51 protein-coding genes and 1 pseudogene (2 of these 52 only partly in view) are annotated in these 57,671 nt (G+C 34.5%); 5 read left to right on the forward strand and 47 right to left on the reverse strand.

The window, feature by feature from the left end; genetic code table 11:
* From ACREWB_RS17655 to ACREWB_RS17745, 19 genes are all read right to left on the reverse strand, one after another.
* A protein-coding gene (locus ACREWB_RS17655; RefSeq protein WP_431548775.1) for an NADH-dependent flavin oxidoreductase crosses the window boundary here: on the reverse strand, positions 1-482 show its start. 637 nt of this gene lie to the left of the window's left edge; the window shows 482 of its 1,119 coding nt (coding positions 1-482); its start codon is at positions 480-482; its stop codon lies beyond the left edge, outside the window.
* 82 nt (positions 483-564) lie between these two features.
* Entirely contained in the window at positions 565-2,916 is a 2,352-nt protein-coding gene (locus ACREWB_RS17660) for a TIM-barrel domain-containing protein (protein ID WP_431548776.1), read from the reverse strand.
* 72 nt (positions 2,917-2,988) lie between these two features.
* Complete coding sequence (locus ACREWB_RS17665) at positions 2,989-3,960, reverse strand: LacI family DNA-binding transcriptional regulator (protein ID WP_431548777.1); 972 nt, start codon at positions 3,958-3,960, stop codon at positions 2,989-2,991.
* A 101-nt stretch (positions 3,961-4,061) separates the two neighbouring features.
* Complete coding sequence (gene gtfA / locus ACREWB_RS17670) at positions 4,062-5,531, reverse strand: sucrose phosphorylase (protein WP_431548778.1); 1,470 nt, start codon at positions 5,529-5,531, stop codon at positions 4,062-4,064.
* 32 nt (positions 5,532-5,563) lie between these two features.
* On the reverse strand, positions 5,564-6,520 hold the full coding sequence (locus ACREWB_RS17675; protein WP_431548779.1) for a carbohydrate kinase family protein: 957 nt from the start codon (positions 6,518-6,520) through the stop codon (positions 5,564-5,566).
* A gap of 56 nt (positions 6,521-6,576) precedes the next feature.
* The gene (locus ACREWB_RS17680; protein WP_431548780.1) at positions 6,577-8,046 is read right to left on the reverse strand and encodes a glycoside hydrolase family 32 protein; all 1,470 of its coding nucleotides are present in this window, start codon (positions 8,044-8,046) and stop codon (positions 6,577-6,579) included.
* 23 nt (positions 8,047-8,069) lie between these two features.
* Positions 8,070-8,897, reverse strand: coding sequence for a carbohydrate ABC transporter permease (locus ACREWB_RS17685; RefSeq protein WP_431548781.1), 828 nt, complete (start codon positions 8,895-8,897; stop codon positions 8,070-8,072).
* On the reverse strand, positions 8,898-9,782 hold the full coding sequence (locus ACREWB_RS17690) for a carbohydrate ABC transporter permease (protein ID WP_431548782.1): 885 nt from the start codon (positions 9,780-9,782) through the stop codon (positions 8,898-8,900).
* 84 nt (positions 9,783-9,866) lie between these two features.
* A complete protein-coding gene (locus tag ACREWB_RS17695; RefSeq protein WP_431548783.1) occupies positions 9,867-11,195 on the reverse strand; it encodes an ABC transporter substrate-binding protein in 1,329 nt (442 codons plus the stop codon).
* 237 nt (positions 11,196-11,432) lie between these two features.
* Positions 11,433-12,539: an NAD(P)-binding protein gene (locus tag ACREWB_RS17700; RefSeq protein ID WP_431548784.1), complete on the reverse strand. Its 1,107-nt coding sequence runs from the start codon at positions 12,537-12,539 to the stop codon at positions 11,433-11,435.
* A 142-nt stretch (positions 12,540-12,681) separates the two neighbouring features.
* Positions 12,682-13,386: an MIP/aquaporin family protein gene (locus tag ACREWB_RS17705; protein ID WP_431548785.1), complete on the reverse strand. Its 705-nt coding sequence runs from the start codon at positions 13,384-13,386 to the stop codon at positions 12,682-12,684.
* Between the two features lie 41 nt (positions 13,387-13,427).
* Entirely contained in the window at positions 13,428-14,918 is a 1,491-nt protein-coding gene (gene glpK, locus ACREWB_RS17710) for a glycerol kinase GlpK (RefSeq protein ID WP_431548786.1), read from the reverse strand.
* Positions 14,919-15,044: 126 nt separating this feature from the next.
* Complete coding sequence (locus tag ACREWB_RS17715; RefSeq protein WP_431548787.1) at positions 15,045-15,620, reverse strand: glycerol-3-phosphate responsive antiterminator; 576 nt, start codon at positions 15,618-15,620, stop codon at positions 15,045-15,047.
* A 107-nt stretch (positions 15,621-15,727) separates the two neighbouring features.
* Positions 15,728-16,099, reverse strand: coding sequence for a DUF1667 domain-containing protein (locus tag ACREWB_RS17720; RefSeq protein ID WP_431548788.1), 372 nt, complete (start codon positions 16,097-16,099; stop codon positions 15,728-15,730).
* Between the two features lie 5 nt (positions 16,100-16,104).
* Positions 16,105-17,361 (reverse strand): NAD(P)/FAD-dependent oxidoreductase, encoded by a 1,257-nt coding sequence (locus ACREWB_RS17725; protein WP_431548789.1) that lies wholly within the window; start codon positions 17,359-17,361, stop codon positions 16,105-16,107.
* A 34-nt stretch (positions 17,362-17,395) separates the two neighbouring features.
* Positions 17,396-18,835, reverse strand: coding sequence for an NAD(P)/FAD-dependent oxidoreductase (locus ACREWB_RS17730; RefSeq protein WP_431548790.1), 1,440 nt, complete (start codon positions 18,833-18,835; stop codon positions 17,396-17,398).
* A 185-nt stretch (positions 18,836-19,020) separates the two neighbouring features.
* Entirely contained in the window at positions 19,021-19,287 is a 267-nt protein-coding gene (locus ACREWB_RS17735; protein ID WP_431548791.1) for a hypothetical protein, read from the reverse strand.
* Positions 19,274-20,380, reverse strand: a complete 1,107-nt coding sequence (locus ACREWB_RS17740; RefSeq protein WP_431548792.1) for a DMT family transporter — start codon at positions 20,378-20,380, stop codon at positions 19,274-19,276. The genes ACREWB_RS17735 and ACREWB_RS17740 overlap by 14 nt, the downstream gene beginning before the upstream one ends.
* A 354-nt stretch (positions 20,381-20,734) precedes the next feature.
* Positions 20,735-21,649, reverse strand: a complete 915-nt coding sequence (locus ACREWB_RS17745) for a choline/ethanolamine kinase family protein (protein WP_431548793.1) — start codon at positions 21,647-21,649, stop codon at positions 20,735-20,737.
* A gap of 391 nt (positions 21,650-22,040) precedes the next feature.
* Here ACREWB_RS17745 and ACREWB_RS17750 point away from each other — a divergent pair, with 391 nt between their 5' ends.
* The 3 genes from ACREWB_RS17750 (at position 22,041) to ACREWB_RS17760 (ending at position 25,389) form a co-directional block, all read left to right on the forward strand.
* Positions 22,041-23,180 (forward strand): 1-propanol dehydrogenase PduQ, encoded by a 1,140-nt coding sequence (locus tag ACREWB_RS17750; protein WP_431548794.1) that lies wholly within the window; start codon positions 22,041-22,043, stop codon positions 23,178-23,180.
* A 242-nt stretch (positions 23,181-23,422) separates the two neighbouring features.
* Complete coding sequence (locus ACREWB_RS17755; protein WP_431548795.1) at positions 23,423-24,622, forward strand: histidine kinase; 1,200 nt, start codon at positions 23,423-23,425, stop codon at positions 24,620-24,622.
* 14 nt (positions 24,623-24,636) lie between these two features.
* A complete protein-coding gene (locus tag ACREWB_RS17760) occupies positions 24,637-25,389 on the forward strand; it encodes a response regulator transcription factor (protein ID WP_431548796.1) in 753 nt (250 codons plus the stop codon).
* A 123-nt stretch (positions 25,390-25,512) separates the two neighbouring features.
* Here the strand turns inward: ACREWB_RS17760 and eutM (ACREWB_RS17765) are convergent, their stop codons facing one another.
* From eutM (ACREWB_RS17765) to ACREWB_RS17880, 24 genes and pseudogenes are all read right to left on the reverse strand, one after another.
* Positions 25,513-25,800: an ethanolamine utilization microcompartment protein EutM gene (gene eutM / locus ACREWB_RS17765; protein ID WP_431548797.1), complete on the reverse strand. Its 288-nt coding sequence runs from the start codon at positions 25,798-25,800 to the stop codon at positions 25,513-25,515.
* Between the two features lie 81 nt (positions 25,801-25,881).
* Complete coding sequence (eutM, locus tag ACREWB_RS17770; protein WP_431548798.1) at positions 25,882-26,181, reverse strand: ethanolamine utilization microcompartment protein EutM; 300 nt, start codon at positions 26,179-26,181, stop codon at positions 25,882-25,884.
* A 20-nt stretch (positions 26,182-26,201) separates the two neighbouring features.
* Positions 26,202-26,852 (reverse strand): phosphate propanoyltransferase, encoded by a 651-nt coding sequence (locus ACREWB_RS17775; RefSeq protein WP_431548853.1) that lies wholly within the window; start codon positions 26,850-26,852, stop codon positions 26,202-26,204.
* Between the two features lie 7 nt (positions 26,853-26,859).
* A complete protein-coding gene (locus ACREWB_RS17780; protein ID WP_431548799.1) occupies positions 26,860-28,404 on the reverse strand; it encodes an acetaldehyde dehydrogenase (acetylating) in 1,545 nt (514 codons plus the stop codon).
* 44 nt (positions 28,405-28,448) lie between these two features.
* Positions 28,449-29,078 (reverse strand): BMC domain-containing protein, encoded by a 630-nt coding sequence (locus tag ACREWB_RS17785; RefSeq protein WP_431548800.1) that lies wholly within the window; start codon positions 29,076-29,078, stop codon positions 28,449-28,451.
* Between the two features lie 31 nt (positions 29,079-29,109).
* A complete protein-coding gene (locus tag ACREWB_RS17790; protein WP_431548801.1) occupies positions 29,110-29,778 on the reverse strand; it encodes a EutQ-related cupin domain-containing protein in 669 nt (222 codons plus the stop codon).
* 69 nt (positions 29,779-29,847) lie between these two features.
* Positions 29,848-30,396 (reverse strand): BMC domain-containing protein, encoded by a 549-nt coding sequence (locus ACREWB_RS17795; RefSeq protein ID WP_431548802.1) that lies wholly within the window; start codon positions 30,394-30,396, stop codon positions 29,848-29,850.
* 1 nt (position 30,397) lies between these two features.
* Positions 30,398-31,726 (reverse strand): 4Fe-4S dicluster domain-containing protein, encoded by a 1,329-nt coding sequence (locus ACREWB_RS17800; protein WP_431548803.1) that lies wholly within the window; start codon positions 31,724-31,726, stop codon positions 30,398-30,400.
* Between the two features lie 66 nt (positions 31,727-31,792).
* On the reverse strand, positions 31,793-32,056 hold the full coding sequence (locus ACREWB_RS17805; protein WP_431548804.1) for a EutN/CcmL family microcompartment protein: 264 nt from the start codon (positions 32,054-32,056) through the stop codon (positions 31,793-31,795).
* A gap of 5 nt (positions 32,057-32,061) precedes the next feature.
* On the reverse strand, positions 32,062-32,355 hold the full coding sequence (locus ACREWB_RS17810) for a BMC domain-containing protein (RefSeq protein WP_431548805.1): 294 nt from the start codon (positions 32,353-32,355) through the stop codon (positions 32,062-32,064).
* An 18-nt stretch (positions 32,356-32,373) separates the two neighbouring features.
* Positions 32,374-33,216 (reverse strand): ethanolamine utilization protein EutJ, encoded by an 843-nt coding sequence (gene eutJ / locus ACREWB_RS17815; RefSeq protein WP_431548806.1) that lies wholly within the window; start codon positions 33,214-33,216, stop codon positions 32,374-32,376.
* The gene (locus tag ACREWB_RS17820) at positions 33,198-33,878 is read right to left on the reverse strand and encodes an ethanolamine utilization protein (RefSeq protein ID WP_431548807.1); all 681 of its coding nucleotides are present in this window, start codon (positions 33,876-33,878) and stop codon (positions 33,198-33,200) included. Before ACREWB_RS17820 ends, eutJ begins: the two co-directional genes overlap by 19 nt.
* Positions 33,879-33,890: 12 nt before the next feature.
* Entirely contained in the window at positions 33,891-34,340 is a 450-nt protein-coding gene (locus ACREWB_RS17825; RefSeq protein ID WP_431548808.1) for a EutP/PduV family microcompartment system protein, read from the reverse strand.
* Positions 34,337-34,690, reverse strand: coding sequence for a BMC domain-containing protein (locus ACREWB_RS17830; RefSeq protein WP_431548809.1), 354 nt, complete (start codon positions 34,688-34,690; stop codon positions 34,337-34,339). Before ACREWB_RS17830 ends, ACREWB_RS17825 begins: the two co-directional genes overlap by 4 nt.
* A 34-nt stretch (positions 34,691-34,724) precedes the next feature.
* Complete coding sequence (cutD, locus tag ACREWB_RS17835; RefSeq protein WP_431548810.1) at positions 34,725-35,675, reverse strand: choline TMA-lyase-activating enzyme; 951 nt, start codon at positions 35,673-35,675, stop codon at positions 34,725-34,727.
* 106 nt (positions 35,676-35,781) lie between these two features.
* Positions 35,782-38,331, reverse strand: a complete 2,550-nt coding sequence (gene cutC / locus ACREWB_RS17840; RefSeq protein WP_431548811.1) for a choline trimethylamine-lyase — start codon at positions 38,329-38,331, stop codon at positions 35,782-35,784.
* 83 nt (positions 38,332-38,414) lie between these two features.
* Positions 38,415-39,905: an aldehyde dehydrogenase family protein gene (locus ACREWB_RS17845; RefSeq protein ID WP_431548812.1), complete on the reverse strand. Its 1,491-nt coding sequence runs from the start codon at positions 39,903-39,905 to the stop codon at positions 38,415-38,417.
* A gap of 54 nt (positions 39,906-39,959) precedes the next feature.
* Positions 39,960-40,307 carry a BMC domain-containing protein gene (locus tag ACREWB_RS17850; protein WP_431548854.1) on the reverse strand — a complete coding sequence of 116 codons (348 nt, stop codon included), beginning with the start codon at positions 40,305-40,307 and terminating at the stop codon, positions 39,960-39,962.
* Positions 40,287-40,574: pseudogene (locus ACREWB_RS17855) on the reverse strand (BMC domain-containing protein); the annotation flags it as partial. The pseudogene ACREWB_RS17855 and the gene ACREWB_RS17850, both read right to left, overlap by 21 nt.
* A 306-nt stretch (positions 40,575-40,880) precedes the next feature.
* Entirely contained in the window at positions 40,881-41,147 is a 267-nt protein-coding gene (locus ACREWB_RS17860; protein WP_431548813.1) for a hypothetical protein, read from the reverse strand.
* A gap of 4 nt (positions 41,148-41,151) precedes the next feature.
* Positions 41,152-42,240 carry a DMT family transporter gene (locus tag ACREWB_RS17865; RefSeq protein WP_431548814.1) on the reverse strand — a complete coding sequence of 363 codons (1,089 nt, stop codon included), beginning with the start codon at positions 42,238-42,240 and terminating at the stop codon, positions 41,152-41,154.
* A gap of 523 nt (positions 42,241-42,763) precedes the next feature.
* Positions 42,764-44,245, reverse strand: coding sequence for a pyridoxal-phosphate dependent enzyme (locus tag ACREWB_RS17870; protein ID WP_431548815.1), 1,482 nt, complete (start codon positions 44,243-44,245; stop codon positions 42,764-42,766).
* A 264-nt stretch (positions 44,246-44,509) separates the two neighbouring features.
* Entirely contained in the window at positions 44,510-46,267 is a 1,758-nt protein-coding gene (locus tag ACREWB_RS17875) for a sigma-54-dependent Fis family transcriptional regulator (protein ID WP_431548816.1), read from the reverse strand.
* A 157-nt stretch (positions 46,268-46,424) separates the two neighbouring features.
* Complete coding sequence (locus ACREWB_RS17880; protein WP_431548817.1) at positions 46,425-46,871, reverse strand: hypothetical protein; 447 nt, start codon at positions 46,869-46,871, stop codon at positions 46,425-46,427.
* 254 nt (positions 46,872-47,125) lie between these two features.
* Between ACREWB_RS17880 and ACREWB_RS17885 the strand changes: the two genes are divergently transcribed.
* Together ACREWB_RS17885 and ACREWB_RS17890 are read left to right on the forward strand one after the other, a co-directional pair.
* Positions 47,126-47,971: a methyl-accepting chemotaxis protein gene (locus ACREWB_RS17885; RefSeq protein WP_431548818.1), complete on the forward strand. Its 846-nt coding sequence runs from the start codon at positions 47,126-47,128 to the stop codon at positions 47,969-47,971.
* A gap of 48 nt (positions 47,972-48,019) precedes the next feature.
* Positions 48,020-49,057, forward strand: coding sequence for a DUF3048 domain-containing protein (locus tag ACREWB_RS17890; protein WP_431548819.1), 1,038 nt, complete (start codon positions 48,020-48,022; stop codon positions 49,055-49,057).
* Between the two features lie 72 nt (positions 49,058-49,129).
* Here the strand turns inward: ACREWB_RS17890 and ACREWB_RS17895 are convergent, their stop codons facing one another.
* The 4 genes from ACREWB_RS17895 to ACREWB_RS17910 form a co-directional block, all read right to left on the reverse strand.
* The gene (locus tag ACREWB_RS17895; RefSeq protein WP_431548820.1) at positions 49,130-55,207 is read right to left on the reverse strand and encodes a cell wall-binding repeat-containing protein; all 6,078 of its coding nucleotides are present in this window, start codon (positions 55,205-55,207) and stop codon (positions 49,130-49,132) included.
* A 193-nt stretch (positions 55,208-55,400) separates the two neighbouring features.
* Entirely contained in the window at positions 55,401-56,069 is a 669-nt protein-coding gene (locus ACREWB_RS17900) for a phosphorylase family protein (protein ID WP_431548821.1), read from the reverse strand.
* A gap of 231 nt (positions 56,070-56,300) precedes the next feature.
* The gene (locus ACREWB_RS17905; RefSeq protein ID WP_431548822.1) at positions 56,301-56,687 is read right to left on the reverse strand and encodes a hypothetical protein; all 387 of its coding nucleotides are present in this window, start codon (positions 56,685-56,687) and stop codon (positions 56,301-56,303) included.
* Positions 56,688-57,060: 373 nt separating this feature from the next.
* Positions 57,061-57,671, reverse strand: partial view of a Cof-type HAD-IIB family hydrolase gene (locus ACREWB_RS17910; protein WP_431548823.1) — the 3' portion only. It continues 235 nt past the right edge of the window; 611 of the gene's 846 nt are visible here — the last part of the coding sequence; the start codon falls outside the window, past its right edge; its stop codon occupies positions 57,061-57,063.

Here is a 57,671-nt window from a genome sequence, read left to right on the forward strand (position 1 = left end):
GCATCTATAGCTAATTTTGCTGCTTCACCAAAGGCTTTAATAGTACCCTTAATTTCTTCTTCCGTCATTTCTCGAGGTACCATTGCTCCTGGCCTTTCTGGTGCTACTGAACTTGCACTAATTGTTTGCTTACTTGGTATATCCGAAGGAATTGCCATTCTACCGCCATGAAATATTTGTAGAATTGCTAAAGATCCTTCCCCCTTTATGGTTTTCGCTAGCTTTTTTAGTCCTGGTAAAAAACTGTCATCATAGGCAGCAAACTGACCTGGAAAACCCTTCCCTGATAGACTAACATATGTTGCTGCTGTAATCACCATGCCTACACCCTTTGACCTTACTTTATAATAAATAAGTTCCGCCTCAGATACCGTTCCATCAGCATTCCCGGAAAAAGTGGTCATAGGTGCCATAACTATAGAATTCTTTACATTTACTCCAGAACCTAATACTCTAGGTTTAAATAACTTTTCAATTTTCAATTTAATCTCTCCTTTCAAAATATATCGTTTCACTTTATTACATATTACTATATATTTATAAGATTGTAAATGATAATTGTTATTATTTAATACTAATTTCTTTCTTAGTTTTTGAGAATATTTTCACATACGTTACTTCTCCATAGATATCACTACCCGTAGAAAAGCATTCTTCATTTGCATCCATTAATGCGTTAAGATCCTTAACCTTCTTTATATCAGAGTTATTAATTTCTACAGTTTCAGCAGTTTTACCATGAAATTTACCAATGTAATATTTTAATTTCGGGGTAAAACTTCCCTCTTTATCACTTATATCAAAATTAAAAGTTCCTTCACTATCCTCTACAGTCATGTTCTGTATAAAGTATCCTCCTTTTTCATACTTATAAGTTAAACCGTCATCATCATAATATTTAAAAGAAGTTTTTTTAGCGTCGGGGAAAATATCCAGGTAAATATCAGTTACAGGTTTTTCTCCCACATAATTCATAAAATCTTGAGTAGGAATTATAGCACCCATCTTTATAAATAATGGTATATCCTCCCAGGTAGTAGTATTTAGAGCATAATTAATTGTTGTGTTTCCAGCATAACTCTTACCTTTGAAATAATCTATCCAAGTCCCCTCGGGTAAATATATTTCTTTAGAGGTTTCTCCTTCTTTAACTACAGGAGCTACCAATAGATAATCACCAAACATCCATGCATCCACATAATTTGCTAACTTTCCATCTTTTGGATAATCATAATTTAGCGGCCTAACTAAACCAATTCCATCTTCATAAGATTTCCTCTCATAGGAATATATATATGGTATTAACTTATATCTAAGTACCATAGCTTTTTTTGATGCTGCTTCTGCAACTGGACCAAAAGACCAGGGCTGTCTTTGATAATCATGCTGACCATGCACTCTATAAATAGGTGTAAAAGCACCAAATTGCATCCATCTAGCATAATTTTCAGCATTAGGCTGCCCATTAAAGCCACCAATATCCATTCCCCACTTTACTTGTCCAAGATTTACTGCTGAAAGCATTCTCTCTCTTTGGTTCGCCATAACCTTAAAACCTGATCCTATATCTCCAGACCACATTCCATAGGCATATCTTTGCGCTCCTAAATAGAAATTCCTATTTATAGACCATGCTCTCATATCATTTGTATCTCTTTGGCCCTCGTACATTGCCTTTTGCATGTCTAAAAACTGCGTGTTGTCAAACCCTGCATCAGCTTCATCATTCCACCAGCCTAAAATTCCTTTATCCATTGCATTTTTACTATTATCAAAAAACCATTTTCTTGTTTCAGGAAGATGAAAATTCAAATCGTTTACCTTTTCCCCTGAAATATAATCCGTATATACGTCTTTACTTGGCCACCAAAGTTTATTATCAGTAGCGTATTTACCTTGCTTTGAATCCACAAGAATTCTAGGTTTCATAATTCCTGTAAGTTTAATTCCCTTAGCATCCATATCCACCTTTAGTTTTCCAGAGGGTCCACTAGGGAACTTTTCCTCGTTCCATCTGAATTCTCCATAGTTGTCCTTTGCCCATGCTTTCCAATCAACATCTAAGCAATAATTGTCTATAGGAATATTCTTAGCACGATATGTATCTACTATATCCTTTAATTCCACTTCATCAATTCCCCATTCAGTATTAGTAAATCCCATAGCCCATTTAGGAAACATTGGTGGCTTTCCACTAATCTCAGCCGTTGTAGACATTATTTCATTTGGATTTCCTACCATAACATAATAATTGGTATCTTCTTTTGACGATCTATCATAGGTCAATTTATTATCTGTAAGATAAAAGAACCCCACTTCGGAATCTACAAGTACCCCATATCCGCTTGTACTCCATATTAATGGTGCTCCACAGTCACCTTGCTGACCAGCCTCTACTCTTGCTCCCTCATTTCTAAGCAATAATTCTGAAGACTCTTCCATAGCACTATATCCACTGGCTCCATAAAAATTATCTCCCTTATTTATATCAAATGCTACACCACCATTATAGACATTAGCAATATTCTGTTCTTTTATAAGCAATTTATCATTGTGATCATAAACTGATATCCTGTTAGTTTTATTATTAATTTTAACAATCATTTTATCAGTAGTAATAGACGTTAGTCCCCCACTCTTCTTAACCTTAGCTTTCACTTTTTCAAATTTTGTTTTTCCTATTACTTCAGTATTTGGAGTAGACTTTCCTTGTGGTAGAAAACTCACCTTTACTAAATTAGATTTTAATAGTTCAACAATAACTTTATCATTTCCTGATTTTAATGTAATTCCATCAAAATCTGATATTCTATTAGAAAATAATAATTTTGCAGCTATTGCTCCAATTAGTAATATAGAAATACCTGCTATAGCAAATAATTTCAATGAAATCTTTCCTTTTTCTTTTTTACTCAAAACTCCCAGCCCCCTATTTTTCTTTACAAAAAATGCCGTTAAATTAACGGCTTTCTATTTTTAAAATTGTTATTAAGTTGTCTTTCTTTCTATAAGATTTATAGGTAAAACATTTTCTATTTCTACACCTTTACCTTCAATTTGGTCAATAAGTATTTTTACAGCAAGTTCTCCCATTTGCTTTATAGGTTGCTTTATAGTAGTTAATGGAGGAACAATTAATGTTGCTAGATTTATATCATCATACCCTACTATTTTCAAATCTCCAGGTATGTTCTTCCCTATTATATTAGCAATATGGATGATAGATGCTGCTATCATATCACTACTGGCAAATATGCCATCTATATCTGGGTGTTCTCGCAGTAATTTAGCTACTAGCTTTTCATAACTTTCAAATATATCTAATTTAGCTTGTTTAATGACATATTCGATTTTTCTTTCAGTAACCACGTCTATAAAAGCTTCATATCTCTTATTAGCTGGGGTATTCAGTTCTAGTGGTCCACTAATATGAGCAAGCTTTCTACATCCTCTATCTATTAAGAGATTTGTGGCAAGTAATCCGCCCTTATAATTATCCGATGTAACAAATGGGATTCCCTTAGATAAATTTCTATCTATTGCTACAATAGGTAATGTAGGTGTTAGATAATCAGAAGTATCCAAAGTATGACTCCCCATGATTATGCCATCAACTTGATTGCTTTTAAGCATTTGCACATAATCTTTTTCCTTAACACTATCCTTATATGAATTACATATTAAAATTTTATATCCTGCTTTATAAGCATAGTACTCTATACAACTCGTAAGCTCAGCAAAAAAAGGATGAGCTACATTGGGTATAATAAGTCCTATAAAATTAGATTTCCTTCTAAATAAAGATCTTGCTATTTCATTGGGCTGATAATTTAACTCCTCCATAGCATCATAAACCTTTTTCCTTGTAATATCACTTATATATCCTCGATTATTTAATACTCTCGATACTGTAGTAACTGTAACTCCAGATACTTTAGCCACGTCCTTTATTGTTGCCATACAAACACCCTTTACATTAATATTACTGAAATGTATATATGGACTAATTTTAGCATATCTACAAAAATATATCAATTTAATACTGTTTTAAAATATGCAAATTATATTATATATTGAGCTTTGTTTCCATTTTCATCTACGTAATCAATTAATGATTTATTAGTTTTAAGGTCTATATATAGTGTACAATGCTTATTTTTATTTTCCCACATAAGATAAATTTCATCATCAGCTGAATCCATAACTTTAAATATTCCCTGGAAAGCATCATATTCATTTCTAAATCTTATAAGTTTAAGTAGTCTCTGCACAACTTCTTTTTCAAGAGATTTCTCAATTTCCAATATACTGAAGTTGTGGCGGTTAATTTCACGTCCTTCACCAGTTTTCTCTACATTTTCAACATCGTTTTCACCTGCTAAGAGTCCCACATAATATACCTGAGGTATTCCTGGTGCAAAAAATTGAATAGCTCTAGCTGCCAAATAGGCGTCATCATCACAATTTAGAATAGAATAGTATGTGCCTCTAATTTGATGAACATCAAATCCATCCTCAGCTTTATAATCTTCTGACAAAATAAGGCTTAAATTTGCACCTCTTTGAGTACAAGTATCCACTACTTTTCTAGCTTCACTTGTATCTATAAGATCATCCATATCTGGTTTTACGGGAATTCCATCATGGCAGTCAAGCATTGTAAATTGTTTGCTAGGACGAACCTTTAGGTAGGAACAAAGCTTCACGCTAGATTTATTAATAAGGGTTTCTAAAATGGTATATGGCAAAATAAAATCATATATCCAAAAGCCCTTGTCAGCTAGTTTGTACTGGGTAGTATAATGCGCATGAACCTCTGGTAGCAGCTCAATTTCCATAGAATCTGCCATTTCCCTTATCCAGTCAAGAAATTCGTATATCTCTGGTTCCACGAAAAAACAGCTCGTTCCAATCTTTTTAATAATATATCCTACTGCATCTAGTCTTACTATTTTAATATTGTTGTTACTAAAATTCACAAAAAAATCCGTTATAAGCTTTTTTACCTTTTCTGATTTTATATCTAAATCGATTTGCTCCGATTGATCTGTTTTCCCAAAGGTCGTCCATACCTTTTCCAAATCACCAGTTTCTTCTATTGTAAAAGTGGAATACGGCGCTTGCCTTCTAAGAAACATCTTTTCAATGTCCTTCTTAACTGGTTTACCATCCTTCCAAACTTTATCCAATGTAATAAATAAATCGGCATATTCTGATTTTCTCCCTTTTTCAAGGAAATCTTGAAAAAACATAGACTGTCTAGAGATATGGTTAATCATCAAATCAACCAATACATCAAAGTTTTCCCCTATATCTTTAATATCCTCCCAGCTACCAAACTTAGGTTCTATTTCCAAGTATGTAAGTGGTGCAAACCCCCTGTCCCCAGAAGACGGAAATGGAGGCAAAATATGAATTCCTCCTTTGAAAACATCTGAAAAATACTTTAAAAGTACATTGTTAAGTGATTTTAAATCTCCTCCTAAGGAGTCTGGATAAGTGATAAGCTGAACCTTATTTTTTACTGTCATCTTAAATCTCTCCTTCTAAAATGTGGGTATTTTTATAATCCATATATTCTTTTTATTTCTTCTAACTTAGGTAAATTAACTACTGCTCCTGTATACTTTAGTTTGTATGCACTTACTGCAAAGCCTAGTTTTAATGCTTCTTTTAAAGTATACCCATTTATTATAGCTGCATAAAATCCTGACCAAAATGCATCCCCTGCTCCGGTTGTATCTACCACCTGGCTTGCTAAAGTGTCCATCACTATAGTTTCTACTCCGTTTGTTACTATAGCACCATCTTTTCCTAATGTCATAATTACAAGCTTCACACCAAGATCCAAGAATTTCTTAATCTGATTTTCATTAGAATCTTTTCCGAAAATCCTCTCAGCATCGTCTTCTGAAGGTTTAACAATGTCTACTTTACCTATTAAACTCTTCACATATTCTACCCCGTCTTCATTTTTATCCCACAACATTTCATGATAATTCGGATCAAAACAAACTAATGCGCCATTATCTTTTGCTTCTTCAATAGCCCTCTCAATAGTACTTCTTGATGGCTCCTTTGATATTGGCCAACAAGAAAAATGCATAATCTTACAGTTCTTTAAAGCATTATCTAATTTTTCATTGTAAGATAAATGATAATCTGCATCTCTATAAAATATAGGGATGGGACTAGCCTTACTTTTAGTAACTAAAACCATACTAGTTGAATTCCTAGTAACCGCAACACAGCTTGTATCTATTCCTACATCTATAAGACTATTAATTAAAAATTTTCCTAAACCGTCGCTTCCAACACAAGCTGCCACTATTGAATTTATACCAAGCCTCTTTGTATTTATAGCAATATTTGCAGGTGATCCTCCGAAATATCTATTGTAAGTTGAGCACTCAAAATTATCACCATAGTCTTCTGCTATCATATCTACAAGCAGTTCTCCTATGGTAAGAATATCTATATCCTTATTTTGAAATATTATTCTTTCATTAAATTCAAACATTTTTCTCCCTCTTCTCATTCATCTTTATAGTAAATGCCCTGTTAATTTTAAGTCCTTTATACTATTTTAATTTCCCACTTTTTAAGGGACACTATGTTACATTCACCCTTTGAAAACAATTTTATAGAAGTAGCATCTGCGCTAGGATATATTCTACCTGTCATTGTCTTTTCTCCATCATTAATAAATACTTCAACTGAACACTTATCTACAAATATTTGTAGTTTCAGTTTATTATCTATAAGTTTCACCTCTGTATTTCTTATTCCCATAGGTCCAATTCCTGATTTATCACGATTAAAACTAAATATACTATTATTAATATTATAAGATAATACCGTTTGTTCTTTTTCATTAACACGTAACTTTATTCCAAACTCACTGGAATTCCCAGCATCAAAGATTACTATAATTTCATAGCTATCTCCGGTTATATCCATTAACTTTTCATAAGCTAACTTCATATCTTGAATCTTATATTCATTTTTTCTATACTTTTTAATTTCGTCGATTGGTTTGAAAATTAATTTATCTTTATAATACAATACCTCTCTAGGAAGAGTCATTGCTCCTGCCCAATTGTCTCCTCTATCATGTGTTGGCATTTTGCTTTCCCACATATCCATCCATGCTATTAATATCCGTCTTCCTTTATCATCAATAATTGTTTGAGGTGCATAAAAATCAAACCCATAATCTACAGGATAATACTGCTTAAACTTAAATGTACCTTCATCAATTCTCAAATTACCTATCATATATATAGTTGAATGTAAATTATTATAATCATTTCCTTTAGGTTTCATATATTGAGGTGAAACCATTAAAACATCATTACCTTCTAGTTTAAATAAATCTGGACATTCCCAACAAATGCCCAAATCCCCATCACTGCTAGCTAAAATGTTAATGAACTCCCAATTGAGTAGATCCTTAGATTTATAAATAGCTACTGCACCATGATTACAATTATCATTTGTTCCTAAAATCATATAGTAAATTTCATTTATTTTTATCACCTTAGGGTCACGCAAATCCACATTACTTATAACCTTTGGAATTTCATCAGTATCTATTATTGGATTGTCCAAAAGTTTAGTGAATGTTACACCATCTTCAGATTTTGCTATACACTGCACCTGCCTATACTCACTTTTTTTGGACTCTTTGGTATAAATGTGTCCTGTATATATAAGATTAAGTTTTCCATCCACTTCAATGGATGACCCTGAAAAACATCCATCTTTATCAAACTCACTATCTGGAGCTAAAGCTATAGGAAGGTAGCTCCATTTCACTAAATCTTCACTAACTGCATGACCCCAATGCATTGGACCCCAAATTGCTTCATAAGGATAATGTTGATAAAATACATGATAGCTACCATTAAACTGAATGAATCCGTTAGGGTCATTGATCCACCCAATCTCTCCCATTAAATGATAATTCAGTCTATATTCATCATTTATTGTACCCTTATTAATTTCTACAAACTCAGTAGCTTCATATAATTTATCCATTATCATTTAACTCACTCCTAGGCTTCTCTTTACTTTATAGATCCTTGTAGAACTCCATTTATTATACTCTTTTGCATAAATAGGTAAACTATTATCACTGGTATTATAGTTAAAATAAGTCCAGCCATAGACAGACCATAATCCACTGTATAAGTACCATAGAAATAGTAGGTTGATAGTGGTAATGTTCTTTCAGTAGCCTTAATTAAAACTAGTGAAGGAAGTAGGAAGTCATTCCATATCCAAAGCACATCTAAAATAGCTATTGTCATTGTAGTTGGTTTTAATAGAGGGAAAACAATTTTCCAAAATATTTGGAATCTAGTACATCCATCAATCATAGCAGCCTCTTCAAGTTCTATGGGAATGCTTTTTATAAAACCATGGTACATAAACACAGCTAGTGCTGCTCCAAAACCCACATACATATATATAAGTCCCCATTTATTATTTAGCATTCCAATTGATCCATAAATTTTAACGAGTGGTATCATAATCCCTTGAAATGGAATAATCATAGACGCAACTAATATTAAAAATATAATTTGAGTATATTTTGTTTTTTTTCTTACAAGAAAATACGCTGTCATAGATGAACATATGATAATTAGAATAACACTAAAAAATGTTACTATAAGCGAGTTAGTAAAAGCATGCATATAGCCCATCTTATCAAAAGCACTTATATAATTATCAAAATTTATAGACTTTGGTAAAGCTAATGGACTTAAGATTATATCTTTTCTAGTTTTAAAAGAGTTCACTATAACAAACAAAAATGGAACTATATATAAAAGTAACACTACTGTTAATCCTACAGTCTTAATAATGTTTAGTTTAAAATTGAGTTTTTTCATTTAAGCTTCCACCTCCATTTTCTTACTAAAGTAAACTTGAACTAATGTAACTACTGCTACCATTAGAAATAGGAAAAATGCCATTGCTTGCCCTACACCATATTGCTGTGATAAAAAGGCTTTATTATATACACTCATGGATATAAGTTCTGTGCTTTTAAAAGGTCCCCCACCAGTCAATGTAAGATTTACATCGTAAACCATAAATGCTCTTTGCAGTGATAAGAAAATGCATACTGTAAATGATGGAATCATCATAGGAAGAACTATTTTCTTAAGTTTTATAAATCCATTAGCACCATCTATGCTTGCTGCCTCTAAAATATCCTTTGGTACATTCATAAATCCGGCAATATAAATAATCATCATGTAACCCGAATATTGCCAAACCGCTACTATTACTAAAGCCCAAAATGCTCTAGTAGGATTTGAAAGCCAAGATGATGAAAAAATTGCAATATCAAAATTCTTTCCGATATATGTTAATACATTAGAAAATATGAATTGCCAAATATATCCTAATATAACACCGCCAATAAGATTAGGAGTAAAGAAACCACTTCTAAAGAAGTTTTGTGCTTTAATTCCAGATGTTAATATATAAGCAAGTAAAAAAGCTATTATATTGGTGAATATTACTGTAAAAAACACATAATATACCGTTAATTTAAATGAAGACCAAAATACCTTATCTTTAAAAACCTCAATATAATTTTTAAGTCCTGCAAAAGACATACCTGAAGATATTCCATTCCAATCTGTGAAAGTTAGAAAAATACCGTATAAAAATGGCAGTATTATAACAGTAAAAAATATAAATGTAGTAGGACCTGCGAAAACTAAATAATTTTTTAACTTTTTAAAAGAGCCTTTTTCTTGATCCATAATAATATCCTCTCCCCCTAATTTTAAAATTAAACAACGGGTAGGAATCATAATCCTACCCGTCACCTAGCATTAATCAGCTATCTATTTTACATTTTTCCAATAATTTTGAACTTCAGTAGCCAGTGTAGCTTTATCAATTTTATTTACTAAATATTTTTGCATCGAAGCACCTACCTCTTTCCAATGATCTGAAGGCATAACTGTCATAAATTGTATTGTTTTTCCATCACTCATGTAACTCTTAATTGATTTTGCCAGAGGATCCTTTGGCTCTAAGGTAATATTTTTAAATGCTGGTATTATATTTGATTTATTTACAAGAATATCTTGTCCTTTATCGCTATACACGAGCCAGTCTAAGAATTTCATTGCTGCTGCCTGTTGATCAGCATCATTATTTTCTTTATCAACACCAATATATTTAGTTACTCCTACAGGAATTCCAGCATTACCATAATCTTCAGCAATATTGCTTACTGGAACTGGTATAAATCCGAAGTTCTCATTTTCACCTGAGAATTCTTTTATTTGTGGCCAAGTCCAGTTTCCCATAAACCAGAAGCCAACTTTTCCAGATCCCATATACTGTTGATCATTTTCATAAGTACCAGCTAATGGATCTTTAATATCTATATTATACTTTTTCATCATTTCTAAAGTATCTATTAACCCGTTAAATTGTGTATTTTTAGCTAAGTCAACTTTGCCTGCCTTTAAGTCCTCTAAGAATTTACTAACTTCTTTTGAATCCTTTGACTGAGTTGCATAAGAAATTGGAAGAAGATGTCCAGCTAGTGACCAATCCATTGGTGATATCGCTAATGCTTCAACTCCACCATCCTTTACCTTTTTAAATGCTTCTTCTAAATCATTAGTTGTTTTAATATTTTTAGGGTCAACTCCAACTTTGTCTAGAACATCTTTATTATAGATTATCCCAGTACCTTCTACAGTAAGTGGAAAAGCCATAACCTTACCATCACTTGTTTTAACAGAATCAAGACTACCTTCCGATGAATCAGAAACCCATTTCTCATTTGTTAAATCCACAAATTTCTCACTAAATTTAGGAATATCTCCTGGGTCTAACATTGAAAGTGATGGTGCGTTACCTGAAGCATACATTGCTGATACTTTTTCAAATGGAGATTGTCCAGCTGCAGCTGCAATAACCTCAACTTTAACGTTAGGATTTTCTTGTGTAAATACCACTGCTGCTTCCTCTAATTGAACTTGAATTTCACCTTTTGAATTTAAGAAAGTAATTTTAACTTCTTTTGCTGATTCAGTCTTTGTTGTTCCCTCTTCAGCTTTTGTTGTACTGTTATTGGTGTTTGCTCCACAACCCACAAGCAAAGATGTCATTAATGAAACCGATAGAATTAAAGATAATAATTTTGATTTTTTCATTTTTTTTGCCCCCATTTAAATTATTATTTACCTTTTGATCATAAGCTTTATGTAAAATTTTATGTAAAGGTTTAACTTATATTTATATTATAAGACTATTGATACTATATGTCAACCGTTTGACATATAATTATAAAAAAAGTTTTTTATAAACAAACAAGCCAGCCATATAGTAGCCCGCTTGTTTTCAACACATTATTCAAAATAAATATCTCAATACTATTTTATTATATGATGTCAATTCGAATAATTATTAATCAGTTTTATAATTGGAGTTGCTAATTTAAGAAAATCAATGCTGCTACTATCACTACATAACTTATCAACCAAATCACCCATGATTTTGCTATCTAAATCCTTAACTGCTGAATCGAATTTATCATCACTTAGATTCTCTAAAAATCTTCTTAATGCAAGAGAATGATTATAATTTTCAAATAATGGTTTAGCAAGTTCCCTATAATCTCCTTGTTTGCAAATATCAAGCCCTGCATATATTCCTGTTAAAATAGATGTATATTGGCCAAACCCAAGACCTGGAGAAATACTACCAAAACAATTACCAACGAAATAAGTATTATCAATTATAGGCCTATCACATATTCCCATAATATATTTTGTTATCTCAAAGTTATCAGTTATTTTAAGGTTTTGATCTAATTTCTTGCATGCTAGATTATAAAACTTTTGCCACATATCATCAATATCTAATTTTATATTGTCAGGATAATCAGGGTAAGCAATAACTAAATTTGCCTCCTTTTCAGAAAAAGGAATAAGCCAAGCATATCCTTTAGGTAATATCTCATAATTAAACCATACATGAGGGTTACTCACCACAAATTCACCTTGGACGATAGCTCCTTTTATAGTGCAAGTAAGATCGCTCCTATAATTACCTAAATCAGAAGCATATTGTCCATCTCCAGTGGCTAGAACTACACACTCAAAATCCTTACACAACTTTCCGTATTCATAAGTTGAGTTAAAATTAATTTTAGCTTTTACTTGTTTTTCTAGTTGGCTTTCATATGAATCAACATGCCTACCTCTTGAATTTGTAGATCCAATCTTCCCATTAATACAACTAATTTCATTTTTAGAATGTATAAAAAGTTTATCCACTTCAGCTATAGGTTTTAAAGTTATATGATAATTCTCTTTTAAGTAAGGTACCCAGTCTTTGTTAGGTCTATTAAGAATACTGAACATTGCTTCTGCATTAACAAACCTATCTCCCACCCTACTTCTTTTTTCAAAAATAGTTGGTGTAATTCCAAACCTCTCTAAAGTTATTGCACAGCAAAGTCCAGACATTCCAGCTCCCATTATAGCTACTTCCATATAAAGCACCTCCTACACTATATAGTGTGTGCTTTAGAGAAATTCCTATTCATTAGTATTTAGTCCGATTTTATACAAATAAAAAAGACTTGTGATTAAACCTTCATCACAAATCTTTTTTACGCTTATTTATTTTGCTATATTAAAAAACTGCTTTGAAAAATACTGCTGCAACTACAGCTCCACATATTGGTGCAACTACCGGTATCCATGCATACCACCAGTCAGATCCTTTTTTATCTTTAATTGGAAGTAGTGCATGAGCTATTCTTGGTCCTAGGTCTCTTGCTGGGTTGATTGCGTAACCAGTTGTTCCACCTAAAGACAAACCAATTACTAAAATAATACCCCCTACAACAAAACCGCCCATTCCCTCAGCAAGCTTTGTATTTACAAATCCTAAAAGTGAAAACACTAATATAAAAGTACCAATAAACTCCGAAACAAAGTTTGAAAAAGTGTTTTTTATAGCTGGGCCTGTACAAAATACAGCTCTTTTAGCATCCGCATCATCAGTAGCATCAAAATGATCTTTATATTGTAAGTAAACTATACAAGCACCTACAAATGCTCCAAACATCTGAGCAATTATATATCCAGGAACCTGACTCCAAGGAAAATCTCCTACTACAGCTAGTGATAAAGTCACAGCAGGGTTAATGTGAGTTCCTGATATTGGTCCGAAAATAAATACCGGAATGGCAACTGCTAGAGCCCAACCAAATGCTATAACTATAAGACCCGTGTTATTACCTTTTGTTTTATTAAGTACTACATTTGCAACAACACCATCACCGAGTATAATTAATATTGCGGTGCCTAAGAATTCAGCTAAATAAATTGACATTTAATAACCTCCCCCGAAATAAAATTAATAATTTACTTTAATTACTCAGCCCAATCCTGAGATCTACCAATTGCTTTATGCCATCCTTTAAGCAGTTCCGCTCTTCTATCTTCTTCCATATTAGATACAAAAGATTTTGATAGTGCCCAATTACTACGTATGTCTTGTTTATCTTTCCAATACCCTACAGCAAGACCTGCTAAATAAGCTGCACCTAGTGCGGTAGTCTCAATTATTTCTGGTCTATCAACTTGTACACCTAATATATCTGCTTGGAATTGCATTAAGAAATTATTAGCACAAGCTCCACCATCAACCTTTAAAGCTTTAAGTTCAATTCCAGAATCTTCTTGCATTGCTTTTAAAACGTCATTTGTTTGATATGCTATAGATTCTAATGTAGCACGAATTAGATGTTCTTTTTTTGCTCCTCTTGTTAGTCCAACAATTGCACCTCTTGCATAAGCATCCCAATATGGTGCCCCAAGTCCTACAAAAGCAGGAACTACGTACACTCCATTAGTATCTTCAACTGCTGTTGCGTATCTCTCAGAATCAGCAGCATTATCTATCATTCTAAGTTCATCTCTTAACCATTGAATTGCGGCTCCAGCAATAAATACGCTACCTTCAAGTGCATATTCAACCTTTCCATCAACACCCCAAGCAATAGTAGTCAAAAGTCCATTTTTAGATTCAACAGCTTCTTCTCCAGTATTCATCAGAAGGAATGCTCCAGTCCCATAAGTGTTTTTAGCAGCTCCTGGCTCATAACAACATTGACCAAATAGTGCAGATTGTTGATCACCAGCGGCTCCAGCTATTGGTATCTCAGCTCCAAATAGTGCAACGTCTGTTTTGCCATAAACACAACTTGATGGTTTAACCTCTGGCAACATAGATAATGGTATATTTAATTCTTCTAATATTTCCGTATCCCATTTTAATTCATGAATATTAAATAACATTGTCCTTGAGGCATTAGAATAATCAGTTACAAATGTTTTCCCCTTCGTCAAGTTCCAAATCAGCCAAGCATCCACCGTTCCAAATAGTAGGTGGCCAGCTTCAGCATCTTTCCTTGCACCTTCTACATTGTCAAGAATCCATTTAACCTTTGTTCCTGAAAAATAAGCATCAAGAATTAATCCAGTTTTTTGTTTTACAATTACATCAAAGCCTTTAGCTTTAAGATCATCACACATATTTGCAGTTCTTCTACATTGCCATACTATAGCATTATAAACAGGGAGTCCAGTTCTTTTGTCCCATACAATTGTAGTTTCTCTTTGATTTGTTATTCCAATAGCTGCGATATCTGAAGCCTGTGCACCCACTTTTGCCATTGCTTCTATAGCAACTGAGAATTGTGAGGCCCATATTTCTGTTGGATTATGCTCTACCCAACCTGCATTGGGATAAATTTGAGTAAACTCCTTTTGTGCTGAACTTTCAATAAGTCCACTCTTGTTAAATAAGATACACCTTGAACTGGTTGTTCCTTGGTCTAATGCCATTACATACTTTCCCATTTTAATACGCCTCCAATTTTTATTGTAATCGATTTCTTAATTTATATAAAAAAAGGCCGAGTAAAATAAAGTATTAAACTTTAAATTTCACTCGGCTCTCATTTCTCTAGCCTAAAATTAACCTATTTAATTATTTAGTTCCCAGAGTTCAGATGCTGTTGTAGATACTGCCATAGCCCCTGAACTAATGGACTCCATTATCTCTATTTTTGTATTTATTAAACCACCCGCAATTATGGGAAGATGTATCTCTTTTTCAAGAGATTTTATTATCTTGCTTGCAATACCAGGCATAACCTCAACTGCGTTAGGTGAAACTGCATTTATATTCTTTATACCAGTTTTAAGTGATAGAGAATCTATAACAAATATTCTCTGAATGGTATATAAACCTAATTTATGTCCATATTTAATATTATTCTGTTTTGTTGTAATTATTCCAAAAGGATTTGCATATTCTTTAATAAATTCAATCCCCTTTTGATCACTTCTTAATCCATCTATCATATCTACATGAACAAACACAACTTTACCAGCCTTTTTTAGTGTATCACATATATCTTTTACGTTTATAATTGAACCATAAAGTATAAATACAATTTGCACTTTACTCGTAATTATCTTTTGTAAGTCCTTCTCATTCCTAATTGCACCAACTACTGGATTTTCTATTAAAAGTTGTTCAAAAGAAAATTCATCCATACTATTGCCTCCAAGCTTATATTTATCCAAGCTTCATTGTTTTCCTACTTTTATTATTGCATATTCAATTGAAATAGTCAATAATTGTTGAAACTTCTAGTTTTTAGCTAAATTTCTTTGTCTTCAATTGTTCTAGTAGCAATAAAATTGACACCAGTGCCTGCAACGTTTTCTAAAATTATATCACCTATATTAATTGGAACATTTACCTTTATTCCCTTTAAAGCTTTTATACATATTTCAATTTTATCTTTTGGAACATCAGTTTCAGTTTTAACTGGAAGCATTATATCATCTCTACCAATTATCTCTACTGTGGAGGTTAAAATCCGTGTAGGATTGGTACATTCCTTTACTCCGTATTCTTGGCCTATCTTACAATTATTTCCTGTTATTTTCACTTCTTTATTATCACTGATTTCAGCAGTGAGAGCACATCCCATTGGGCATCCTATACATACAAGTTCTCTCTTTTCCATAGCTTTTACTCCTTCTCTATTTTTACTGTTATTTCCTTGCAATCAGGATATTTATCGAACATACTCTTGGAAATTTTTAATTCCTCCATTTCACCTGGAGCAAGTACTTTTTTCTTAATATGCATTACCCTAGTTTCGTCAAAATATAAGGATACGTAATTTTCTTTAAAAACTTCTCCCACTCTAAATCTTATTATTATTGACTTGTCTACCTTTAAGGTATTAATTAACGATGGCACAGTATACCTTACGCCGCATTCTCCATTAACCTTAATATACTCTCCATCTCTTTTATCCCCTTTAACATAGGTTGCTGCTTTCCTACCTGCATTAGAACTTTCTAAGGATACATTATCAACTAAATCATGAACATGTAACCCATTGCCACAAGCAAATATTCCCTCTATGTTTGTTTCCATTGATTCATTTACAATTGGTCCACCAGTAACCTTCGATAATTCAACCCCTGCTGTTTTTGATAATTCATTTTCTGGAACTAAACCCACTGACAAAAGTAATGTATCACAGCTTATAAATTCCTCAGTTCCCTTAATTGGTGTTCTATTTTCATCAACCTTTGCAACAATTACTCCCTCTAGTCTATCTTTTCCTTTTATATTTATAATAGTATGACTAAGTTTTAGTGGAATATCGTAATCGTCTAGGCATTGAACAACATTTCTTTTTAAACCACTTGAATAAGGCATAAGTTCCACGACTGCCTTTACTGTCGCTCCTTCAAAGGTCATCCTTCTAGCCATTATTAGTCCAATATCACCAGAGCCTAGAATAACCACTTCCTTGCCAGGCATATATCCTTCAATATTAACAAACTTTTGAGCAGCACCTGCTGTTAGAATTCCTGCGCATCTGCTACCAGGTATATTTATAGCTCCACGAGGTCTTTCTCTACAGCCCATAGCCAAAATAATAGCTTTTGCCTTAATTTCCATAATTCCATTTTCATTAACTGCTGTGATAACTTTTTCCTTTGTTATTTCTAATACCATAGTATTCAAAGCGCGTTCAATCTTATACTCATTTACTTTATCAATAAATCTACTAGCATATTCAGGTCCTGTAAGCTCCTCCTTGAAGGTATGAAGCCCGAATCCATTATGAATACACTGATTTAATATCCCACCAAGTACATTTTCTCTTTCTAATATTAAAATATTTTCTATGCCTTCATCCCTGGCTGCTATTGCAGCTGCAAGCCCTGCAGGGCCTCCTCCAATTATAACTATATCAATCTGCTTCATAAATAACCCTCCTTATCCTATTGTAAAAACAGTTTTATAAATTCTCTTTATTTTCACCAATTACTAATTTAGAATTTTTCCCAAATTTTGTAATTTCTGTTAGAGGAAGATTTAATTCTTTACTTAAAATATCTACAATTCTTGAAGTGCAAAATCCTGCTTGACATCTTCCCATTCCAGCTCTCGTTCTAATTTTAATACCATCGAGAGTTTTAGCACCTAGAGGCCTTCTTATTGCATCTTTTATTTCGCCTTCAGTAACCACCTCACATCTGCACACTATTCGTCCATATTCAGGATTACTCTTTATCAAAATATCCCTTTCCTTATTGCTAAGTTCTCTGAATTTAACAATTCCTTTTCTTATCTTTATAAAATTCTCTTTTGGAGTTGCCTTTAATATATCAGTTACAATAGAAATAACCATTTCTGCAATTGCTGGTGCAGAGGTTAACCCCGGTGAATCAATGCTTGCAACATTTATAAACCCTGGTGAGCTCTTTACTTCACCTATTATAAAATCATTATCTTTAGTTTTGGCCCTTAGTCCTGAAAAAGAAGTAATTATTTGATTCGTCGGAAGATTTTTTACACTTAATTTAGCTTTGCTAATAATTTCATCTATTCCTTCTTTTGTAGTATCCAAATTAGTTTTATCTTCTACATCCACAGCATTGGGTCCCACAAGTAAATTGCCATCCACCGTGGGTGTAATTAAAACTCCTTTTCCAGCCTTTGTAGGTAACTGAAATATAGTTTTAGAAACTAGATTTCCAACAGCTTTATCAAATAAACAATACTCACCTTTTTTAGGCGTAATATCAAATTTCTCTTCAGAAACTAGATTGTTCATTACATCTGAATATAACCCAGCTGCATTTACAATAATTTTGGTTTCTATAACTTCATCATCATTTATTGATAAACTATATCCATCATGATTTTTAACAATATTAACTATCTTAGACCCAAATTTAAATTCCACACCGTTTGCGAAAGCGTTTTCAGCCATGGCTATATTCATTTCATAAGGACAAACTATTCCACTTGTAGGCGCAAATAATGATGCTACTACATTTTCAGAAATGTTAGGTTCTATTTCTCTAGTTTGTGCCCCAGTTAATATCTGAAGATTAGGTACTCCATTTAATTCGCCTTGCTTCTTAAGTAGTTCTAATTCTTCTTTATGGCTTTCATCAAAGCACAAAATTAGAGAACCATTCTTTTTAAATGGAAAATCTAACTCCTTTGATAACCTATCAAACATAGAATTGCCCTTAGCATTTAATTTACCTTTAATGGTATTTGGACCAGCATCATGACCAGCATGTACAATCGCACTGTTAGCTTTTGTTGTCCCGGAGGCTACATCTAATCCCTTATCCACTACTATTACCTTTAAATTATATTTACTAATTTCCCTAGCAACGGAAGCACCTATAATTCCTGCACCTATAATTACTACATCATACATTAAATAATCCCTCCTAGCATCTACTTATAACCTGCTTCGAAAAATAAAAGGACAAAAAAAACCACAACTAAAGCGTAAACTCTAATTGTGGCTCTCAATATCTCGGCCATAAATATTTCATTAATTTAATAATAACACAGATTACTTTAGAAGTCTAGTAGTAAATACAATTTTAATCCAAATTATCAGTCTTTAATGTATTTATTAATTGTAGCTGCACCTTCTTCGTTTGCATGATAGTAAACCCTTAAGTTATCTGTTTTATCCATTTCAAATCTTGTTTCTTCAAGAAGGCCATTAGCCTCAGCTGTCATTAACGCTGAGATTACATCTTCTCTGTTAAGTGCTTTGAAGTTACCATATTCGCCTTTTAAAACTTCAATAACATCTTCTGCACAAGCTTCTTTAACTTTGGTAAAATGTTTTAAAATCGCATAATTAAGCGCTTTCATACTTACTTACCTCCTTTTTTTTGAATAAGTCCATTGGATTCATAGCAATTACTAATATACCAAATACCATTAATAGGGCAGCAATCCAAACGATAGGAGGTAACGCCCAACCTTCCATACCTGCGAATACTCCAAGAATTATCCAGCAGCAGAACGGTCCCCAAAATGAGAATGTACCATTACATGCCATGCCAAGAGCTGCACCACACATACTATTACCTCTATACCAGGTCATATATGAAACGAAGGCACAAAAACCACTTATAACAAACCAAATCATAGCAGGACCACTTGAGAATGCCTGAACAACAAGGCTAGTTGAAACCTTCATACCACCTGCCATCATACCGAAAAGTGGAACTAAAATGATTAAGTTTGAAACACCTGATACTGTCTGACGAATAGCAATACCAATTTCAGCGTCAATCATAGATGTACCATAACCAGCTACACAACCTTCAAATCCCCAACCAAGTGCTGCGATAAAAGCAATACTAATGCCTAGGAACATACCTTTTGGTGCATCTCGACCTATACTTGCACTACCAATCATAAAACTAGCAAAAACACAAATAGCTATACCTAACACCATACGCCTGCTTAATTTTTGTTTGTATAATACTCTACCTAAAATAGCTCCAATAGCTGGGCAAAGAGCAGTAATAGGAATAACTATTGAACCAGCCATCTGAAGCCCAACAACATATGCTGTGCTAGAAATAGGACCGCCTACAAGAGCTGCTAAAATCATCACACGACCTGGAGTGGTGTGAATACATCTAAAGAAATCTCCAAGCTTCCCTCTAACACCTGCATAAACTAATGCCCATATAGCACTTAACGCATCATTTACCGCACTACCAATTGAACCTAGTAAAAATGTTATAGCAAAAACAGATAGACCAGCTGTGTTTGCACCATACCAATCACCCCAAACCCCCTTAGACATACCCAATGTCATAAATGCTGAATAGAATCCATACATAACACCTGAGAATAAAGCAATCCTAATACCTTTTTTGTAAAATTGTGATGATAACTTGTTTTTAGCAGCAACTGCAGTGGCATTAACTGCTTCTGTAACCTCGCTCATAAACAAAACCTCCCTTTTTATTAAAAACGTTTTCATTAACAATATATTAGTGCTTAGAAAACCATTTGACTTTATGTTAATAATAACTTAAGAAGCCATTTTTTCATGGCATAAAGTGCAATTTTTTACTGCATTATATCCGCCAGTTTTTTTAAGTTTTTGTACTATCGTTACTTTATTGTACTAATAGTCTTAATTAAGACATCCTCAGTTAAGAAGATAATTCCTTTCCCCAATTTTCATCATAAAAAATACACCCCATTGAAACGGACACAACTCTTTTTTAGTTGTGCCCATTCAATGGAGTGTAGTTCAGATATCAAAACACATTTTCTCTAGCACCGCTATGACTACCTAATTCTTTACCATATCGGCAATAGAATAATCTGATGAAACAGTAATCGCCTTAACATTCTTCTGAAAGCGTTCGTATCTAATACTGCAATAATCCAGAAAATCGTCACCGCTGTAGTGTCTAATCATTGCCCATACCATCCAAAGCAAATCCTGCGCTACCATATAGCATTTTATTTTTAATATTTCTTCAGCTGTCAACCCTTGGTCATAGTAGCCTAAAAGAAAATATTCAATTGCCTCTTCGTTTAGTCTGGATTCAAGAATATACGCAGCCACATCCCAGCTTGGGTCGTTCATTCCAGAATATTCCCAGTCTACAAGGTAAGTTCTACCATTGCCATCCACCACAAAATTTTCGGGCACTGTGTCGTTATGACATGGAACAGAAATTGTATTTTTGATATTTTTTTGCATAAAATCAAGCAATTGTTTTTTTAATACAGTATAGTCAAAGAAAAAACCGCCCTTAAGCTCTTGAATAATGTTTTCGTATTTAGTAAGCTCCATTTGCCAATCGAAGGAATTAGGAAAATGTTTTAGGCTAGAATGGGTTTTTTTCAGTAGGTCAGAAACGGCATTAAGATTTGTTAGAGAGCTTGGGTCTGTTTGAGCAATGTTTTTGCTATTTTTAATGTATATACAAATTTTAATCCCGCTAACCTCATCAAAACAAACACACTCAGAATTTATACCAAATTCCGAAGCGATGCGATTGTTCTCTTTTTCAATTTTCCGATCGATCATTAGGTTAGTCATGCCACCAGGTTGGCGAACAACGTACTCAATTCCCTTGATATTCATAAGGTAATTGTAATTGGTAAGTCCTCCTGCGAAACGTGATTTGTCGAATATAATGCTATCATCCTTAAAAACGAGACGCAATTTTTCTTGTACTAATTCTTCCATTTTCATTAATAATTCCACCACACATATTTTAATCTATTATTTTCTTTACTTTTGAATTTCGCTTTAGTGTAAATTTTCTTCACAATTCCTACTAACAGCCCCTAATATTTAGTATCTACAGTCTATTATACTGATTCCTAATAGTAAAGGGTATTTTCGCGAAACAAATGTTGAATATATTATTATTATATCACATTATCATCTCAAAAAAGATAAAAAGAAAAAATCATACTTTTGAAGTAGCTATTGTTCAAGAAAAACAATATTGTACAATATCGGATTTTAACTGGTTACAATAGTGCTAAAACTATATATTAAATCTGCAATAAAGTAGTTATTCTGTATGATATCATATATTATGAGTTTACTGTAGCGTCAAAAATAGGAGGTCCATATTATGGAAGATAAGTTTAAACTGAAGTCCAAGGTTTATTTTAATAAGGACTCTATGCACCTTTTAGAACAGGTTAAAGGTACTAGAGCATTTATTGTCTCGGACTCTATAATGGAAACGCTGGGATATCTGAAAACTGCCGTAGATTACCTAAGCAAAGCGGGAATAAGTTCCATTGTTTTTTCTGGAGTACGCCCAGATCCAGATGTTAAAGTAATTACAGAGGGATTGAAACTATATGAGGAAAGCAATGCAGATGTCCTTGTTGCAATTGGCGGGGGTTCTGCCATCGATACAGCCAAGGGAATTCTGTATTTTTCTTGGAAGTTAAAAAGTGTAGCGGGTAGTGAAATGAAAAAACCTCTGTTTATTGCGATTCCCTCCACAAGTGGAACAGGGTCGGAAGTAACGGACTTCACCGTTATTACTTCTGAGGGTACAAAGTTGTGTATCGTAGATGAGTTTATAGCGCCAGACATCGCTATACTCGACTCTACCTGTATCCAACATGTTCCCCAGCGTGTGGTTGTGGATACTGGCATAGATGTTCTAGTTCATGCCGTTGAAGCATATGTTTCCACAAATGCAACGGACTTTACAGATGCTCTTGCGGAAAAAGCAATCAAACTGATTTTCGAAAACATTGAGAAACTTTACAAGGACCCCAAGGATCCAGATGCCAGAGATCGTGTGCAAAACGCTTCTTGCATGGCAGGAATGGCATTTACAAATTCAAACCTTGGTATAAATCACAGCCTGGCTCATGCCCTAGGAGCGACTTTCCACATTTCCCACGGCCGCTCCAATGCGATTTTACTTAATGCGGTGATGGAATACAACGCCGACTTAAGAGGAAGTGCCAACGTTTATGCTGCAGAAAGATACGCAAAACTGGCAACTATTCTGCAGCTTCCTGCTCGGACGCCACGTGAAGGAACTGTGAATTTCATACAGGCTGTAGGTAAGCTGAAAAAAATTCTAGGGATAGAAGTGAATATTCGGATGCTTGGAGTTGATCAGAATGAGTTTGAAATTGCTTTAGATCATATGTCCGAAACAGCCATGTTGGATCGTTGTACCCCAACTAATCCTAAACAACCTTCTAAAGAAGAACTTATTGGTATTTATCAAAAATGCTATTAACAAATATCCAAAACCATTAATGGTTAGCAATAAAAAGAGGTTGAAACTTAGAAATCTGAGTTTCAACCTCTTTTTTCAATAAAACACCTGTCAAAACATAATATAGGTTGTTTACTATTATAGCTTTATACCTTATAATAGTATAAGATATGCACAGACTTGAAGGAAAATTGTAACCCATAGAATTTCAATAATTCATTTGTTAAAAATAAATTGCATGGTAGAAAAGGTGGGCTAAAAGCATGTATAAAACTAATAATCTGCTGAAAAATTTAATAGCCTCCAATATTTTATATACCCGCTATATGAGTATTTTATCTCTGTCAGATCTTCCCCTATTTTTGGTAGATACAAATGGAGATATTTTGTTTGAGTTTATTCCATCCCCGGATTTTTGTACATATATATGCCAGGAAAGTAGAGGTCGTGTATGCCACGACTACAAATGCCGACTCAATCTTAGCGGAGAGAATAGATTTGTCTGCCATTATGGGCTTGAAAATATCCTTTTTCCCATCACACTGCAGGATGAGACTGTGGGTTATATATCCGGTGTACAATCATATTTGGAAGGCAACGAATATCAAAAATGTATGATTGAAGTCCATTCCCTGAAAAACGATAAAAGTCTAGAATTGGAATTTATCGGCAAATCTATTTTGTCACTGAAAACAGTGGAATCAACTAAAATTAAAATACATGAGCAACTTTGCGCCCATATTGCCAAAAATATTTCTCTTGACTTGTCCGAAAGCCTTAGCCAATCAGATCCAGATGCGGTAAGGTTGTGCATTGAAAAGGAAATTCTAGAGAAAAAGATTATTGATTTAGAAGGTAAAAACATGGCTCTCATTATCAATCCCCATTTTTTATTTAATACCTTGAACTGTATTGCCCGCATTGCGTATTTTGAGCATTCCCAAACGGAGGAGCTTATCTATTGCCTTTCCGACTTGCTCAGGTACAATTTAAAGCAAAACAATCAACTACACACCATCGGTGCCGAAATTGACAACATTAAGAAATATCTGTATATCCAGAAGGTAAGATTTAAAAACCGTCTTGAATATGACATCCTCATTCCGGAGAATATTAATGCTTACAGAATCCCCAACATGGTGATACAGCCTATTGTTGAAAACGCTGTTATTCACGGCATCACCCCAAAACGAGATGGAGGCAAAATAAGCATTTACGCAGAAGAATATAAAAACGAGATCGTAATTTCCATTATTGATAATGGAAATGGTTTTCCAAAGGATGTTTTGCAGAACATACAACAATTTGAAAATAAATCAGGTCTAGGGTTTGGAAATACAGATAAACGTTTAAAACGATATTACGGAGAACAATATGGTCTTAAAATAGTAAAGTCTGACTATAGCGGAAGTACCATAACTATCACCATTCCCACCGAACCTATTGAGGGGTTATTACTATGAATGTGGTCTTGATTGTGGAAGATGAAATACTTGAACAAGATTTCCTCAAAACAATTGTGCTTGAAACTCTTTCTCCAGAGGATACGCTGCTGACCTGCGAAAGCGGAGTTCAAGCCATTAAACTTGCAAAGCAGCATCAACCGAATATTATCATAATGGACGTGATGATTCCAGAAATGGATGGTCTAAGCGCCCTTCACGAGATCAGAAAATTTCTTCCAAGTGTTTGTATCACCATTTTATCTGCCTATGCGGACTTTCCCAATGCACAGAAAGCCATTAAACTTCGGGTTTTCGAATACCAGTTAAAGCCTATCAAGCCCAAAGTCTTCAAAGAAATTTTCCTTAAAATGCTGACCTCTGTAGCCGAATATCCTGTTCTATTGGAGGAAACGACTGAAACAACCATCATAGAACACAAGGAATACCAACATAACTTTATTGAGGAATCCGTAAAATATATTAAAGAACAATTCAAAGAGAGATTAACTTTGGAAATGGTAGCATCTAAGGTGTTTATGAATCCTAAATATTTCAGCCATGTTTTTAAAAAGGATATCGGCATTTCATTTACAGAGTATGTAATTGATCTGAAAATTCAATATGCCTGCAGGTTGCTGGGGACAACTAATTACCCTGCTTACCGAATTTCAATTGAATGTGGCTTCTCAGATCCCTCTTATTTTAACAGGGTATTCTCTGCGAAGATGAACATGACTCCAAATATCTATAGAAAATGTAGATATGCTTCAAAAACGAAAGAATGAACAAAGACTACACAAAAATTTTTGTGTAGTCTCTTTTTATCTTATTTAATTAGTAGTTGAATCATATCTTTATATTGTTTCACCTTATACGATGATTTTGCAAACTTCACCATTTTTTTTGTTTTATTCCTTGTCTATTGTTTTAGGAAGAATAGCTTCAACTTCAGAATGTGGACGAGGGATAACATGAACAGAAACCAGTTCTCCAACGCGTTGAGCTGCAGCAGCACCAGCATCAGTTGCTGCTTTAACCGCACCAACGTCGCCTCTTACCATTACTGTTACTAGACCACCACCAACAAATTCTTTACCAACTAGGTAAACATTTGCTGCCTTAACCATTGCATCTGCAGCCTCAATAGCTCCAACTAAACCCTTTGTTTCAATCATTCCTAATGCATCTTGTTTCATTTTTTTGTCCTCCTAATATTTTATTTATTTTTTTTATAATTCTAGTATAATTTATGTTAATTACTCTCATGACCTTAGATTTTATTTTGCCTCTTCTTCTCTCTTCATGGTTTTTGGAAGAATAGCTTCAACTTCAACATGTGGACGAGGGATAACATGAACAGAAACCAGTTCTCCAACGCGTTGAGCTGCAGCAGCACCAGCATCAGTTGCTGCTTTAACCGCACCAACGTCGCCTCTTACCATTACTGTTACTAGACCACCACCAACAAATTCTTTACCAACTAAGTATACATTTGCTGCCTTAACCATTGCATCTGCAGCCTCAATAGCCCCAACTAAACCCTTTGTTTCGATCATACCTAATGCATCATATTTCATTTTTATTTCCTCCTAATTTTTTATTTTGTAATTATAATTTTTGATAAGGAATTAAGATTCATAGCATTTGCTTCTTCTGTGTCAAGATGACATTCTAGTGAAGAAGCTTCATTAGCTCTAACTGCCACATTATTATAAGTGCCCCCACGTTCCCCATTAATCTGAATGGATACCATCTGTCCATCATGTACACCAAGACCTTGTGCATCTTTAAGTGTCATATGAATATGTCTTTGTGCAACAATCAAACCTTCTGTTGTCTGAACAGATCCCTTGGGACCAATTAACGTAATTCCCGGTGTTCCCTGTAAATCACCTGATAACCTTGCCTGTGAAACGGTGCCAAGTTTGAAGGAATCTCCTGTGAGAACTTCCACCTGTGTCTTACTACGCACAGGACCAAGAATTCTAACTTTCTCAATGGCACCCTTTGGTCCGCAGATTGTTACAGTTTCCTTACATGCATACTGTCCAGGCTGTGATAAATCTTTACTTTTTGTCAACTGATACCCATCTCCGAACAGACCCTTTAAATCAGCCTGGGAAAGGTGAATGTGACGATTGGAAACTCCAACTGGAATCTCATATATGTCTTCTTTCACTTCTGTAGACGAATCATTAGCTTGAACAGTCTCCAGCAAAAGCTTTAGAACAGCATTATACTTATCCATTTCCATTCTAGTTGGCTCCCTTCATTGCGGTTACCAAATCATTTACAAGTTTCAAAAGCTTTTCATTATCAGTGCAATCCTTCTTATATGCAGATGCATATAAGTCAGGACTTAAAGCACCGTATCCTACGCCACTTTTAACTTCACAGCTTTCTGAAGACTCTGGATGGTTGAAAGTCGGATCATCAGAAGCTAATGTACTGCAATCCTTAGTTCCATATGCGATTCTCTTGATATTAATCAAATGCATTGGAGTAACATTTTCTGAAACAGAACTTCCGCCCCATGTACCGCAACCCAGTGTGAATGAAGGTATAAGTCCTGTGCTTGCACCGGTACCACCTTGGCTTCCACCAGTATTAACCAAAATACGAGCTGCAGGTTTTTTAGCAAACTTCATTACAATATCTCTGTCTTCTGTATGAATACTCATAGTATGTCCGATTCCGTTCTGAAGTAGTTTAATGCTAAGATCGCATGCCTCGTGCCAATCTTTTACTGTATAAAAAGCTAGTACCGTTGTCAGTTTTTCGTAGGACAGTGGATAAGCCTCACCAACATCTTGCTGCTCACCTATAAGAACCTTAGTTCCTTCTGGAATGGAAATACCAGCAGAAGTTGCAATAACCTGAGGAGATCTTCCTACGAATTTAGCACTCATTGTGTGTCCATTCTTAAATAATAAAGCACAAACTTTTAAAGTTTCTTCAGCTGTCATAAAATAACCGCCCTGCTTCTTAATTTCAGCAACTACCTGATCATGGTTACACTCTTCGACGATTATAGACTGCTCAGATGCACAAATAGTTCCATAATCAAAAGTCTTACTTGCCATAATATTCTTAACCGCTTGTGCAACATTAGCAGTTTTCTCAATATAAGCCGGAGAGTTACCAGCTCCAACACCCAATGCAGGTTTACCCGCACTATAAGCGGCCTTTACCATTCCTGGACCACCAGTTGCAATTATTAAAGCAACTTCTTTACATTTCATTAACTCATTTGTAGCTCCCATAGATAGGGTAGAAATACTGCTAATAATATTAGCAGGAGCTCCTGCCGCTACTGCAGCCTCATTCATAAGGCTAATAGCCTTTATTGTACATTTTAATGCAGCAGGATGTGGTGAAAATATAATTGCATTACGTGATTTAATTGCAATTATTGCTTTAAAAATAGCAGTAGATGTTGGATTTGTTGAAGGTATAATACCCATTATAAGTCCAACTGGCTCTGCAATATCAATTACCCTTTCAACCTCATCTTCGCGAATAATACCAATGGTCTTCATATTTTTAGTGGCATTATACACCAAAGTAGAAGCCATATGGTTTTTATAGGTCTTATCCTCTACTTTTCCAAAACCAGTTTCTTCCACGGCCATCTGAGCTAGACAAACTGAATTTTCCTCTGCTACTCTAACCATATTGCACAAAATCTTATTTACTTGTTCTTCAGTATAATCAGCAATCTGCTCTGCTGCAATTTTTCCGAGTCTTGCAAGATTTCTCGCTTCTTGTACGGAACGTAAATCATGATCAATATTCTCCAATTAATACCCCTCCATTATTTTTGTCACAAAATTTTATGACTTCTTTAATTATTTTCATAATATTTTCTGAACTCTGTAAGCAGGAGCATCTTATTAGCCTTAGAAACTTTCCTTCCTACTATACCAAAGGTTTTATATTGACGAGCTATATTTCGAAGCTCTATCACTTTAAACTTGCTCAGAATCTTAATAGCTTCTTCCAAACCATATTCAAGTATCAGCTTATCTACATCTTCCTTATTATGCAACTCATGCAAATCAATTTCTAAGGAAATATCTGTTTCTTCAATTTCAACATAAACCTCTTTATTGTCGTCTTCAATGATTTTATTTTCCAGTTCCTCTTGTAATTCAATTTTTGCTGACTGAGTAGTTATTATATCTTCATTTTTTAGAGGTACTGCCGGTACAATTATCTTATCCAAGTCTTCATGTGGGCGCGGAATCACATGCTCTGAAACCAGGAATATGCTATTTATTTTTCTAACTGCCGCACCACCAGCCTCTATAGCTGCTTTCACCGCACCCACATCGCCAGTTACAATAATTGAAACAAGACCTCCACCTACATATGTCTTTTCCAAGAGATTCACATCTGCGGCCTTGAGCATAGCATCTGCACCCTCAATAGCTGCAATAAGTCCTTTTGTTTCGATTAACCCAAGTGCCTGCATTGCTTAACCCCCTTAACTTTGCTGAAAGGTTCTAATATGTAACATAGAATGCTTTCATCTTGTTTGGTGAACCAAATGCTAATTTAGCTCCCTTAGGGAAGAACACTGAATCACCTGGATTTGCAGTATAACCCTTTCCGTTTACTGTTACAGTCAGTGTACCTTCCGCAACGCAGTAAATTTCTTCACAAGTAGTTTCCCAGTCGAATGTACAATCTTCAATTGTAATAAATCCTGCATTCATTGAGCAAGCGTCATCACCATTGATAATTTCCTGGTAGAATACTTTATCGTTGGGATTTCCAGTATCCAAAACTTCCATCTTTACCGAATTGCCACGAACTACCTTAAGCCCACTAGAATCAATCTCAGCAATATATGGCTTGTTAGAAACAGAATCAATAATTCCATTTAGAAGTCCTTTATCCATCATAGCTTTAAATACCTTATAAATCGTATCAACATCTATTCCACCTTCACAGGCTTTGGCAAGTTCAGAAGTCATTACTTCTTTTGCTGGTACGGAAGCTTTTTCACTCTTTGTTTCACAGACAGGGGCCTCTGTAGAAAACTCTATTCCACAATTTCTAGCTGCGTCTTTGGCTGACGGAGTAATAATCGTATCATTTTCAATATATAATATCTTTTGTCCCTGCTTTTCTGCATCTTCCACATTTTTCACACTAATCAATTTTTTCATTACTTCACATCCTTTTATTTATTAGGTATGGTAATTGAAAACACCTTTATATATATAAGTTCTAATGTATTAGAACAAAGATGACAACAGTCTGTCCGACGGAGAAGCTATAAACTCTGCATTTACAAGCAGTCCTTTTTCTTTTGCAATAGCCTTTCCTGTTTCAATACCGGTTTCAACCGCAGCCACATCGCCGGTGAAAGTAAAGAATGACTTACCTCCTAGTCCATTTCCGAGACGAAGTTCTATTGGCTGTAAATCCGCAGCTTTCAAAATTGCATCTGCAGCTATAACCATGGTTGACAAAGAGAAAAACTCAATAATTCCCAGTGCCTGAATTTCGTCTGGCATAGTTGCACCTGTAATTGCTGGGAATACTAAAGGGCTAACATTTGGTATAATAATAGAATCAATAAAAAATTCTTCTGCTAGCCGTTCACCAATACCTACTGAATCTTGAACTGATGCAACATCACCATCAACAATAACTATATACTTGCCAGGACAAACAGAACTAGCTGTGACTATTTCAACATCAGAAATTTTCAACATCTGATCTGCTGCATATATACCCCGTGCAATACTTGTAAATTCAACCATTCCTATTGCTTTCGACATATTAGTCCCTCCTTAGCGTAATAAAATCATTTTCACACTCTAGAACCGTTCCTGAAATGCTGGCATGAATTGCAGCACCCAAACTGCCTTCAGGTATTTTGCCGATTAGCTGTCCAAGCTTTACATGATCCCCAACAGAAACAACTGTAAGCGTAGGTGCTCCTACATGCTGCCTTGTTGCAATATGAACCAATTCAGGTTTTATTTCAACTTTCATCATAGGAGCAGGCTTGTCAAAATCATGTAACCCTAGTCTTGCCACAAGCCGCTTGCTTGGAACCAATCGATATTCACGGTTTTTGCGGGAAGTGAATTTTGATTTCGTCGGTTTATACTTTATATTCTGCTTTGCCAATTTCTCTTTAAAATAGAGGTTTGCAGCTTTAGGATAAAGTCCTACTGGACATGAAAACAATTCACATAAATTACACTGGCAGCATAGCTGTGAAATCTTCTGACTTTCAACATCCGTTAATGCATAATTTAAAGCTGTCATCATCTTATGTGGTTGCACGTTATGTCCAAGAAGGAAACGAGGACACATATCCGTACACATCCGACATTGTTCACATGAAGCTCTATTCACTCTTCTTGCCTGTTCAATGTTCATAGATTTCTTGCGAATCAAAGCATGCTGTTTTTTCAAAATTACGAAACCCTTATTTTTCTTTGTAATATATCCATCAATATTATCCATCACAGGACCCATCATAGGACCACCGTCAATGACTGCATAGTCATCAAAATTTTCTATACCACTTTGCTTAAGCACATCTATAATAGGTGTACCTACTGGCACCTTTATAGTCAAACTTTTCGGTATATCTCCTGCAACTGTGATATATTTTTCTGTAACAGGCTGTCCCATCGAGGCATTGTAAAGATTTAATACCGTTTCTGAATTTACTACTACACATCCAACCTGGATTGGGATACCCATTTCAGGAACAACTCTGCCCGTAAGTTCATAAACCAGAACTTGTTCATCACCTACGGGGTAAACATCCGGAAGCTCTTTCACTTCAACGAAATCACTTACCTGTAGCGCTTCTATCCTATCTCGCAAAATACAAATCGCTTCTTTATGCTTTCCTTTAACACCTATAAGAGCTTTACTTGCTGAAACAAACTTGCCAGCTGCTACAAATCCTTTTATTATTTCATCGGGAAATAGCTTCATCAACTGCTGGTCCACCCTGAGTAACGGTTCACATTCAGCTCCGTTAAGAAGTATATATTCACAGTTTGATGCTAGTTTTACATGAGTAGGAAATCCTGCACCACCTGCACCAATAACACCAGCTTCTCTAACCATATCAAGAAGACTCATTCTTATCCCTCCTGTAGTTCTCTGGGGTACATAATAATTATCAATTCTTATGCCTCCTATAATTATCTATTCAATGTTGCAATCGTCATCAATAATTCCGATAACAGCTGCATCAACTGGGATATTATCATCACCAAGCATTCGGCGAGCCGCGGAACCCGTACATACAATAACCTTGTCTCCAATACCGGCACTGATAGTATCAACAACAATCAATCTCTGACCAGCACTTGTGCCGCCAATTACTTCCGCCAGCATAAACTTTAGTCCATTAAGCGAGTCTGATTTTCTTGTTGCCCATACACTACCAATCAGTTTCGTTATTATCATAAATCTTACCCCTTTTCCATCTTGAGTTTAATCTCCTCAATGGCGGATTCAACAGATGAAGTATCGCCAAACATCGCAATCATTATCATGTTCTGAGGACAACTTCCCCTAATATCTTCCACCGTGACACCAACCGCCTTTTCTGCAATATCAGCTGCACAAATCATATCTATCATTCTCCCTTGCACCAGCCCAACTGCATCAGTACAAATTGTGTCTTTACTAACTCCCGCCCCCATACGCCCCATAAGAATATCTATAGTACCCGCCGTAGGAGATTTAATAATTCGAAACTCCATATTTTATACTCCCCCTTATCATATGCTTTCCTGGGTGCAACTAAGTGCTATTCCTAGTGGAGTTACAAACATCGGATTTTGTGGCTTATGAGTATAAATACCTGTCTGCTTCTCTATAATTTTTTCAATACCTGTAAGGCAACACGTTCCACCAACCAAACATATTTCCTTTACATCATAACCTTTGATGTGCTGATTAATGATAGATGCAATTTTTTCAACTACTGGCTTAAGCACTGGTAACATTTCCTTGTGATTTTCTGGATTACGCTTATACATTTCTGCATCTGGAAAAGACATTTTATATGCACCAGAAACAACCAAGGAAAAATGTGTACCTCCTGTTGGCTCATCAGCAACATAAATAACTTCTCCATCCTTTAATATAGAAATTCCGGTGGTTCCGCCGCCAACATCCACAACTGCACCATCTTGAATTTTCAGCACATTATTGGCAGCCGTAGATTCATCAAGAACGTTGGTAATTTCAAACCCAGCAGCCTGGACCACATTGCTAACTGCTCCTGAATCCAAAGCATCTGTCCCAGGAGGAATTGCAGCAGCTGCATATAAAAGTTCTGCACCCAATTTCGCCTCAATCTCCTGCTTAAGTTCTCTAACAATTTTAATTGCACCAATATAATCTACAACCATACCATCTCGAACTACATCTGCATACCTATAAGCACCTGCCACCGGTTTGTAGTTTTCATCTAAAACTGCTAAAACAACACATGCAGTACCCAAATCAACTCCTGTATAGTAAACGGAAGATTTACTCACAATAGGGTGTTCAACTATATATTCAAAATCCCTAACAAGCTGATCACAGTATTCAAAATTTAACTTTTTCTCTGACATTCTTTACCTCCTAAAACCGAACAAATTATTTGAGACAAGGTATTAATAATCTGATTAACCTTCCCAATAACTTCTGTGCATAGTTCCTTCCCATCATCACTGTCCTCATATAGTTCTAAAACAACTGGTTCAATTTCACGAAGATCACATCGTAACCTATGCAAAAGTATAATCTTCCTTCCCTGTTTAAGCTGCATATGGGCCTCTGTGATTTCAAAGCAGTCATCCAAATCATCTGAAAATTTATCAGCCTTTATGCCTGTGCATTCTGTGAAACTTAAGTTTTCCACTACGGCCTTACCCTCTATATGATTTTTAATGGAGGAGAACTGTTTACCTAAACTAATAACACTCTGTGCTAAAGAAGCATCCCCACTCAAAAGTTCTTCGTAAAATTGAAGAAACAAGGCTTCCGTAGAATTCATATTACTGCGTAGTTTCCTCTTTTGCCAATTATTCTTCCTCTGGATTACTTCAGATGACTTCTTTGTACTTATAGTGTTTTGTTTTGTATAAGAATCAGTGTCAAACATATTAATGCCTCTATCCGACAGGAACTGACGCGCTCCAGGCGTAAGTCTTGCTCCTGGCTCTATCTCATAATTTGTAAAAGGTTCTCTTCTATTTAAATCCCGCAAATCATTTTCGGTAATAAATTTCATTTTAGTCCCCCTTTACTCTTTCTTTTCAAAATTAAGTAAATAATGTTTCAAATCAGCTATGCCCACCCCACTGGAAACACTAATGTTATAATAAGGCTCAGATACTCCTATGTGCTTAAGCTGTTTCAAACACAATTCCTGATTTTCCGGCATTAAATCAATTTTCGTTATTACACCTACAACAGGACATCTAAACACCTTGGCAAAACCTGGAGAATAGATATTATTGTACTTTGACTGATCAACTAAGATCAAAACAAGTGATGCATCCTGTGCAGCTGCAATTAGATGTTTGTACATCCAAGGATTTTCAATATAAGACCCTGGGACATCTATAGTGTTCTTTCCATAAATCATATCCTGTGTTTTCCTGAGTGGTCCATGATAATCATTAAGCATATTAACCAATGTGGTCTTCCCACAATGTGTTGGTCCTATTACCATTACACGTTTCTTTCTCATGTTCTTGTAATTTTTGCTATTGCAAAGTTAAGCAAATTTTTTAATGCATCATTTACTGCAATAAGTGCTGTTTCAACGCTCTGAACATCACCTACAAGAATTAAAGACCCAGTAAAACGATCTAAAAATCCAATTTCAACATCTGCAGCCTTTGTTGCAACATCCGCTGCAATAATAGCCGCTTCATATGGTGTTATAGTTAAAATCCCAATTGAACCTTTATCGTCTATTCCCAAGCGCTCATAAATGTCCGGCATAGGAGATGCAATAACATGAGCGATTGTAACCTGCTTTCCAGGTACTGATTCTTCTATGACACGTTGTATACCATTTTCACCAACTGTTCCCATAAAAGTTACCTCTCAATCTATTTTTTATTTATTTTTAGTGCTTGATAACCACAACTGGAAAATCATATTTTTTAATCCAGCTCTCAATCCTATCAAGTTCTTCACTGCTTAAGCTTGGATCTTCCTTTATTGGATACTCCAATTCTAACTGTGTGTACTTATTTACCCCCATTTTATGGTAAGGAAGCAAATCTATACCTTTAAAATTTTTATAATCACGGAAAGGCATCAAAAATTCAATTACATTTTCAATCTCATCCTGTCTATCATTTATGCCTTTGAGCAAGGGCATTCTAACCTTAACGTTATATCTACACCTCAGAAGTTCCTTCAAGTTTTCTAGTATTCGTTCATTGTGCACTCCCGTCAGTTCATAGTGGCGCTCATCATCAATGTGCTTTATATCAAAAAGGAATAAATCCGTAAATTCAGCAATCTGAAGTATTGATTCTAGTTTTGCATAGCCAGCTGTTTCAATAGCAGTATTAATTCCTTCTTGCTTACATGCCATAAGCAAGTTTGTTGCGAATTCAGGTTGCATAAGTACCTCTCCGCCACCTAACGTAACGCCGCCACCTGATAAATCATAAAACATATCGTCTTCTTTAATAATTTCCATAAGCTCGGATACAGTTTTTATCTGACCAACAATGGATAATGCAGTTTCATTACAAGCATCCTCACATTTTCGGCAACCTATACAATCAATGTTACGGTGTATCTCATGTTTTAGCTCTTTTGAAATAAAATGTATTCCAGCCGGACAAACACTTACACAGGCACCACAATTAATACAAGAGTCTCTTTTAAACATAGCTTGATATTTCCGCTCAAGACCTTCTGGGTTGGCACACCATTTGCATCGCAATGGGCATCCTTTAAAGAACACTAGTGTCCTTATTCCCGGACCATCATACATATTATATTTTTGAACATTGAAAATCAATGCTTTTCTTTCTATTACATCTACTTTTGTATTACTCATAATATCTAATCTCCCGTTCAAATAAATAATTTAACTGGGCCCGATCCTCTAGCATAAGAGAATCGAGCGTCAGTTAAGCCATTTTAAAGTCAATGGAATATCCTAATTAGAAATGTGTCAGCATAGTTCTACTGATAATATCATCCTGAACACTTTTTTCCAGTTCAACAAAGAATGCACTATAGCCTGCAACCCTAACAATTAAGTCACGATAATTCTCTGGATTCTTTTGTGCTGCAATCAATGTTTCATCATTAATATAAAGGAACTGCATCTCTCCATTGCCAAAGACACAAGCAGTACGAAGTAATGTGAGCATCCCCTCTTCGCCTTCAGGTGTATCCAGTAGTCCCGCCATAATCTTAAAGTTGTGAACCATTCCTATGTTCATAGCGTCACAAGACATCTTAGAAACAGATTTTATAATAGCTGTTGGTCCCTTAAAATCAGCACCTTGAGTCGGACTGATACCATCAGATAATGGTGTCCAAGCCGCACGCCCGTTAGCAGATGCACCAAGCATCTGACCAAAAGGTGTATTGTTTGAGATAGACAGTGTACCATGGCTTAGCACAGAATAAAGAGTCTTATACTTGCGGTGTTCCCTCTCTGTGAAGTTAATCAAATCAGAAGCAATCAAATCTGCATAATCATCATCATTACCGTATTTAGGAGCTTTCAGGCAATCGCTTTTCATCTGTTCATATCCCACAAATTCAGCTTTTAGTCCTTCATTTAGTTGCTTCAAAGTATACTTCTTATCATCAAATACTAACTTCTTGATAGCAGCCATAGAGTCTGTATGAGTAGCTAGCCCAGACCATATAACACCAGGTCCGAAGTTGTACATAGCACCACCAGCTGAAACATCTTTCCCACTCTCCATGGTACCTTCAAACATAATGGACATTAGAGGCTTTGGAGCTAGTTCTCTGTGGACACGTTGAGAAATAACAGTAGCAACACTTGACCACTTTGTAATATATTTGATTTGTTCCTTAACAGCATTGTCGAACTGTTCATAAGTTTTGAAATTATCCAAGTCTCCCATATCAGGACAAACTTGCTTTTTATACCACAGTGGAACACCGTGGTTTAGAACTAGTTCTATACATATTGGCCACTGGGTATAAGCAGTTGAAGTCCATTGATACAAACGACCTGATTTTTGAGGTTCAACGCAACCCATAAGGCAATAGTCACGGGAATCTTCTATAGAAATACCTTTTGATAGCATCATCTTAATATGAGCATCGTCAAAATGGCAAGCTGGGAATCCAATACCAGCACGAATAACGTCAACAATTTTCTTCATATATTTCTTAGGTGACTTGGTGTGAATACGTGTAGCTAGTGTCGGTTGGTAAATTTTAACATGACGAACAGCATCCATAAGTAGGTAAGTTAAGTCATTTGTTGCATCAAGACCCTCACGAGTAACACCGCCAACACACATGTTTACAAATGGCTGATATCCTGCAAAGAACTTAGAACCGCCTTCACTTGTAATCCACATCATCTCAGACATTTTAATAAGCATACTACCAGCTAGTTCAAATGCTTCAAACTCACTCATACGACCTTGCTCTATATCTGCCTTGTAGAATGGATACATATATTGATCAACACGACCGATAGACATACCAGTTTGATTCTCCTCAACTACTAGCAGTGATTCAATAGTCCAAACGGACTGAATTGCTTCCCAGAAATTACGAGGTTTATGTGCAGGAACATGTGCATTTACTTCTGAAATCTTCAGTAATTCTGCTTTACGCTTAGGATTAGTTTCCTTTGCAGCTAACTGTGCCGCATGATCAGATAAACGCTTTGCATAAATCATAACTCCTTCAGTAGTATCAATAACAGATTTATAGTAATAAATCTTATCTATATCATCTGGATTTTGGTAGTCTAGATTTTTCAAATGATCTTTTGCTTCCTGTTGAATATCTAGCATTCCCTTCTCCATAAGGATTATGTCGTATCCAGGATTTGAATCCCCACCACCATTTATTGCATGGTAAGAGCAATCTGAAACGTAAGATTCGCCTGATAGTTCCCAAAGGCCTGCCTCACGATACTGATCTTCACAATATTCATCAATGGATTTCCCTTTCCAGAAAGGGAAAAGTTCTTCACGCATAAATTTTTTATCTTCATCAGATATATAAAAAGGATCTTGAGCACGGGTACCTATAGTATCAAGTTCATCTTCCATCCATCTCCATGCAATATCAGGAGAACAAGCTCCTGTACGAGGTGCTCCACAAGGTGCTCCTACGATTAATTCATCCTCTTGTATTAACAAAGGTGCTGTTTCACAACAATATTTGAAACTTTTACCACGGAATATGATTTTAGGCATTCCAGGATTTTCCTTTGCTATCTTAGTAATTGCACGAGCACGATGAGTTGAGATTGTAGGTTTCCATTTCAAATAGTTATCTTTCAGTCTCTTTAGACGTTCTGTAATTCCATTTGGAACCTCTCCTTGATTATCAGAAGATGCTACACAAGGCTCGGAAACTGCTTCATCTTTTTTTGTAATTTCTTTTGAAACTCCCTCAAACATCTTCATTAAAGATGCCCGTTCATCTGCGGACATACTTTTAGTTGCTTCTGCAAATTTACTTGAAAATTCACGAATATCCATAATTCTTACCCCTCACTCTTTCATAATTATTTTAATTTTTTTATTTAACTTGTATTCTTTATTCTACATACAGCTCTATAATTCTATTTAATCTCTTGGAGAGCTTTTTTTAAAATATTCTTCAATATTTCTAGGTCCTCTGAATTATATCCTGACCGCTTTTGCACAGTTGGCAATGGAGTTTTTCCCTCTGCATACACTCCATGAATAATATCCTCAATGTTCCTCACACCATAACCTACCTTGCGTATATAAATAAGATTCATTGGAGAAACATTATCGGAAGTCATGCCTTGACCCGCCGATCCGCTACCAAGAGTCATAGCAGGAAACAAGTTAGTTGTATAACCCATGCTACCAAAGGAAGCAGGTGTATTAACAAGCACCCTACCCACTGGTTTTTTTAATGCAAACATACGAATTACATCTTCATCTTTTGAATGCATAACAAGTGTGTGTCCATTCCTCTCGCTTAAAAGCAGCTCAATGCACTTTTCGCAAGCATGCATCCAATCATCTTCGATGTAGTAAGCCAATACTGGGCAAAGTTTTTCCTTGGAATATGGATTAGTGTCCGAAACATATTTCTGCTTAGCAATTAGAAGTACTGTACTACTGGGAACACAAAAACTTGCTCTCTTCGCTAGTTCCTGTACGGATTTCCCTACCAATTCTGTGTTCAAACTACCATCAGAAAGATAAAAGAGAGATCCAAGTTTTTCTGCTTCTTCCTCTGTCATAAAATATGCTCCGTTACTTTGTAGCTGAAGTTTTACCTCCGCTTCAATACAGCTGTCAACAACAATAGATTGTTCAGCTCCTGATACAATTCCGTTATCAAAGGTCTTACTAGCAATAATATCTCTCACTGCTTGCTTAATGTCAGCTGTGCGTTCAATAAATGCCGGTCCATTGCCAGTTCCCCCATAAATCACAGGTTTTCCAGATTTATATGATTCATTAAGCATTCCTGGTACACCTGTATTCATAATCAAAGAGGTCGCCTTATGGTTCATTAACTGGATTGTCCCAGAAGTCGTCACAGTACGTAAATATGTAAGCGCTCCTTCTGGAAGACCAAATTTTTCAGCTACAAGAATCATAATGTCAAGCGCCTTGCAAATTGTTTTCTTCGCTCTAGGATGCGGAGAAAAGATAATCGCATTGCCGGACTTGATTGCAATTAATGCCTTGTAGATAGTAGTGGAAACAGGGCTTGTTGCAGGACAAAGTGCAATAATTACACCCACAGGTACACCTACATCCATGGTTTTGTTTTTAATGTCCTCATTAATAATACCTACACAACGCATTCCACGAAGTTTATTGAGTAAATGCTCGGTGGCAAATCGATTTTTGATATATTTATCCTGCCATTTGCCATAATCAGTTTCCTCACATGACATGATGGCAAGTTCACGGGCATACTTACCGATTTCTTCTGCCATCCGCTCAACAATCTCATCTAGTTTTTCTTGCGGAAAAGTTGCTAGCAGTTTTTGTGCTTCACCGGCATTTTCCGCAATAATTCGAGATTCTTGGATGGAGATCAAATCATTGTCAATAATATTCATTCCTGACGCCTCTTTTCATTTTCATTAACTATGTGCTGATACATCACACACATATTAAGGATTTAAAGTTTCAAGTGAATAAAGTCCAATAATTTTTTCAAGTTCTTGATGTGGACTTGCAATAACAACTGAGCTATAAACTTCAGCACCCATATCTGTTACAGCTTGTATACCAGTCTCTACGGATGCTTTGCATGCTCCTACATCTCCACGAACCAATACAGAAATATAGCCAGAAGCTACATTTTCGAAACCAATCAATTCAACATCTGCAGCTTTGCACATTGCATCTGCAGCCTCTAAAGCAAAAACTATACCAAAAGTTTCTATTAATCCTAAAGCTCTATATTTACCCTTTGATGCTACTTCATCTGTATCAGCTAATTGATATACTGAAACAATGTCTCCAATGTCTTTAATTGGACGTGGCATAACATTTTGTGCTGTTAATGTACCTACTGCAGCAGCTGCTACAGCTCCCGCTTCCACGGATGCCTTAACGGCACCAACATCACCCTTTACCATAACTGTGACAAGAGTGGAACCTATGTTTTCATATGCTACCAGTTCAACATTAGCAGCCTTCAGCATTTTATCTGCCGCTTCAATTGCAGGAACCATTCCTAATGTTTCAATAACCCCTAACGCTTCTTCTCCATAATACCTCACTACATATTCCTCCTTTTATATTGTTTTCGCGGATGTTTTTAAATACATACTCATTAGAATTTCTTTGCAGAGTTTTATGCAACCTTAATTCCATTAGAATTCAACTTTACTTAAGCAATACATTGTAAAACGTTTTCTTAAGACTAAAACTACTATGTGATTTTATGTTAATAATAACTGAAAGAGGCGTTCTTTCATTGCATAAAGTACGCTATCTTACAGTATTATATCCACCAATTTTCAGAAGTTTTTGTACTATCGTTACTTTCTTGCACTAATAGTGCAAGATACCCTGTGAAAATAGAGCTAATCCTTAATATAATTATTAATTGTAGCTGCGTTTTCATCATTTGCATAATAGTAAATCCTTAAATTACCTGACTTGTCCATATCACAACTTTTTTCTTCAATAAGACCATTAGCTTCAGCTGTCATTAAAGCTGAGATAATAGAATTTTTATCAAAAGCTTTGAAGTTACTATATTGACCTTTTAGAGCTTCAATAACGTCGTCTGCACATGCTCCCTTAACTTTTGTAAAATGTTTTAAAATAGCAAAATTAAGTGGTTTCATACAATTACGCCTCCCCTTTTTTTAATAAATCCAATGGATTCATTGCTATTATTAAGATACCAATTGCCATTAATACAGCAGAAAACCAAGATATTGGAGTGAGTGACCACCCTTCTATTCCGAAGCCCACGCCAAGTATTAACCAGCAGAATAACGGTCCGAAGAAAGAGTACGTGCCATTAGTTGCCATACCAAGCGCAACACCAGTCATACTAGAACCCTTATACCATGTCATAAATGAAAGATAAGCACAAAGACCACTAACAGTAAACCAAATCATAGCAGGACCGCTTGTAAATGCTTGACCAATAACCTGGAATGAAAGACCTGCGTTACCTCCTATTATAGCTATGATAGGAATAAATATAATTAAATTTGCAAGGCCTGATGTTGTCTGACGAATAGCAATACCAATCTCTGAATCTACCATTGATGTACTATAACCAGCTATACAACCTTCAATACCCCATCCAATAGCAGCAACAAAGGCAGCTATAATACCTATCACTACACCTTCTTGTGCACCTCCAGTAATACTTGAAAACCCAATCAAAGCACTTGCAGAAACACAGATAACAATACCTAAAGTCATACGTTTTGTTAATGCTTGTTTGTATAAAACTCTGCCTAAAATAGCGCCAATAGCTGGGCAAAGGGCAGAAATTGGAACAATTATTGAACCAGCCGTTGCAAGACCAATAACAAAAGCTGAATTGGCAATAGGTCCTCCCATAAGTGCGGCTAGCATAATCATGCGGCCCGGTTTAGTATTAAGAGTTCTAAAGAAATCCCCAAGTTTGCCTCTAACACCTGCCATACCTAATGCCCAAACTGCACTTAAAGTATCATTTACGCCACAACCAAGTGCACCAAGTACATATATAACCGCAAATGCAGATAAACCAGCTGTATTTGCACCATACCAATCGCTCCAAATCCCCTTTGACATAGCTAACGCCAAAAATGCTGCAAATATTCCATATGAAACTCCTGAGAATAAACCAATTGCAATTCCTTTTCTAAAAAATCCTGATAATAACTTTTTTTTAGCAACGACTGCAGTTGTATTAGTTACTGCTACTGCTTCTGACATAATATTACCTCCAATATTTTTGTTGTTTTTCCAAAAGACTTCATTTAAATAAAGCCTTTCAGATTAGCTACGCATTTAATAACTGTTGGTCCTTAAGGATTATCGGAACCTGCGATTACTGCTACCCCCTCTTTTCCTATCATATTCATTAGAAATTTCTCTGCAGAGTTTTATGCAACTTTAATTCCCTTAGAACTTAACTTTACTCAGCAATATATTGTGAAACGTTTGCATTAACAATATATTGCCACCTCGAACTACTACTTCACCTTATACTATTAATAATAACTGAATTAGACATTTTTACATGGCATAAATACCAACATTTTACTGCATTATATCCGCCTATTTTTCGAGTTTTTTGTACTATCGTTACTTTATTGCATTAATAGTATAGTATTTTATTTTTTAATCAATACATTATAAGACATTTTTTCGTCATCCAATTTGGGTTGAATTTTTAACCATAAAAAAATACAAGCTATTGCACCTATGCAGTAGCTTGTATTTTCCTGGATTAGTTTTACTTTAAAATCCCAGTTCTTTCATTGAAATTCATAATAAGTTTATCCAGTTCTGGTGCCATCTGATGTAATCTTCCCCAATAATTATCATAATCATACCATTGTGCATTTAATTCATCCAAATCATACTTTTGTTGTTCAATCCAAGTGTAGTACTTAAGATTGTGAATTCTTTTTTTACTTTGGTATGTTAACTCTTCCATACTATCAGTTCTAAGCCCTAAAACACTTCTGTTATGGTCAACGGCAGCATCTACTCCAGTATATTCTCTTTTTCTTTCTGTTTTCATTTCCTCTAGTCTTGATCCATACATTTCTGCAGAATCAGTAAGAACAGTCATTACCATATCATTTTCTGTTAACTCATAGTATTTAGCAAATTTAATACATGTTAGGATATTTGCTGCACCAGAGATACCAACATATGATAGTTTTTGTATAAGATCTTCTGAAATGCCCTGCTCTTTTAAATATTCTTGTCCAGCTGGTTCATTAAAGAGCCTAAACATTGCCAAAGCATCATTATCATCAATAGCAACAACCATATCTGTATTTTTAACATTATGAATCCATGGAATATGTTTATCACCAATGCCTTCAATTCTATGATCACCAAATCCATTATTAAGTAAAGTCGGGCATTGAAGTGCTTCACCAACCGCAATTTTAGCATTTGGGTATTGATCTTTTAGAAAATCCGCACTTCCAAGTGTACCGGCAGAACCTGATGTTAAGCATACACCAGCAAGTTTCCCCTTTGGACCAACTTCTGCTTTAACAATGTCATTCATTGCATTACCAGTTACTTCATAATGCCATAAATGATTACCAAGTTCTCCAAATTGGTTAAATATTACAACATTATCTCTAGTTTCTTTTAGTTCCCATGTTTTATCATAAATTTCTTTTACATTACTTTCACAACCAGGAGTTGCAATAACTTCCCCAGCTACTTTTGATAGCCAATCAAAACGCTCTTTACTCATGTTCTCAGGTAATATGGCAACAGCCTTGCATCCAAGCAATGCAGAGTTATATGCACCACCACGGCAGTAATTACCTGTTGATGGCCAAACTGCTTCATGGAATGTAGGATCAAATTGACCTGTAACTAGGCGTGGAACTAGGCAGGCAAAACTTGCTCCAACCTTATGACATCCAACAGGAAAATACTTTCCAACCATTGCAAAAATCCTTGCCTTAACACCTGATATTTCAGAAGGAATTTCTATATAGTTTGGTAACTCATTGTATAATCCGCCAGTCTCTACTGGTTGATTTTTCCATGAAATTCTAAATAAATTAACGGGATCAATATCCCATAAACCAGTTGATTTCAATTTTTCTTTAATTTCTTCCGGTATCTTGTTTGGGTCCTTCATTTGAGCTATTGTTGGAATAATAACATTTCTTTCTTTAGCACTCTCTACAGTTTTTTTAAGTTGCTGCTCATTGATTGTTAGATCTATTAATTTGTGCACTTAAAACCCTCCTCTGGGTGTATATTAATTGTTTTTTTCATGAATTTACTACTTCTCTGATTCACCTCTACTTTCGATTTGTTTACATATCTAGCAATAATTATGCCAAAATTCTTTAAAACATAATAGCTGATATCAATGGTTTGCCAGTCTATTATTATAGAAACATACAAGAAAAATATCATAATGATAATTTTTATCATTATGATATTAGTAATTAGTCTGAATTTTCAACTATTAAATTTGTTAATCTACCGCAAATTATCATTTTGATAAATTATATTCTTCAATTTTTCTATATAGTGTTGCTATACCTATCCCAAGTTTCCCCGCTGCAGTTTTTTTTCCCTGGGTTGTGCTTCCATATCTTTCTATAGCATTTTCTATTGCATTTTTTTCCAATGCCTTCAATGTAAATATCTCATCCCTATTATCTAAAATACCAGTTTCATTTTGGAAAATATTTTGCGGTAAAATTTCTTTTGTAATTATACCATCAGTACCCACCATATTAATAATATATTCCACAGTATTTTCTAATTCCCTCACATTCCCTGGCCATTTGTAGTTAAAAAGTATTTGCTCTGTGGCATTTTCTAATTTCATATTCAAAAAATTCTTATTGAATAATTTACAATATTTTTCAATAAAAGCTTCTATAAGTAATTTTATATCTTCTTTTCTTTCTCTTAAAGGAGGTATATCAAGAGGTATTACATTTATTCTATAATATAAATCCTCCCTAAATTTATTTTCTTTTATTGCTTTCACTAAATCTTTATTTGTTGTGGCAACCACCCTAACATCAACATCAATTGTCTTATTTGAGCCTATTCTTGTAATACTTCTCTCCTGCAAAACTCTTAAAAGTTTAGTCTGAAGATAAAGAGGCATATCCCCTATTTCATCTAAGAGTATTGTCCCTTTATTAGCAAATTCAAACTTGCCTATCTTACCCATAGGATCTGCACCTGTAAAAGCGCCTTTTGAATATCCAAAAAGTTCACTTTCAAGAAGCATATCTGGAATAGCTCCACAATTTATAGCGATAAAAGGCTTGTCATTTCTGTTACTTTCATTATGTATAGCTCTTGCAAACATTTCTTTTCCAGTACCACTTTCTCCAGTTATAAGAACTGTAGAGGTAGAGATAGCAATTTTCTTTACATTTTGTTTTAGCTTTTGAATTTGTTTTGATTTACCCAAAATATCCTTACTTTTTATAACTTTATTAATAGTAGTAAAATTTGATAATTTCTCTTTAAATTTTTTTGCATCCTGAAAGAAAATAATCCTATCATATTGTTCTTCATTAAATTCTATAGGATGTATGCTTCCAACAACAAAGAAAACCTCTTTATCAAGCATTAATTTGTATTCCTGAAGATCAAATACATTATCACTGCTTATTTTAATCTTTACTTCGTGATTCCTAAAATCACCACTTAAATTTAGTTCCATAAGTCCCTTTTCATTTATATGGGTAATACAATTGCTCTTGTTTAATATAATTACTCCTTGCTCTGTTTTATCAACAACAAAATTTAGAAGTTTTAGCAAGGTTTGTGTTTTAATTATTTCTCTTTTTTCATTTGCAGCACTGCTTATAAACTCAGAGATTTGTTGTAGGAAAGTCATATACACATCAAAACTTGCCAGTAGATGTTCCTTCTGATTATTGTTAATGCATATTAACCCAATAACTCCTATAGTCTTCTCAGTCAATTTTATTGGTGTACTCATTTCTAATTTTTCATCACATAGGCCTCTCTTGGGGCAAGGTATACAAATTATATCCTTCCCCGGTTCATATATAATTTGGGACTTTCCAGATTTTAAAACTTTTTTATAAACATATCCCTCTTCTGATATATCTACATCTATCTTATCTTTATAAATACCCGTGCCTGCTATTCTAGTTAAATTGTCATCTACTATCTCTACTTCTACTTGAAGAATCTGGGATATAATATTCGCATATTTAATTACTGCTTCTTGTATGTCTTTTAATATTGAATTCAATTTTTATGCCCCCCATCCTCAAATAATAATTTAAAGTTATTCAATATTAATTTTAAACTTTTCCAGTATTTAAGTAAAGATATTTTAATAAAAATTTCTTCAGGCTACTAGCCTGAAGAAATTTATCACACATGTCAATATTCACGAAGTTACGGTTTTAATAATTATAATATAATGGCGCACCACGCCGTCTTCCTATTAACTCACCAATAAGTAATATTTTAACTAAATCTTTAATTGTATTTCTTCTGCCAGGGCGTCGTCGTCTCCTTTGTCTCATATCATAATCCTCATCTGAATTATCATCATCAAAATTAACCCTATAATATTTTTCATACTTATCACATATCTCTTCACTAATATGGTCTATATGAATTTTACTAGGACAATACATTGTTCCAAAGTTAGCAACAATCATATCACAATGATGCGCTACCATAGGAAAGATCTTTATATGCATTTCAGGGTATAACATTTTTAAATCTTCGTTATCATCTTCCTTCATCATAGACATATTTTCCATGGGCATATTCATCATAGGCATATCTATCATTGGTCTGCAGTGTTCAAAATTCTCACAATTATTACAAGGGCTGTCGTACATAAGTACCTCCAAAACAATATTTCACTCTTATAATATTCTGTTTATATTGTTTTGTTACAATAACTATTACTATATTCTTAACGAATTATTTTTTGTATCTAGATTAATAAATATTTTATGGTTATTTTTATAGTATATTGCTTTTTATGAAGGATTTTTTGACTTTTTGTAGAATAAAATATAAGGTAACAAAAAAAAAGATAACAGAAAAAATAGCAAAAAAAGATAGCAAAACTATTTTTAGGGGGCGCGTCGTGATAAACAATACTGTGAAAAATGATAACCATATCTTAATCAAAAGTTTCGAGAATATTCTTGATCAGTTACCCTTGTTTTTTGAGGATGAAATTTCATTTACATTAACCGATAGAGAAAAATTCATAAAATTCGTTGAAAGTAAGAACATGTCTGCATACTCGCAGGTAGGAAAAGTAATCCCAAAAGGAGAGGCATTAAGAGATGCAATGGATACTGGAAAAGTAAAAATGTTTAATGTTGATGCGTACAATGGAGGAATAAGTATTAGAGTAGTCGCAATCCCCATAAAGGATGAAAATGGGAAAGTAGTTGGTGCTGTATCCTATGGCAGAAATTTAGAAACTAGTGTCAAGATAACTAAAATGTCTACGGATTTATCAAAAGTAACAGAATCTATATTAAAGGTTGCTAACGAAATTGATGCAGATATAAAAAGTATTAACGAGACAAATAGTAAGGTAGTCTGTGAAGTAGGCGTTACCTCAAAAGAATGTGACAATACCGATAAGATTATCTCTTTTATAAATAATATAGCAAAACAGACAAATCTTCTTGGTTTAAATGCTGCAATTGAGGCCTCAAGAGCTGGGGATGCAGGAAAAGGCTTTTCTGTTGTTGCATCAGAAATAAGAAAGTTGTCAGTATCAAGTTCTACCTCTATAACACAAATTAATGATATACTAGGTAGTATTAAAGATTCTGTTAAAAGAGTGGAAAATAACATTGAAATTTCTATGAATTCATCACAGAAACAAGAACAATCACTAATGCAAATCGTGCAAGCTGTAAAAGAACTAAATAGATCAGCAGAAGTCTTAGCGCAGATGGCTGGGAAACTTTAAAATAAAGCAGCAATTAATTTATTTTCTATTATTAAGGAGATGTTTCATTTGAAAAATAAATCTAAGCTACTATTATATATATTTATTTTAGTTAGTTTTATTGCTGTTGGATGTAGCAAAAAACCTGAAGCTACTATTACTCCAAGTAAGCCAAAACCTGTCGAAACAAAAGTTCCTGTTCCCGAACCTGTGGAAACCCCTCCAAAATACTTTTCCCCCTACACGGGCGAAGCAGTAGAAAAAGCATCACTAGATAATATAGCTGTACTTGCCATAGTAGAAAACTTAGTAGCTGCAAGACCTCAATCAGGTTTAAATGCTGCAGATATTGTTTATGAAACTGTAGCTGAAGGTGGCATACCTAGATTCATTGCAGTATTCCAAAAGAACAATGCGCAGAAGATTGGACCCATTAGAAGTGCACGTCCTTATTTCTTAGATATTGCCAAAGAATATAACCTACCCTTTGCTCATTGTGGGGGTAGTGCAGAGGCTATTACTCAAATACAAAATGAAAACTTAATGAGTATGAATGAATTCGCCTATGGTTCTACTTATTGGAGAGATAAAGTAAGGAAAGCTCCTCATAATCTTTATACTTCTTCAGAAAAATTAAACAAGCTTATTAAAACAAAGAATTATGTAAAGGCGCCTACTGTAAAGTTGAAATTTGACAAGAGCTATTGGGATAGCGATAAATTTTCGAATGCTACAGATATATTTTTAAAAATAAGCAAGGCCTACAACACTAGATACACTTATAAAGATGGGGTTTACCTTAAAAGCATGGATGAAAAGTCTGCAGTTAATAAAGAAGATAACCTCCCCTTATCTACTAAAAATATAGTGGTACAATTCACTTCCATTAAACTACAAGCAGATGGACTTCATTTAGACATTGCTATTGTAGGCAGCGGTAATGGTTATGTTATTAGTAGTGGCAAATTTGTTAAAATGCACTGGAGTAAAAAAGATGCCAAATCCAAGACGCTTTTAACTGATGACGCAGGGAATGAATTACCATTGAATCCTGGCAACACTTGGTGGAACATCGTAGATAAAAATACTGTTGTTGATATTAAATAATTATTTTTCAACAGGAAAAGGAGCTAACTTCTAGTTAGCTCCTTTTTATTTACCCCAATACTTTTATTAATTTTATTTTTGTTTTAATGAAGTTACGATATCATTACTTATTACGCCCTCTCCACCTAATACTATTACATTTGTTATATTTTGTTTAGCTATTAATGCTTTCTGTCTACTGATATCCTTATTATTTACAAGTAGTACAGCGGAATTTTTTCTTGCAGCTAATACTGATCCACTTAAAGCATCTGGGAAATTTAATCCTGTAGCTACAGCTACTGTGGTTGCATTTAGATTAAAATACTCCATTATTTTCATGGAAGTTTCATATCTATTATCTCCACCTAACCTTACTATAGTTATATTCCCGTTTAATTCTTTAATTTGTGCTTCTATATTAGCGCTGAGCACCCCTGTTCCACCTATTAAATAGACAGTTGTTGGTTGTATATTAGTTATGTCTTTTTTAACATTAGCTGATAAATTATCTTTACCATTTAATAATACTGGGAAGCCTTTTATACCAGCTATACTTGATATACTTAGTGCATCTGCAAAATCACTTCCTGTAGCGATAACGACACTTGTACCTTTAGATACATTTAGATAATCAACGATTTTATGATTTGTTTCATAACGATCCTTACCGCCAAGTCTAATTAAGTTATATCCTTGTGCCGTTAAATAATCTGAAATCTCATTGCTAATTACACCAATACCACCTATTATATAGATGTTTTTATTTTTACTTAAGTTTGTAGTAATATACTCTAATACGTTTTTGCTGTTATTAACATTTGTATTAACTAATAAGAGTGGTGCATTTTGTTTATAAGCGAGTCCTGAAGCAGCTAAGGCATCAGGAAAATCATTTGCTGTAGCAAGTACTACTGCATCTGGTGCTTTATCAGCATATAGTTCTTTAGCTATAGCTATAGAAGTTTCTATTCTGTTAGGTCCAGCTAATCTCTTTATAGTAGGTTCTGGAACGATAACAGCTGGTGGATCTACTACTGGAGGAACTACTACTGGTGCAGCTATACTAACTATCTCAGCACGATCCTTAACTCTAATTCTTGGCAAATTACCACCTATAACACTACCGATAGAGGCAAGTCCTACAACGGAAACTGTTGCGCCGTCTTTAATAAACGGAAGTGTTATTCCCTTTGTAATGTACCCATTGATGAATACAATGGCAGGGCCAGTTCCATCATTGATTGTAAATTGATTTATGGTTCCATCAGTATCTTTGCTAATATCTGACACAACACCTTCTGTTTTCACTAAAAGTCCAGTGTTTGATGCTAGCATTGAAGCCTTTGTAGCTAAAGTGGTAGGCGCAAATTTATTAATATTTTCATCTATAATAGTAAATTTGCTAACTGCTAATTGAATTTCACCTTCATAATGTGAAACTTTACCGTAAAATCTTGCTTTTTGTCCTACGTTTATGCCAGTAGCAACTGGGAACAAATTAATACCGCCTGTTGCATCTTGTGCATAGATACAGTCGAAGAAACCTTTGTTTGTATTTGCATCAATATTTTGAGTATTAACGCCACTAGTGGCAATTGCTTCAATTATAACCTCTGTTCCATCAGCTAATTCTTTAGCATCAGCAATACTTGTTACTGTTATTGGATTTACCGTTTTGAAAAGATTATCCATAATATTGAAATTAACATATTGTAATGATCCTGAATTTTCCATAGTCGCTTGTATTTCAAAGTTACTCATGAATGATCCACCTGCAACAACGACTAAAGAAGATTTACCATTTGAATGAAGCACATTTTCAGATGCTGCAATTAATTTTTCTTCTGGATTTGTTGCAATGGTACTATTTGGATTAACATATTTAGGAATGTATAAATCAGGATTGTTCATTCCTTTATCTGATTTATAGGTTTCAGTTTTTGTTCCAACAGCTACAACAGCGCTAACAAAAGGAAACTCACTTTTTGCCGTACCATATCCAAAGTTGTCATTGTCCATTTCTGCCGAATAAGTGGTAGGGAGACCATAAACAAGTGGACTAACTGTTGAAGGTAGCGTAGTCGTTCTCTCCCCAGTCACCTTATCTACTGCATGAATTGTAGAGCCTTTATATTGGCTGTATGTTTGTCCATCTACAACGCCCTGCATTAAAGGGTTATCCAAATTAAACTCTGTAGGATATAATCTGTATGGTTGTCCTCCATTTGTTACCTCATCTATAACTTGGTCGTCACTTACACGTAAAGTGGACCCTAATTCAGCTAAGATGTAATTTTGTAATTCAGCCATATGCTTTTTAGGTGATGTTTCATCATTGTTTGTAGTCTCTAAAAGGTCTGAAATCGTACCAACTACAAGTGTGTTTCCATTTTCAGAAAAAGCCTTTATTGCTGCTGTTTCATCAACCGTGTAATTTGTTGGAATTGGCCATGGTGCAACATTATTTCTTGTTGGAGCATTCAAAATCATCATTTTAAATTTCGGATTGCTACAAGCATTAATCAACTCTTGTGAGGTATTAAGCTGCACCACTCTTAATTCATTAGCTCCTGAAAGTGTTATCATATTACCCATAGAATTTGGATACTTGCCTCCATTTACATATTCATTGCCATGAGATGCATCTAATCCTACAAACAATACCTTATCAATATCTACAACTTTCATAACGCTTTTAGTTGTAAGAGTAACATCTACACCGTTAACTGTAATTACTGCACTGATAGCTACAGTTTTAGTTCCTGGTGTTATTGGTGTATAATTAAATACATGAGTAGTGCCACCAAGTGCTGCAATGCTTGTACTAGGAGTATAACTTTGATTAGCCGTAGCATCTCCATCTACAGTGTATGATATAGATTTAAGATTAGTCGCTATACTTTCATTGTTAAAAAAAGTTGTTGTTAATGTTAATGTTTCAGTAGTAGCAGGCATTACTGCACTGTTAACAACTGAAGTTATTCCAACCTTTGGAGCAGAACCGAACCAAATTGGTGCAGTAATTGCAATAGACCCTTTATTGTCTGTAATTCTTGCTAAGTAATATCCCTTAGCAGGTGCTGTCATTTCATATGTGTAAGTAACATCACTTTCACCAGCAGCGTATGTTTTTTTATTCACAACTTTTCCGCCATTGCTTAGTAGTTCTATTGAAGCAATATTACTAGTCTCTGTGTCTACATTTTTGTTTTTAACGGTTACTGTAATGTTTGCTGTAGCAGGTGCATCCTGTAAAATAGAACCCATGCTATAATCTTTTGTGCCATCATTCAACTTATAAGCAACATCCAAATCTCTATTTTCTGTTGCCCATACTGAACGGTCGCGCATTGCTTGATAGATTCCACTCATTGTATAATCATTTGTGTAAACAACCGTTGCACAAGTGTTAGAGGTTCCCCAAGCTTTTTTGTGATTGTCCCCATTGTTAGTTGGAGCTAAGTGCCACCCTTTGTCTAGTGCCAAAATATATTGGTCATAAGATGGAAAGTATCCACCAGATCCAACAGCCCCTTCTCCATTCCCTACTTCTACAAGATTAACTTTGTCATCTATATTGGGATCATAATATCCAAAATCCGAAAAGTTTCCAAAAGTATTACCAGGGTGATTGAATTGTGAAATTGAACCTGGGGTGTTTTTTAATAATTCATAATAAGCTTGCAGTCCGGCATTACCTAGTTTGCTATTAAGTACTGCGTTATTACGGCTGACAAAACCTGTTGTGTTAAATGTATTCATATGTCCCGGGCCACCAGACCATGTCATCTCATAGCCATAGTCAGCAAGGAAAGTAGGTGTCGTTGCAGCAACTGCTTCCTGTTTACCATTTATCCATTGTTGATTTTCTAAATTGTAATTATTTAAATTGTTAATTGTAGCAACAGTATCTGTAGCTAGAGCTTTATCGAAAGAATTTGAATGGTCTGTTAAGATAAAGAAATCTAACTTACCTTGGTCTCTTGCATAAGCATTTGCTTCTGCCAAAGTTCCTTGACCATCTGAGTTTTCCGCTGTATGTGCGTGAATTTCTCCGTAGTAGTTCTTTTCACCACCAACTGCTTTTTTAGCAGTGTATGTGAATGTTGAAATATTACTATCGATGAAGTTTTCTAGCGTTGCTTTAGCCTCTATTCTTACAGGAAAACAAGAAGCATCAAATGTAATAGGATCTATATATGGTTGGTCAACAGTTCCTACCAAAGTACCGTCAGATTCTGAATAAGAATTTTTATATAGTGAATAAACCATTTTTGAATTTTGTGTTGTTGATGATAACACTATAGGTGTTTCTGCAAAAACTGCACCAGTTCCTGGAGTTGCTGATACGTTTGCAACTTGACTTTGTGTATATGTGAAAGTTTGAGTTGCTGTTGTATATGTTCCATCTGTAGCAGTTGCTGTAATGGTTGCGGGTAAAGCATCAATATTAACATCTGCTGAATTACCTGTGCTTGTTACTAACGCACCACCATTTAATGAATAAGTTATTGTTGCGCCTGTTGTTGTCGTTGCAAGTGTAACACTAGAATTTAATGGTACTGTTGTTCCCGTAGCTTCAGTAGAAGTTATGAACTCAACGGTTGGTGTAGGTGCAGATACTAAATTCGCTGGATCTGTAGAAATTAACTGAACTCCGTTGAAATAACTTGCAATCACTTTTGTAATGTTCACATAACTTCCAGTTATGCCAATAGATGGTTCTATAGCATTTGCACGCAATGGAAATGCTATACCCGCTTGGCTAACTATGTGATTATAAAGACCTCCAACATTTGTTTCTGAAACAGTATCAAGTTTTACTGTGTCGAAAGCAACCAGCATTCCCTCATATGCTCTATTTGAAAGTTGGTTAAACATAATTTTTGTAGGTGTTGGAAGAGTTGGGCTATCGTTACACACAACTACATTTATTTCGTCAACAGCATCTGGAACAATTTCCATCAAGCCTTTATAAATTGAAGCCTTACCATAAACATATATTTCTTTGTCTACATAAGAGGAGATGTCTGCTCCATATTTAAAAATTAATAGACCACTGTAAGCATTCATACCATCTTGAATATATAAACTAGCATTTCCGTTTAAGTAAGTACCAGTACCTTTTACCCATGCATAAGTACCAGCAGTAAGTTTTTTTGCATCTGCATTAGATGTGATAATTTGTTGTTCAAAGGATAATACAACTTCATCGCTGGATAAAAGTGTGCCAGATTTAGCTACAGCTTTAACCACAAATGGATCTGTACCTTTAAACCCACCTTCAGAAAGTGCTGTGAAAGGTGCAGTGTACAATTTTGTAGAACCAACCACTGTTGTAGCTGGAGTAGTACCATCTGTTGTGTAATAAATTTGTGCGTCTTCATCTGCACAATTTAAAGTTATAGGAGTAACATCTAAAATTCCATTAGTCTTAGCTGGAATAGCAGCGGTCGTCCCAGCAACTGTTTTTGTTGTGTATAATGGATCTTTTGCACCATAAAGTTGAATGGCGTTAATATTGTTACCAATATTACTACTTGCAGTCGTCATTGTTGATCCATTTGTTTGGAATTCAGATTTTTTAATTATTCTAATATAAATTATATCCTTATTTTCAGCCGCAGTTGGTAATTTCATTCCATAATTTGCAGTTGTAGCAACTGGGTTTTTAACTGAAAATTGGGTATCATTTAAATTTCCAAATAACTGCCAGTCTATACCATTTTCACTCCACTCTGTATTAAAATCCCGCGGACCTGACTTAGCTGAATACATAGCAAAATTAAAGGATAAATCATTAAATCCTTTCGTTGATGTTGTAAAACTCCAATAACTAGGCTTTTGAAATCCAATATTTTTTAAAGAAGAAGTACTGTATCCAAAATCAGTGGTTATTTTTGTAGGAATATCCCCTTGGTACAATTGTAACAAACTCGTGGCGTCGTTATAATAACCACTTGTTGCCGCAATATCTCCATTAGTAACATCAGGTATAGAACCGAAGTTCCAAGTTACAATTTCTGTTTTACCTGCTATTGATTGTGGTGGATTAATTCCATCATTAACAGACATAGCCGCTAGCACTGGCGACGTTATTAGTGTGTTTATCACTAATAAACTTGATAATATTATTGATATGAACCGTGCTTTCTTTGTTTTTTTCATTTTTGCATCCCCTTTTAAAATATATTATTAGTTGATTGTGAAATTACACAACCATTGATTAGCCTACCTTTTTTACCGGTTGGCTTTTATATTTTCCTCCAGTGTGAAAAAACAACTATAACTCCATAAAAGATTATCCACAAAGAAGGATAATAGCATTTTTGTATTAATTAACTTAAACACCTTAGTATTTTTAAATAGTTTTAAAAGTTACTGTATGAAGCGCTAACATTATGGCCGAATGGCAACCACTTTGTCTTACCGCTTCATCTATCTTTTTATTTGTGGTAACGCTTCCACAAACATTAAGTATAGATAGCGTTTCGATATCTGTATCACTTCCATTGAGTCTGTATATGGCAGATGTTGTAAAATCCAAAACTTTCGATTTTTGATTTATAATATACTTTTTTTCTATAAAATAATTATCATTAGTGGTTGTATCACAAGCTTGTGCATTGATATTATTTTCCCTCATTACCATTTGTGCATATTCAAACAAATTTTTAGATACAGAATAACATTGGTCATTTTCGTATGCTTTGCTTATATATGTTATGGCTTCCACAGGCAAGCTAGAATCATGTGTAATACAATCACCAAAATAAACGATGCGCTTAATTTGAGTTTTTGAGCAAAGTTCAGTTAAATAAGCCATTGTTGATGTTATACCAATTCCAACTGACATAACAATTAAAGGAATATTGTTAAATTTACCCATAAGCCCCACTTGTCCTCGTGTTTCAGTAAATATTTCTACATTGTCCAAATAATGAGCTGCAATCATTTTAACGCGATACGGGTCATCTGTAATTAAACAAATACTTGGTAAGACACATATAAAATTATCTATTAAATTCATGAGCTTGTCCCCCTTTCACTTAAATCATTAGTTAATATAACAATTATTAACATTGATTAATTTTACCACTTTTCTTTTCCCTTGTAAACGTTTTATCAAAATAAATTAATCTTTTGTAAACTCTAATTACATATTTCTTTATAAAAACATAACTACACAACAAAAGAGGCCCCTCCTTTAACAGTCTAATTTGTTATAGGGTGGCCTCTTTTGTAGAAAACAGACGAAATTTTATTGTAATTGTAATTTCATCTTAGTGATTTCTTTATTGTAAGTTATACTCTTAGCTTCATCCTCAGTAATTAAACCATCTACAAGCAATATATTATCAATGTCAACCATCTTAAAAGCTTTAGTATGCTTATTATGTGCCCCGCAAACCTTAAGACTTAAATTCTTTTCTTCCTTATCACCAGTTTTGATTAAAAATAGAACATTTTCTTCTGAATCAGATACATCTTTAAATGCATTAAAATCTTCATTTATTAACAAAGACTTAATTACGTCTTTTCTCAATTCATTTTTTATAATTGCTATAGTATCTTCATGTTTGATTATATATTCAGAAATAAAACATACTAATTCGTTTTCAGACTTAAATAATTGTGTATTTGACATTTATATTGCCTCCTTGAATTAATAGAATAATAATTTATTTGTATACATTGTATTGTATTTAAATACAATAGTCAATACCTTTTTATAATGTTTATTAAATATTTATTAATTTAAATATATCTATAAAGCTTTTATTGTGGCTATTCTTTAATAACGGGTATTTTAAATCAGTCACACTTTGATTAATAATCAATAAAATTCCAATGAATAAATATGCATTTACATGTATATTTATTTTAGTTCTCAATGTAACCGATACTTCGCAGTAGCAAATAGCTTTGTCGTCACATCTGTTAATAGAATGATATTTACTCCAATATAAAATAATAACCGACGAAGGATAAAAACACCCCCATCGGTTAATAATTAAATCTTATTTTCCCCTATTCACTATAAACTCATTAATAACTTTAGCTACTCCATCTTCATCATTTGTAGCTGCAATATAATCTGCACTATCTTTAAGTTTTTCGATTGCATTTCCCATAGCAACGCCAAGGCCGCCATATTCGATCATTTCTATGTCATTTTCATTGTCTCCAATTGTAATTATTTCTTCTTTTTTTATATTATACCGCTGCGCTAAATATTTTACAGCAGCACCTTTAGAAACGCTCTTATGGGTAACTTCAACGCCGTGTAACCCAGCCCCCAGCACTTGAATATATTCAATTTTTTTTAATTCCTCTTTTATTTTCTTTATCTTTTCAATATCACTATCAATAATATCACATTTAATGATTTCTTTTTCCTCAGTCTTAAACACATCCACCCATTGCTTAGCATTTTTAATATGGTGTAGTTTAACTTTATATCCCTTTGATTTAATCTTTAAAACAAATTCATATAAAAATATTAAATTCATATAATCAAAAAAACTTTTCCCATCATATGTGTCTTTAGAAGTATGAAATCTTGGATTAGCTTTGTATTTATTACAAATCTCAAGAATCTTAGTATTAACCTCTCTAGACATGGTTCGTT

This window comes from Clostridium sp. (assembly GCF_050717635.1).
Lineage (GTDB): Bacteria > Bacillota > Clostridia > Clostridiales > Clostridiaceae > Clostridium_AD.

Excerpts from the sequence above, each read along its gene's own strand:
- ACREWB_RS17665 (WP_431548777.1), bottom strand. The coding sequence starts at position 3,960 with ATGGCAACAATAAAGGACGTGGCTAAAGTATCTGGAGTTACAGTTACT.
- gtfA (WP_431548778.1), bottom strand. The coding sequence starts at position 5,531 with ATGACAGTAAAAAATAAGGTTCAGCTTATCACTTATCCAGACTCCTTA.
- ACREWB_RS17675 (WP_431548779.1), bottom strand. The coding sequence starts at position 6,520 with ATGTTTGAATTTAATGAAAGAATAATATTTCAAAATAAGGATATAGAT.
- ACREWB_RS17680 (WP_431548780.1), bottom strand. The coding sequence starts at position 8,046 with ATGATAATGGATAAATTATATGAAGCTACTGAGTTTGTAGAAATTAAT.
- ACREWB_RS17685 (WP_431548781.1), bottom strand. The coding sequence starts at position 8,897 with ATGAAAAAACTCAATTTTAAACTAAACATTATTAAGACTGTAGGATTA.
- ACREWB_RS17690 (WP_431548782.1), bottom strand. The coding sequence starts at position 9,782 with ATGGATCAAGAAAAAGGCTCTTTTAAAAAGTTAAAAAATTATTTAGTT.
- ACREWB_RS17695 (WP_431548783.1), bottom strand. The coding sequence starts at position 11,195 with ATGAAAAAATCAAAATTATTATCTTTAATTCTATCGGTTTCATTAATG.
- ACREWB_RS17700 (WP_431548784.1), bottom strand. The coding sequence starts at position 12,539 with ATGGAAGTAGCTATAATGGGAGCTGGAATGTCTGGACTTTGCTGTGCA.
- ACREWB_RS17705 (WP_431548785.1), bottom strand. The coding sequence starts at position 13,386 with ATGTCAATTTATTTAGCTGAATTCTTAGGCACCGCAATATTAATTATA.
- glpK (WP_431548786.1), bottom strand. The coding sequence starts at position 14,918 with ATGGGAAAGTATGTAATGGCATTAGACCAAGGAACAACCAGTTCAAGG.
- ACREWB_RS17715 (WP_431548787.1), bottom strand. The coding sequence starts at position 15,620 with ATGGATGAATTTTCTTTTGAACAACTTTTAATAGAAAATCCAGTAGTT.
- ACREWB_RS17720 (WP_431548788.1), bottom strand. The coding sequence starts at position 16,099 with ATGGAAAAGAGAGAACTTGTATGTATAGGATGCCCAATGGGATGTGCT.
- ACREWB_RS17725 (WP_431548789.1), bottom strand. The coding sequence starts at position 17,361 with ATGAAGCAGATTGATATAGTTATAATTGGAGGAGGCCCTGCAGGGCTT.
- ACREWB_RS17730 (WP_431548790.1), bottom strand. The coding sequence starts at position 18,835 with ATGTATGATGTAGTAATTATAGGTGCAGGAATTATAGGTGCTTCCGTT.
- ACREWB_RS17735 (WP_431548791.1), bottom strand. The coding sequence starts at position 19,287 with ATGAAAGCGCTTAATTATGCGATTTTAAAACATTTTACCAAAGTTAAA.
- ACREWB_RS17740 (WP_431548792.1), bottom strand. The coding sequence starts at position 20,380 with ATGAGCGAGGTTACAGAAGCAGTTAATGCCACTGCAGTTGCTGCTAAA.
- ACREWB_RS17745 (WP_431548793.1), bottom strand. The coding sequence starts at position 21,649 with ATGAAAATGGAAGAATTAGTACAAGAAAAATTGCGTCTCGTTTTTAAG.
- ACREWB_RS17750 (WP_431548794.1), top strand. The coding sequence starts at position 22,041 with ATGGAAGATAAGTTTAAACTGAAGTCCAAGGTTTATTTTAATAAGGAC.
- ACREWB_RS17755 (WP_431548795.1), top strand. The coding sequence starts at position 23,423 with ATGTATAAAACTAATAATCTGCTGAAAAATTTAATAGCCTCCAATATT.
- eutM (WP_431548797.1), bottom strand. The coding sequence starts at position 25,800 with ATGAAACAAGATGCATTAGGAATGATTGAAACAAAGGGTTTAGTTGGA.
- eutM (WP_431548798.1), bottom strand. The coding sequence starts at position 26,181 with ATGAAATATGATGCATTAGGTATGATCGAAACAAAGGGTTTAGTTGGG.
- ACREWB_RS17775 (WP_431548853.1), bottom strand. The coding sequence starts at position 26,852 with ATGGATAAGTATAATGCTGTTCTAAAGCTTTTGCTGGAGACTGTTCAA.
- ACREWB_RS17785 (WP_431548800.1), bottom strand. The coding sequence starts at position 29,078 with ATGCAGGCACTTGGGTTAATCGAAACAAAAGGACTTATTGCAGCTATT.
- ACREWB_RS17790 (WP_431548801.1), bottom strand. The coding sequence starts at position 29,778 with ATGAAAAAATTGATTAGTGTGAAAAATGTGGAAGATGCAGAAAAGCAG.
- ACREWB_RS17795 (WP_431548802.1), bottom strand. The coding sequence starts at position 30,396 with ATGTCGAAAGCAATAGGAATGGTTGAATTTACAAGTATTGCACGGGGT.
- ACREWB_RS17800 (WP_431548803.1), bottom strand. The coding sequence starts at position 31,726 with ATGAGTCTTCTTGATATGGTTAGAGAAGCTGGTGTTATTGGTGCAGGT.
- ACREWB_RS17805 (WP_431548804.1), bottom strand. The coding sequence starts at position 32,056 with ATGATAATAACGAAACTGATTGGTAGTGTATGGGCAACAAGAAAATCA.
- ACREWB_RS17810 (WP_431548805.1), bottom strand. The coding sequence starts at position 32,355 with ATGGAGTTTCGAATTATTAAATCTCCTACGGCGGGTACTATAGATATT.
- eutJ (WP_431548806.1), bottom strand. The coding sequence starts at position 33,216 with ATGTCAGAGAAAAAGTTAAATTTTGAATACTGTGATCAGCTTGTTAGG.
- ACREWB_RS17820 (WP_431548807.1), bottom strand. The coding sequence starts at position 33,878 with ATGAAATTTATTACCGAAAATGATTTGCGGGATTTAAATAGAAGAGAA.
- ACREWB_RS17825 (WP_431548808.1), bottom strand. The coding sequence starts at position 34,340 with ATGAGAAAGAAACGTGTAATGGTAATAGGACCAACACATTGTGGGAAG.
- ACREWB_RS17830 (WP_431548809.1), bottom strand. The coding sequence starts at position 34,690 with ATGGGAACAGTTGGTGAAAATGGTATACAACGTGTCATAGAAGAATCA.
- cutD (WP_431548810.1), bottom strand. The coding sequence starts at position 35,675 with ATGAGTAATACAAAAGTAGATGTAATAGAAAGAAAAGCATTGATTTTC.
- cutC (WP_431548811.1), bottom strand. The coding sequence starts at position 38,331 with ATGGATATTCGTGAATTTTCAAGTAAATTTGCAGAAGCAACTAAAAGT.
- ACREWB_RS17845 (WP_431548812.1), bottom strand. The coding sequence starts at position 39,905 with ATGAATATTATTGACAATGATTTGATCTCCATCCAAGAATCTCGAATT.
- ACREWB_RS17860 (WP_431548813.1), bottom strand. The coding sequence starts at position 41,147 with ATGAAACCACTTAATTTTGCTATTTTAAAACATTTTACAAAAGTTAAG.
- ACREWB_RS17865 (WP_431548814.1), bottom strand. The coding sequence starts at position 42,240 with ATGTCAGAAGCAGTAGCAGTAACTAATACAACTGCAGTCGTTGCTAAA.
- ACREWB_RS17880 (WP_431548817.1), bottom strand. The coding sequence starts at position 46,871 with ATGTACGACAGCCCTTGTAATAATTGTGAGAATTTTGAACACTGCAGA.
- ACREWB_RS17895 (WP_431548820.1), bottom strand. The coding sequence starts at position 55,207 with ATGAAAAAAACAAAGAAAGCACGGTTCATATCAATAATATTATCAAGT.
- ACREWB_RS17900 (WP_431548821.1), bottom strand. The coding sequence starts at position 56,069 with ATGAATTTAATAGATAATTTTATATGTGTCTTACCAAGTATTTGTTTA.
- ACREWB_RS17905 (WP_431548822.1), bottom strand. The coding sequence starts at position 56,687 with ATGTCAAATACACAATTATTTAAGTCTGAAAACGAATTAGTATGTTTT.